The sequence below is a fragment of the Peribacillus saganii genome (assembly GCF_003429095.1).
GTDB classification, from domain to species: domain Bacteria; phylum Bacillota; class Bacilli; order Bacillales; family DSM-1321; genus Peribacillus; species Peribacillus saganii.
On record NZ_QVTE01000011.1, the window covers coordinates 1 to 48,875 of the forward strand.

46 protein-coding genes, 1 tRNA gene, 4 pseudogenes and 1 riboswitch are annotated in these 48,875 nt (G+C 39.4%); of the genes and pseudogenes, 19 read left to right on the plus strand and 32 right to left on the minus strand.

The genetic code is table 11. The features are described from left to right. Both D0469_RS21505 and D0469_RS04790 read left to right on the plus strand, forming a co-directional pair. Positions 1 to 187 (plus strand): hypothetical protein (locus tag D0469_RS21505; protein ID WP_233522942.1); only part of this gene is annotated, 187 nt, incomplete at its 5' end. 137 nt (positions 188 to 324) lie between these two features. Continuing rightward, positions 325 to 510, plus strand: coding sequence for a hypothetical protein (locus tag D0469_RS04790; protein WP_117325510.1), 186 nt, complete (start codon positions 325 to 327; stop codon positions 508 to 510). Between the two features lie 73 nt (positions 511 to 583). On the opposite strand, the gene D0469_RS04795 is transcribed toward D0469_RS04790, so the two are convergent. Next, the gene (locus D0469_RS04795) at positions 584 to 1,516 is read right to left on the minus strand and encodes a DMT family transporter (RefSeq protein WP_117325511.1); all 933 of its coding nucleotides are present in this window, start codon (positions 1,514 to 1,516) and stop codon (positions 584 to 586) included. Positions 1,517 to 1,712: 196 nt separating this feature from the next. On the opposite strand from D0469_RS04795, the gene D0469_RS04800 reads away from it, so the two are divergent. After that, positions 1,713 to 2,417 carry an MgtC/SapB family protein gene (locus D0469_RS04800; RefSeq protein WP_117325512.1) on the plus strand — a complete coding sequence of 235 codons (705 nt, stop codon included), beginning with the start codon at positions 1,713 to 1,715 and terminating at the stop codon, positions 2,415 to 2,417. Positions 2,418 to 2,540: 123 nt separating this feature from the next. Continuing rightward, positions 2,541 to 2,613: transfer RNA gene (locus D0469_RS04805), tRNA-Ala, on the plus strand. A gap of 88 nt (positions 2,614 to 2,701) precedes the next feature. Here D0469_RS04805 and D0469_RS04810 read toward each other — a convergent pair. Then, positions 2,702 to 2,950, minus strand: a complete 249-nt coding sequence (locus D0469_RS04810; protein ID WP_158553351.1) for a tyrosine-type recombinase/integrase — start codon at positions 2,948 to 2,950, stop codon at positions 2,702 to 2,704. 175 nt (positions 2,951 to 3,125) lie between these two features. On the opposite strand from D0469_RS04810, the gene D0469_RS04815 reads away from it, so the two are divergent. Beyond that, positions 3,126 to 3,353 carry a protoglobin domain-containing protein gene (locus tag D0469_RS04815; RefSeq protein ID WP_407675726.1) on the plus strand — a complete coding sequence of 76 codons (228 nt, stop codon included), beginning with the start codon at positions 3,126 to 3,128 and terminating at the stop codon, positions 3,351 to 3,353. Positions 3,354 to 3,407: 54 nt separating this feature from the next. Here the strand turns inward: D0469_RS04815 and blaI are convergent, their stop codons facing one another. After that, positions 3,408 to 3,791 (minus strand): penicillinase repressor BlaI, encoded by a 384-nt coding sequence (gene blaI, locus D0469_RS04820; protein WP_117325515.1) that lies wholly within the window; start codon positions 3,789 to 3,791, stop codon positions 3,408 to 3,410. Continuing rightward, positions 3,772 to 5,583: a BlaR1 family beta-lactam sensor/signal transducer gene (locus D0469_RS04825; RefSeq protein ID WP_117325549.1), complete on the minus strand. Its 1,812-nt coding sequence runs from the start codon at positions 5,581 to 5,583 to the stop codon at positions 3,772 to 3,774. The genes blaI and D0469_RS04825 overlap by 20 nt, the downstream gene beginning before the upstream one ends. Positions 5,584 to 5,815: 232 nt before the next feature. On the opposite strand from D0469_RS04825, the gene bla reads away from it, so the two are divergent. The 3 genes and pseudogenes from bla to D0469_RS21510 all read left to right on the plus strand — a co-directional run. After that, positions 5,816 to 6,760 carry a class A beta-lactamase gene (gene bla, locus D0469_RS04830; protein ID WP_117325516.1) on the plus strand — a complete coding sequence of 315 codons (945 nt, stop codon included), beginning with the start codon at positions 5,816 to 5,818 and terminating at the stop codon, positions 6,758 to 6,760. A gap of 465 nt (positions 6,761 to 7,225) precedes the next feature. Continuing rightward, the gene (locus D0469_RS04835; RefSeq protein WP_117325517.1) at positions 7,226 to 7,783 is read left to right on the plus strand and encodes an MEDS domain-containing protein; all 558 of its coding nucleotides are present in this window, start codon (positions 7,226 to 7,228) and stop codon (positions 7,781 to 7,783) included. Positions 7,784 to 7,887: 104 nt separating this feature from the next. Then, positions 7,888 to 8,270 (plus strand): annotated as a pseudogene (locus D0469_RS21510) (TrmB family transcriptional regulator); the annotation flags it as partial. A gap of 395 nt (positions 8,271 to 8,665) precedes the next feature. Here the strand turns inward: D0469_RS21510 and msrB are convergent. Together msrB and D0469_RS04850 are read right to left on the minus strand one after the other, a co-directional pair. Then, the gene (gene msrB, locus D0469_RS04845) at positions 8,666 to 9,652 is read right to left on the minus strand and encodes a peptide-methionine (R)-S-oxide reductase MsrB (protein WP_117325518.1); all 987 of its coding nucleotides are present in this window, start codon (positions 9,650 to 9,652) and stop codon (positions 8,666 to 8,668) included. A gap of 294 nt (positions 9,653 to 9,946) precedes the next feature. Then, positions 9,947 to 11,245, minus strand: a complete 1,299-nt coding sequence (locus tag D0469_RS04850; RefSeq protein ID WP_117325519.1) for a DUF5667 domain-containing protein — start codon at positions 11,243 to 11,245, stop codon at positions 9,947 to 9,949. Positions 11,246 to 11,785: 540 nt separating this feature from the next. Between D0469_RS04850 and D0469_RS04855 the strand changes: the two genes are divergently transcribed. Next, positions 11,786 to 12,295, plus strand: a complete 510-nt coding sequence (locus tag D0469_RS04855; RefSeq protein WP_199478362.1) for a hypothetical protein — start codon at positions 11,786 to 11,788, stop codon at positions 12,293 to 12,295. Positions 12,296 to 12,405: 110 nt separating this feature from the next. Here the strand turns inward: D0469_RS04855 and D0469_RS04860 are convergent, their stop codons facing one another. The 6 genes from D0469_RS04860 to D0469_RS04885 form a co-directional block, all read right to left on the minus strand. Beyond that, positions 12,406 to 13,170, minus strand: coding sequence for a TatD family hydrolase (locus D0469_RS04860; RefSeq protein WP_117325520.1), 765 nt, complete (start codon positions 13,168 to 13,170; stop codon positions 12,406 to 12,408). Continuing rightward, a complete protein-coding gene (locus D0469_RS04865) occupies positions 13,163 to 13,906 on the minus strand; it encodes an ABC transporter ATP-binding protein (RefSeq protein WP_117325521.1) in 744 nt (247 codons plus the stop codon). Before D0469_RS04865 ends, D0469_RS04860 begins: the two co-directional genes overlap by 8 nt. After that, on the minus strand, positions 13,903 to 14,670 hold the full coding sequence (locus tag D0469_RS04870; RefSeq protein WP_117325522.1) for an ABC transporter permease: 768 nt from the start codon (positions 14,668 to 14,670) through the stop codon (positions 13,903 to 13,905). Before D0469_RS04870 ends, D0469_RS04865 begins: the two co-directional genes overlap by 4 nt. Then, positions 14,670 to 14,960 (minus strand): thiamine-binding protein, encoded by a 291-nt coding sequence (locus tag D0469_RS04875; protein WP_117325523.1) that lies wholly within the window; start codon positions 14,958 to 14,960, stop codon positions 14,670 to 14,672. The genes D0469_RS04870 and D0469_RS04875 overlap by 1 nt, the downstream gene beginning before the upstream one ends. A 13-nt stretch (positions 14,961 to 14,973) precedes the next feature. Continuing rightward, positions 14,974 to 15,984 (minus strand): ABC transporter substrate-binding protein, encoded by a 1,011-nt coding sequence (locus tag D0469_RS04880; RefSeq protein ID WP_117325524.1) that lies wholly within the window; start codon positions 15,982 to 15,984, stop codon positions 14,974 to 14,976. A gap of 104 nt (positions 15,985 to 16,088) precedes the next feature. Continuing rightward, a riboswitch (TPP riboswitch) is annotated at positions 16,089 to 16,199 on the minus strand. A 56-nt stretch (positions 16,200 to 16,255) separates the two neighbouring features. Further along, positions 16,256 to 17,221: a bile acid:sodium symporter family protein gene (locus tag D0469_RS04885; RefSeq protein WP_117325525.1), complete on the minus strand. Its 966-nt coding sequence runs from the start codon at positions 17,219 to 17,221 to the stop codon at positions 16,256 to 16,258. Between the two features lie 288 nt (positions 17,222 to 17,509). Here D0469_RS04885 and D0469_RS04890 point away from each other — a divergent pair, with 288 nt between their 5' ends. Beyond that, positions 17,510 to 18,631, plus strand: coding sequence for a CAP domain-containing protein (locus tag D0469_RS04890; protein ID WP_199478363.1), 1,122 nt, complete (start codon positions 17,510 to 17,512; stop codon positions 18,629 to 18,631). Between the two features lie 50 nt (positions 18,632 to 18,681). Here D0469_RS04890 and D0469_RS04895 read toward each other — a convergent pair whose 3' ends face one another. Beyond that, positions 18,682 to 19,872 (minus strand): M14 family metallopeptidase, encoded by a 1,191-nt coding sequence (locus tag D0469_RS04895; protein ID WP_117325526.1) that lies wholly within the window; start codon positions 19,870 to 19,872, stop codon positions 18,682 to 18,684. Positions 19,873 to 20,350: 478 nt separating this feature from the next. Here D0469_RS04895 and D0469_RS22070 point away from each other — a divergent pair. Beyond that, a pseudogene (locus tag D0469_RS22070) lies at positions 20,351 to 21,090 on the plus strand (YqcI/YcgG family protein). Positions 21,091 to 21,192: 102 nt separating this feature from the next. On the opposite strand, the gene D0469_RS04905 reads toward D0469_RS22070, so the two are convergent. Then, the gene (locus tag D0469_RS04905) at positions 21,193 to 22,194 is read right to left on the minus strand and encodes an LLM class flavin-dependent oxidoreductase (RefSeq protein ID WP_117325527.1); all 1,002 of its coding nucleotides are present in this window, start codon (positions 22,192 to 22,194) and stop codon (positions 21,193 to 21,195) included. A gap of 375 nt (positions 22,195 to 22,569) precedes the next feature. Between D0469_RS04905 and D0469_RS04910 the strand changes: the two genes are divergently transcribed. Continuing rightward, positions 22,570 to 22,806 (plus strand): alpha/beta-type small acid-soluble spore protein, encoded by a 237-nt coding sequence (locus D0469_RS04910; RefSeq protein ID WP_117325528.1) that lies wholly within the window; start codon positions 22,570 to 22,572, stop codon positions 22,804 to 22,806. 81 nt (positions 22,807 to 22,887) lie between these two features. Here the strand turns inward: D0469_RS04910 and D0469_RS04915 are convergent, their stop codons facing one another. From D0469_RS04915 to D0469_RS04970, 12 genes are all read right to left on the minus strand, one after another. Continuing rightward, on the minus strand, positions 22,888 to 23,370 hold the full coding sequence (locus D0469_RS04915; RefSeq protein WP_117325529.1) for a chemotaxis protein CheW: 483 nt from the start codon (positions 23,368 to 23,370) through the stop codon (positions 22,888 to 22,890). Positions 23,371 to 23,390: 20 nt separating this feature from the next. Continuing rightward, the gene (locus tag D0469_RS04920) at positions 23,391 to 23,936 is read right to left on the minus strand and encodes a LytR/AlgR family response regulator transcription factor (RefSeq protein WP_117325530.1); all 546 of its coding nucleotides are present in this window, start codon (positions 23,934 to 23,936) and stop codon (positions 23,391 to 23,393) included. Positions 23,937 to 24,007: 71 nt separating this feature from the next. After that, positions 24,008 to 25,597: a methyl-accepting chemotaxis protein gene (locus D0469_RS04925; protein WP_117325531.1), complete on the minus strand. Its 1,590-nt coding sequence runs from the start codon at positions 25,595 to 25,597 to the stop codon at positions 24,008 to 24,010. Positions 25,598 to 26,081: 484 nt separating this feature from the next. Continuing rightward, positions 26,082 to 26,741: a response regulator transcription factor gene (locus D0469_RS04930; RefSeq protein WP_117325532.1), complete on the minus strand. Its 660-nt coding sequence runs from the start codon at positions 26,739 to 26,741 to the stop codon at positions 26,082 to 26,084. Further along, a complete protein-coding gene (locus D0469_RS04935; protein WP_117325533.1) occupies positions 26,738 to 29,200 on the minus strand; it encodes a sensor histidine kinase in 2,463 nt (820 codons plus the stop codon). Before D0469_RS04935 ends, D0469_RS04930 begins: the two co-directional genes overlap by 4 nt. Before the next feature lie 246 nt (positions 29,201 to 29,446). Beyond that, a complete protein-coding gene (locus tag D0469_RS04940) occupies positions 29,447 to 29,812 on the minus strand; it encodes a hypothetical protein (protein ID WP_117325534.1) in 366 nt (121 codons plus the stop codon). A 330-nt stretch (positions 29,813 to 30,142) separates the two neighbouring features. Next, positions 30,143 to 30,703, minus strand: coding sequence for a helix-turn-helix domain-containing protein (locus D0469_RS04945; RefSeq protein ID WP_158553352.1), 561 nt, complete (start codon positions 30,701 to 30,703; stop codon positions 30,143 to 30,145). Between the two features lie 514 nt (positions 30,704 to 31,217). Then, positions 31,218 to 31,925, minus strand: coding sequence for a LytR/AlgR family response regulator transcription factor (locus D0469_RS04950; protein ID WP_117325536.1), 708 nt, complete (start codon positions 31,923 to 31,925; stop codon positions 31,218 to 31,220). Continuing rightward, positions 31,922 to 32,215: an ATP-binding protein gene (locus tag D0469_RS04955; protein ID WP_117325537.1), complete on the minus strand. Its 294-nt coding sequence runs from the start codon at positions 32,213 to 32,215 to the stop codon at positions 31,922 to 31,924. The genes D0469_RS04950 and D0469_RS04955 overlap by 4 nt, the downstream gene beginning before the upstream one ends. Positions 32,216 to 32,675: 460 nt before the next feature. Further along, complete coding sequence (locus tag D0469_RS04960; protein ID WP_117325538.1) at positions 32,676 to 34,769, minus strand: sensor domain-containing protein; 2,094 nt, start codon at positions 34,767 to 34,769, stop codon at positions 32,676 to 32,678. Between the two features lie 17 nt (positions 34,770 to 34,786). Further along, positions 34,787 to 36,343 (minus strand): sensor domain-containing diguanylate cyclase, encoded by a 1,557-nt coding sequence (locus D0469_RS04965; protein ID WP_117325539.1) that lies wholly within the window; start codon positions 36,341 to 36,343, stop codon positions 34,787 to 34,789. 704 nt (positions 36,344 to 37,047) lie between these two features. Continuing rightward, positions 37,048 to 37,404 (minus strand): nucleotide excision repair endonuclease, encoded by a 357-nt coding sequence (locus tag D0469_RS04970; RefSeq protein WP_117325540.1) that lies wholly within the window; start codon positions 37,402 to 37,404, stop codon positions 37,048 to 37,050. A 77-nt stretch (positions 37,405 to 37,481) separates the two neighbouring features. On the opposite strand from D0469_RS04970, the gene D0469_RS04975 reads away from it, so the two are divergent. Continuing rightward, positions 37,482 to 37,622 (plus strand): hypothetical protein, encoded by a 141-nt coding sequence (locus D0469_RS04975; RefSeq protein WP_199478365.1) that lies wholly within the window; start codon positions 37,482 to 37,484, stop codon positions 37,620 to 37,622. 60 nt (positions 37,623 to 37,682) lie between these two features. Here the strand turns inward: D0469_RS04975 and D0469_RS04980 are convergent, their stop codons facing one another. After that, a complete protein-coding gene (locus tag D0469_RS04980; protein WP_117325541.1) occupies positions 37,683 to 38,849 on the minus strand; it encodes a hypothetical protein in 1,167 nt (388 codons plus the stop codon). 577 nt (positions 38,850 to 39,426) lie between these two features. Here D0469_RS04980 and katA point away from each other — a divergent pair. Continuing rightward, on the plus strand, positions 39,427 to 40,878 hold the full coding sequence (gene katA / locus D0469_RS04985) for a catalase KatA (protein ID WP_117325542.1): 1,452 nt from the start codon (positions 39,427 to 39,429) through the stop codon (positions 40,876 to 40,878). Positions 40,879 to 41,187: 309 nt separating this feature from the next. On the opposite strand, the gene D0469_RS04990 is transcribed toward katA, so the two are convergent. Next, on the minus strand, positions 41,188 to 41,616 hold the full coding sequence (locus D0469_RS04990) for a cell wall hydrolase (RefSeq protein ID WP_117325543.1): 429 nt from the start codon (positions 41,614 to 41,616) through the stop codon (positions 41,188 to 41,190). A gap of 313 nt (positions 41,617 to 41,929) precedes the next feature. On the opposite strand from D0469_RS04990, the gene D0469_RS04995 reads away from it, so the two are divergent. After that, complete coding sequence (locus D0469_RS04995) at positions 41,930 to 42,772, plus strand: DMT family transporter (protein ID WP_117325544.1); 843 nt, start codon at positions 41,930 to 41,932, stop codon at positions 42,770 to 42,772. A gap of 153 nt (positions 42,773 to 42,925) precedes the next feature. Here the strand turns inward: D0469_RS04995 and D0469_RS05000 are convergent, their stop codons facing one another. Further along, positions 42,926 to 43,204, minus strand: coding sequence for a late competence development ComFB family protein (locus D0469_RS05000; protein ID WP_233522944.1), 279 nt, complete (start codon positions 43,202 to 43,204; stop codon positions 42,926 to 42,928). A gap of 528 nt (positions 43,205 to 43,732) precedes the next feature. Between D0469_RS05000 and D0469_RS05005 the strand changes: the two genes are divergently transcribed. Then, positions 43,733 to 43,927 (plus strand): hypothetical protein, encoded by a 195-nt coding sequence (locus D0469_RS05005; RefSeq protein WP_117325545.1) that lies wholly within the window; start codon positions 43,733 to 43,735, stop codon positions 43,925 to 43,927. Between the two features lie 174 nt (positions 43,928 to 44,101). Beyond that, entirely contained in the window at positions 44,102 to 45,019 is a 918-nt protein-coding gene (locus tag D0469_RS05010; protein ID WP_233522945.1) for a YitT family protein, read from the plus strand. A 15-nt stretch (positions 45,020 to 45,034) separates the two neighbouring features. Here D0469_RS05010 and D0469_RS05015 read toward each other — a convergent pair. Both D0469_RS05015 and D0469_RS22075 read right to left on the minus strand, forming a co-directional pair. Further along, positions 45,035 to 45,300, minus strand: a pseudogene (locus tag D0469_RS05015) (acyl-CoA dehydrogenase family protein); the annotation flags it as partial. A 68-nt stretch (positions 45,301 to 45,368) separates the two neighbouring features. After that, a pseudogene (locus tag D0469_RS22075) lies at positions 45,369 to 45,470 on the minus strand (MerR family DNA-binding protein); the annotation flags it as partial. A 309-nt stretch (positions 45,471 to 45,779) separates the two neighbouring features. Here D0469_RS22075 and D0469_RS05025 point away from each other — a divergent pair. Both D0469_RS05025 and D0469_RS05030 read left to right on the plus strand, forming a co-directional pair. Continuing rightward, positions 45,780 to 47,063, plus strand: coding sequence for a LysM peptidoglycan-binding domain-containing protein (locus D0469_RS05025; RefSeq protein ID WP_117325546.1), 1,284 nt, complete (start codon positions 45,780 to 45,782; stop codon positions 47,061 to 47,063). Positions 47,064 to 47,390: 327 nt separating this feature from the next. Further along, on the plus strand, positions 47,391 to 47,894 hold the full coding sequence (locus tag D0469_RS05030) for a hypothetical protein (protein WP_117325547.1): 504 nt from the start codon (positions 47,391 to 47,393) through the stop codon (positions 47,892 to 47,894). Between the two features lie 340 nt (positions 47,895 to 48,234). Here the strand turns inward: D0469_RS05030 and D0469_RS05035 are convergent, their stop codons facing one another. Beyond that, entirely contained in the window at positions 48,235 to 48,642 is a 408-nt protein-coding gene (locus tag D0469_RS05035) for a YugN-like family protein (RefSeq protein WP_117325548.1), read from the minus strand. Between the last annotated feature and the right edge of the window lie 233 nt (positions 48,643 to 48,875).

The following is a 48,875-nucleotide window of genomic DNA, read 5'->3' on the forward strand; positions in this document are numbered from 1 at the left end:
CATTAAAACGTTGGCGCTTTGTTTTGTTCAGTTTTCAAAGAGCAATAGCAATTTTACTTGCCGCGTCATTCAGAAGCGACTTTATTATCTTAACAAGTTAAAAAGAACTTGTCAACAGCAACTTTATAATATTTATCACTTGGCTGTCGCAGTTTTAACGGCAAAAATTAGTATAACACAACTTTGAAGTGTTCGCAATAAACTTTTAGGATTCACATTGAGAGAATAAAAAACAGAACATTGGCATTCCATACTTCGTAAATCAGAATATACTAGCTTTGGATTTCATATAAATGTATTAACTAAGCGATTGGAGTTGAAGTAATGGATCTTTCCTATTTGGGACTAGTTGTTTCTTTTATTATGTCGCTTTATTTATTCATTGTAGCCTTCATTGAAGCATTGAACATCAGCAATAATGAGGAAGGAAAAGTAAGAGGCGGTACTTTAATAATGAGTTTGACACTTGCCTTTGTGTTCAGCGGCTTTACTTATATCTTCAATTTTTAACAAGATGCAGGGAATTGACCGAGGTTCGAATAGCAGCTGCCAGGCAGTGAATGTTGCCCAAACCTCGGAATCATTACCTGGATCCCCTATACGATTTGTTGAAAATCGCTTCCCTCATCTTTTTCAAGCCGTTGTTTATCTCTCTCCCCCTCAGAAACAGCAAAATGCCAATTAGCACAATTAATCCTCCCGCTACTTGAGACCAAACAAGCTTTTCTTCTAATATTAAGTACGCCAGTAAAGTCGCACCGACAGGTTCAAACAAAATGACTATGGAAACTGTTGTAGCACTAATCCATTTGACCACCCAATTAAATATAGAATGTCCCAGGAGAGTCGGAAAAACCGCTAAAAGAAGAAAATAGATCCAGTCATCCAGCGGATAAGGATAAAGTGGTTCATTATTCACCAGAACATAAACAAATATGGTTGCTGTACTGACACTATAGACGAGAAAAGTATAGGTAATAAGAGAAATGCGTTTCCGGACTGTTTGGCCAAATAACAAATATGCTGTGATTAAACCGCAGGCAGCCAATGCCAGAATATCTCCGACTAAAGCTTGACCGCTTATTCTAAAATCTCCCCAGGATATAATAACGCTACCTATTATTGCGATAATTCCGCTTATAATGGCATTCATTGAAAATCTTTCATGAAAAAACAGATAAGCCCCTGCAAATGCAAATAAAGGCTGAAGCGTGACCAGTACTGTTGAGCTAGCGATAGAGGTAAATTCAAGCGATTCAAACCACAAAATAAAGTGAAACGCAAGAAATACACCTGAAACTATTGTGAATAACCAGTCCCGTTTCTGAATATGTTTCAATTCTCTTCCATACTTTATTAAAAAAACAGGCAGCATCAGTAGGACAGAAAAAAACAAGCGATAAAAAGCTATCACGCCGGACGGAGCAGTGGACAATTTAACGAAAATTGCCGAAATTGATACAGAAGCTACACCAATTGCCAGCGCTAGATAAGGATTAATGGCAGGCTTTTGCATAAATGTTCCTTTCAAAGGCGTATAGCCTTACAGCAGTACACTATCATACCCTTTTATTTAATATTGTTTACTATGAAATTTAACAATCAATAAATTTAGTATTATACTAGATAGTATACTTTTTGGGTATCAATAAAGAAAACATTTTACAACTAGAAGCTGTTTTTTACTTAATATAATCGGATGGTGAAATGTGATGGATTGGTTTTTGGATTTTCATTGGGATCTGCAAATTATTATAAAGCTTTGCATTTCAGCTGTGTTGGGGTTAATAATCGGTTTAGAACGTGAACTTAAACGAAAACCGGTCGGATTGAAAACCAGTCTTGTTATCTCGATTGTCAGTTGTTTATTGACAATTGTTTCAATTGAGTCGGCATACATGTTTCCAGGTAGTGATAAGGTGAATATCACGATGGATCCTCTGCGTCTTGCCGCACAAATCGTATCGGGTATTGGTTTTCTGGGGGCAGGCGTTATCCTCCGCCGTGGAAATGACAGCATATCCGGCCTTACAACTGCTGCGATGATCTGGGGTGCGGCAGGTATCGGAATCGCAGTTGGGGCAGGGTTTTACGTAGAAGCAATTGCTGGGGTCATTCTTTTAATAATCAGCGTTGAACTCGTGCCTCCTCTTCTTAGCATAATCGGTCCAAAGCAATTGCGGGAAAAGGAGCTGTCATTAAAGCTGATAATCCAAAATAAACTGGATATCGACAATGTCATAAAGAAAATAAATGACGAAAAGATTTCGATAAAGAATATTAGGATAAAGGATTTAGAGGACAGCCAAGCGGTTCAGCTAAAAATTATAGTCGACATAAAGCGCGAGACAACTGACGTATATTATGCTGTCTCTAATTTCAAGGAAATAAAAACTGTAGAGATAGAAAGTCTATAGAAATTTGACATTTCTTCTTAAAATAGGAATGAGGCAACTTCTTATTCCTATTTTATAAATTTTTTCGCAAAAATGATTGACTTTTATCAAGAAATCGTTAAAATAATATTTGTACCTCAACTCGGGGGCTTAGCTCAGCTGGGAGAGCGTTTGGCTGGCAGCCAAAAGGTCAGCGGTTCGATCCCGCTAGTCTCCATCTATGTAGAACCCTTGTCCAGCAAGGGTTCTTTTCTTTTATACCTCCTTCTTTTACTCCTCAAAAGGCAGAAATCATTCACAAACATTCACATTTGACCAGGATCATTCATGTTCTTTTTGTATCTTTCCATCTCATTTCCCAACTTCTGGAGGGCTTCCTGGTCCGCATTTGGCCAAAGGTGAGCGTAATACCGCAATGTTGTCTCCACATCCTTACGGCCTAATCGGGCCATTACTACTTTTAGATGCGCACCATTTCGAATCATTAGACTTGCGTGTGCATGCCGTAAATCATGAAAGGTATTCTCCGTACATTTGCTTTTTGTATTAGCCAATAAAGCTGTCTTCTCACATTGGAAGAATTGAGGAATTCTCCTGTCAGGTTCGGGAATTGCGGAAGAGTCTAGAAACAATTAAAGACTTATCCAAAACAAATAGTAAGAGATTAATTAATATCCAATTTACCTGATAAATAAACGTAAGAAGACATTTTTAATCGGGATTGAAAAAGTGTTACAGATGGCCGGTTTTACAACCTATGATCTTTCTGCAGCCCAACTTTTGCAGCCTTACGTGAAAGAGAACATAGACGGGATTGTTGAAAATTTTTATTCCAACTTAGCCCATGAACCGAGCTTGACGAAAATCATTGAAGATCACAGCTCGGTAGATCGCCTGAAAAGACACTTACTCGTCTACCGGGTCGTATTTACAGAGAAGAAAGCGATTCTTTCTTAATCTGAGCAAGAACGCGATAATTACATGAGTATAGGCCCCTCGCTTTTTTTAATATTATTGCTTTTTAGGTTTCTTATTTAAAATAAAGCGTAGTTCGTTGATATCATCATTAGATAGGGTATCTTCCTGAATGAATTGGACAAGCATGGATTTCAGGGTACCTCCATAGATACGCTTGATAAATGATTCGGTCTCGGCGCGCTGGCACTCATCCTGTGTATAGAGCGGGTAAAAGGTGTAAACTCTTAGACTTTTATTGACACCTACTACATTTTTTTGAACCAATCGATCGAGAAGCGTGCGTATAGTTTTCGGCTTCCAATCAGTACTCTCCTGTAAGGAATATATGATGTCATTCGCAGTTTGAGGGGCTTTATCCCAAAGCACGTTCATGATTTCCCATTCTGATTCTGATATACTAGGAATGTTTTTCTCCATATTTCTCCCCTCCATTTTGTTTATAGATTCCTAAATCTTTTAAAATTGATAAAGTAATTTCTACCGCCTTGCTTCCAGATGTATCATCTTCATTTTGTATATTGGTAGCAAAGAAATAAGTGTTGTTCTTCGTCTCTACATACCCGATAAACCAACCATTGATGTTTTTACCATTCACTGTTCCTGTACCTGTTTTTCCTGATAGGCGAGCTTCTTTATTCTTTTCTAATATTAGTGCTTCCTTCACAGCTCGGGTATGCATTTCCTTATATCCCAATTGATTGTTATAAAAGGCTTGCAGCAGTTGGACTTGCTCGACTGGAGAAATTTTTAATGAGGATTCGTGCCAGAAATCACCGAACCCTCCAGATACATCGGAATTTCCATAGTTTATGTCTTGTAGATTGGATTGTATTTTTTCATATCCTGTTCTACGATCTAATTCTTGAAAATACCAGTTAACAGATTTTTGTAAAGCAGATGATACATCCTGATCCATATTCCAAGCTGCAAAGGGTTGCTCTGTCCCATCCCATGAAAGGGTGGATTCTTCAGGTGATATCACATTTGATTCTAGTGCAAATAAGGCACTATAGATTTTGTATGTGGAATCAGGTGATACCCGCAACGTACTTTTCTCTTCATTATAAATGCGATATTGCTGTCCACTATGATCATATAAAATAAAGCTTCCTTCATACCCTTTAAAGAATTGATGCAAATCCTCATAAACTGTTCCGTCATTATTAAAATAGTATCGGTTGTTTTCCGGCGCAAATGCGGAAACGAAAGGTAATTGGATTGTCAAAATGATACTGGCCAACACATAAATAAAGATGCTTTTTCTTATTGATTTCTTTGCGGAATGCTTATAGGAAGAAATTTGTTCAATTCGTTTTTTGATTTGAAGCTTCGAACCGTTTAATTGTGTCACTGACTGTAGCTTACTTGACCGTTTCGAAAGATCCACAAAATTAATGATTGTATTTCCATATTCACTAAAGGAATTTTCATCTAGTAACTGTAAAACAGATGTATCACATGCGATTTCCCTATCTAATCTCATTTCTCTAAAAGCAAACCAGACAAGGGGATTAAACCAATAAATGATTTGATAAAACAATATCACGTAATTTGTCAGCAGATCCTTGTTTTTATAGTGATTCAATTCATGAAGAAAGATATACTCGTAATTTTTCAAGCTAACCCAGTTTTCATGCTGAGAAGGTAAGACGATATATGTTTTAAAAAGTCCGAATATCATTGGAGATTGGACTCTTTTTGAAATAACAATCTTTATTGATTTTTTAATCTGTAGTCTTTTCTTGCATTCTTCGAAAAGCACGAGTACTTCTTGATTGGAAAACGCAGTAGAATAATTCTTTATCCTTCTTAGTGTGAGCCATCCACGAACCATAATAAAGGTAAATAAAAGCACCCCTGACATCCATAAAGCCATCACTCCCATATTAAGTAAGGACAGGTCCGGCCGATTGACCGATACAGAAAAGTCTTGTATCAGATGTAGGCCCTGCATCATATTCGTTTCGGTTAATTCCATATTAGATCTGGGTGCATCAGTCAGATATATATCCCCACCGCTATAGAAAGAACTAAAATTATTTAAATGAGTAGGTATGAATGGAAGTGCTAAAGCCATAAAAAGAAACATCCACAAATGATAGTGCCATTTTGCTGTTAGTTGTCTTCCAAACCATTTTCGTATAAGTAGAATAACTGAAATAGAAAATGAAGACACCAATAGACCTATTATGAAATGAGTTAAAAACATGTCCTTCAAAACCAACTCCCTTGATTATTAATTTAATTAAAACTGGTGTATAGCAAATTTATAGTAGCTTGAAGGTGAAAAAATAAAGAATTGACTTTAGTTGATTACATATGTAATACTTTACTACAGATGTAATCAGACTACAAATGTAATCTTTTAAAATTCCTTGCATAAGGTTGTTTTAACAGCTCTTACATAAGAGTCTAATCATATAATTAGGAGGTTTTACATCATGAACAAAAAATGGTTTTATCAAATACTAGCACCGATAGGCTTCGTGCTTATGGTTGCAGGCTGCTCAGATGAGAAAAAACAGGTTGTACAACGATCAGAAACAATACATACGGGGGAAACTAACCAAACGTCAGAAAATATAACGGTTAAAGAAATTACAATGGAAAAATTTGAACAACTTGAGAAGCAATATGACGCGAGGCTTGGGGTCTATGCCATTGATACAGGAACAAAAGAAACCGTGGCATTTCGTGAGGATGAACGATTTGCGTATACATCTACATCCAAAGCCCTAGCCGCAGCAGTTTTATTAAAGCAAAATCCCATATCAGTGCTTGAGGAAATAAGGACATTCACCAATGAAGATATTGTTACCTATTCACCGATTACAGAAGCCTTTGTGAACAAAGGGATGAGTCTAGGAAAGATAGCTGAAGCAGCGATGCAGTTTAGTGATAATACAGCAGGAAATCTTCTGTTCGAAGAATTAGGCGGTCCAGATGGATTTGAAAAAGCGTTACGAGAAAGTGGCGATACTATCACAATGGCTGACCGTATTGAACCAGATTTGAACGAAGCTATTCCTGGAGATTCACGGGATACAAGTACCCCTAAAGCACTTGCAATTAACCTCGAGGTGTTTGGAATTAGTGAGTACCTTCCTGCCGATAAGCAAGAAATTTTCACACATTGGCTAAAAGGGAATACTACAGGTGATTCCCTCATTCGAGCTGGTGTTCCAGAAGGTTGGGAGGTTGGAGATAAGAGCGGAGCCGGCGGCTATGGAACTAGAAATGATATAGGAATTGTGTGGCCACCAAATCGAGAACCGATTATTATTGCGATCATGTCAAGTCGCAATGAAGAGAATGCAAGCTTTAATGATGAACTCATCGCAAAGGCTACAAAAGTGATTACTCAGGCGTTTTCTAACAATAAATAGATTAACATTTTAGAGAAAGAGTACGACTCTTGGGGTAAAGATCGTTTTTTACTACAAAAAAATTTGTGAAATAATATACTGAAACTAAAGGGTGCGATTCTTCAATAATGAGGGATCGCTTTTTCTATATTCAAGTAACGGGCACATTCCTTTCTTTATAGAGGGAGTTTAGTTCAATATGCAATAGAAGAGAAGGTGCTTGTTGAACTACCATGTAAATCACTCCTACTATTGAGGGGGAAACAAAAAAAGGTTTCTACCCAAAGAAATCACAGCCGAATTCTCGAATTTAAGGGAATATCTTCCTGAATAATATGAACATTTCAGAAAGTGCAGTCATGTGTACCTATCGATGGTATATTTGGGTAAATGACTGTTTGTGGAAATATATTTTTTATTCCGATATTCAATTGTCTTCAAGTTTGTTTTGTAGTGTTACAATATATTTAAAAAGGAGACCATAATGTGGAATATAATTTAAAATTATCCAATGGAGAACATATATTTTATCCCTTTGAACAAATTGACCATTATATAAAGAATGCTGTCTCTTTTATAGTCTCCGGTATTAAACAAGGAGACCATATAATATTAATCGAAAACGAAAGCATCTCCGTAAGGATATTTAATAAAATTAGATTAGTGCTTACTGCTGAAGAATTGTCTAACGCACACTATATAGACAACTTTGTTTTCTACTGTCAACACGGGGATTTTCATACGCCAACGATTGTAGCGCATTTTGAGGAATTGTTAAAACCGTTCCTTAATGAAAATTTAACGATTCGAACATGGGCTCATGTAGAATGGGGGCATCAGTTAGAAATAGAACAAAAAATAAATCAATTTGAAAAAATAGCAAATAAAAGCGTAAATGAAATGGGGTTACTATCAGTTTGCGCATATGATACAGCAACAATAACTGAATTTATAATGCAAAATTTAATGAAAAGCCATGAATTCATCATGACAGACACTGAACTTCGACCTTCCGCTTATTACATCAGAACAATTATAGTATAGTTGCTATGGTTAGTTTTGTTCTCACCTAATTCATTTTGATATTTGAAACTGACTGCCATGAACGGTGGCTTTTTTCTTGTTGAAGTAAAGGGGCAGGCTAGTTTAATGAACTAAGACAGGCAGCAAAAAGAAGGATCAATGTAACAATTATTGCTTATGGAGAAATCGCGTCTTATTTCGCTAATGTTTACCTTCATTATATGGTTATGAAATTACAGAAGAGTATGGTGGACGATGGATTGTTAATAGTGCAGATGACCAGAAGTAGTAGCAGGTATTGTGTCGCTGGGGAAAGATAGCCGTGCAGCAAGGACAAGGCATGCAGGTTTAGTAATGCAATTACAGAAGGAATGATACATGATTTGTATCTCATGGAAATTAAGGTAAAACATAGAAAACTGTTAGAGGAAAGTTTTGGGGAAACCTCGTGAATTTACGCCATAAATTCTCTATTCACCCAGACTTAAAAAAACATTATTTAAAATAAATTTGCTATTGTCTGTTTTACTCAACATAAGAAGAACAGCATTTCTCATAGAAAATAGGCTGTTCTTGTTCAACTTTCATAACCTATAACAACTCTCATGATCCACCCAGATAAAATAATCCATTCTTGCACCTTCCTGTAAAACGAAATTGAAAATGACCCACATGTTTACCAAGATGTTCACAGAAATTCACAAACTTAATTTTTTCATTTAACTTATTAACTTATTTAACTTAAGAACCTGTTAAATCAAGGTTTTGCGTACTTAATTTGCGTATTTTTTATACTAATATAGCTGGCAGCCAAAAGGTCAGCGGTTCGATCCCGCTAGTCTCCATACTAATAAAAACACGATTCCATACTTTGGACTCGTGTTTTTTTATTTCCGCAGAAACTTATTTACTTTCTTCCGTCTTTCGTTTGATTCTGAATAAAATTAAAATATCTCCGTACCCTTCCTCCTCCATTTTTTCTTTAGGAATAAACCGCAAAGCCGCCGAATTAATACAGTAGCGTAGTCCGTTTGCACCAGGCCCATCAGCAAAGACATGACCAAGGTGGGAATCCGCTTCTCGGCTTCTTACTTCCGTTCGCGTCATTCGATGGCTTAAATCAACTTTCTCCTTTACACTTGCCGACATAATTGGTTTAGTAAAACTTGGCCAACCGCAGCCGCTATCATATTTATCCTGGGAGCTGAACAATGGTTCCCCTGAAACGATATCTACATAAATCCCTTCCTGTTCATTATCATAATATTGATTCTGAAAGGGAGGCTCCGTTCCATTTTCTTGGGTAACATAAAATTGTATATCTGTAAGCTTTTCTTTTAGTTGCGAATTGTCTTTTGGCCAATGTTCTTTCAGGAAGTCCTCGCGTCCCGATCCTCTTTGGTACAGAGCATAACGGAAGGCATTCTTTTTATAAAAATCTTGATGGAATTCTTCAGCACGGTAAAAGGTGCCTGCCGGCAATATTTCCGTCACTATCGGTTTTCTAAATCGACCGGTCTCCGCAAGATATCTTTTAGAGGCTTCCGCTTCTTGTTTCTGTTTTTGGCTGTGGTAAAAAATCGCAGTTCGATATGATTCACCCCGATCAGAAAACTGGCCTCCTTCATCTGTCGGGTCAATGGTGCTCCAATAGGTTTGAAGTAATTCCTGATAAGAGATTACAGAAGGATTAAACGTAATTTGGACAGCCTCATAATGACCGGTTGTTCCAGAACAAACCTCCTTATATGTTGGGTACTCATTATGCCCTCCTGTATATCCAGAAACCACCTCTATGACGCCCTCCCTTGTATCAAAAGGGGATACCATGCACCAAAAACAGCCTCCTGCGAAGGCAGCTTTTTCAATAGTTTCATTAGATTCTGCCATGCAAGACAACCTCCTTTCATAAAAGCTCTCTGTCTTTATATTCCCATTATTTTATATCCAAAAAATAAAAAAGGGAAATGGTTTTATACATTGAACATCCAACAATACTTTAAAAGTATGGTGTAAAAATCCTCTCCATTTATGTCTTTTGCCCATCACCACTTGTTTCCATGCTATCGGTCTAGGCTATAAGTCCAGGAGATGAACATATAAAAACCCACGGAGAAAATGAAATTTCCCGTGGGCTTCTTAATTTTTTAGCTATTGCGATTGCCTCGCCGAATAGTTTAAAAATCACTCTTTATCTTTGCCTTCTTTTTCTTTACCGACCTTAACTGTTGCCTTTATTTCTGTTTTTACTTGCTGTTTGCTTGCATCATGAAGTTCCTTTAATTCTTTCTTTGCCTCTTGATGTTTTTCTTTGACAGTCTGCTTTGCTGCTTCACGTGTTTGCTTTACTGCTTCACGTTGTTGTTTTACTTCTGCTTTTGCTGCTGATTGTTGTTGTTTTACTTCTGCTTTTGCTGTTGCACGAGCCTGCTTTACTTCAGCTTTTGCAGCTGTACGAGCTTGTTTAACTTCTGATTTCGCCGCTTGTTGTTGCTTTGCTTCTGCTTCTTCTTTTTGATCTTGTTCAGGCTGGATTACTTTAGGTTTTTCAGGCAGAACAATTACTGGAGGCACTGAAACATTAGCCTCTGTCTCCGTTACATCAGCCGTTGGAGTTTGAGAACCATCTGTTTTTGTTGCTGGGACAGTTGAACCTTCTGTCGCTACTAAACTTATTGCCGCTGTACCGCCAATAGCGGTTTCTTCCGTTTGTTCATTTTCTTTGCCTTCTTTAGCAAGTGTACTTTCGATTTTTTCTAACTTTTTAGCAAGCTTGGCGTAACTTTTTTCAATGTTCTTTTTCAATGCGGCTTTAGCAGTAGGGTTTTTTACTTTTTCCAATGCTGCCTTTAAAGCGATAATATTTTGAGAGAGCTTATTCTCCACTTCCTCAAGTTTTGTATCTTCTGTTTCTTTATCTTCTATTTCAGTTTTATCATCAGTAGACTTTTCTGTTTCACTCTCTTTAGAATCTTGATCTTTGGTTTCAGTTTCTTTCTCTGATCCTTCTTCTACAATCTTGCCTGCATTCTCCATAAACGCAGTAGCTTTTTTAATAGCATTTAATGCTTCTTCTTCTTTTCCAGCATCAAATAATGCTTCTGCTTCAGCAAGTCGCTCTGAAGCGTAGGAAGCAAGCAATTCAGCTTCTTTCACTTTGTCAAACGTCAATGCTAACTTTATTTTCTCTAATGATGTTTTTGTAAAATAAAAGAAGTCGCCAGGCAATGAAGTTGGATTTTCTTTTTTGATTTCTTCTAATTTAGTTTCAGCTTCTTTCAGTGTTTCTTCTGTATTAACGTCTGCACCTGATGTATTTTGTGTATTTACTTCAGTCTTTAATTCAACCGATGCAGCTTGGTCTGCCGACTTAAGCTCATCAGCAAAAGCAGCAGTTGCTGAGAACGTAAATGTTCCTGCGATTACCATGGCTAACGCACTTTTTGCAATCTTGTTCATTTCTTTAGTTGATAGAATTTTCATAATATATTTCACCTCTAGTTTTATTAAGCGGCCCGCTTTTTCGTAATAGTTTACGATTAGTTTTAATAGGGTTATGGGGGTGAATTTTGTTAATAGTACTATTAACCTAAATAATAGAGTTTAAAATAGATTTTTTCCATTTTTAAAAAGGAATAAAGGCCCTTTTCGACTATTAAGTTAGTGCAATTGCCCAGGTTAAAGGAAGAATCGCTAAGATTACCACATCCTCACCACCCTGAATTCTGATGTAACAAGTTAAAAATTATCCAGCTGCTCAAACGAAAAGTCGCAGGTTTTCTAGCGGAACGGGTTAAAAAAGAATGGTGACTGATTTTATGCCTACCGTCTATTTTTTCGTATACAAATATTTTCCTTGTGAAGCTCTAACTTACCTACAGGCCACGGCAGTAATTCAATTCAACCTTACAAAAAAGTCGAAAAAATTGAAAAATATTTCTAGTTATGAGAAACATTCGGGGGGTATCAGAATGAACGGGACAGGTACAGCTTGACTCATTCCTCTTTAAAGGAGATTATTTTATGTTTGGAATATCAGATGTATTTAAATTTCTTATTTCATTTTTCATAATCTTTCCGATTGTTACCTTTATACACTTGAGCGGCCATATCTTTTTTGTAACTATCTTCGGAGGAACTCAGAAAAAGATTGTTATAGGTTGCGGGAATAAACTTTTTTCGTTTTTCCAAGTGGAAGTGAGAAAGTACTATTTTTGGAACGGAGCCTGTGAGTTTAAATCGATTAAGTATGATAATCGCATAACAAACACTTTGATTTATCTTGGCGGTGCGTTATTCAATGTTACGAGCATATTTTTAATAAATGGTCTTGTATTTCTTGGCATGATGAATAAGTCTGTGATTGTTTATCAATTTATTTACTTTTCCTTCTATGTGCTGTTTTTCTCATTATTTCCCATGCACTTTGCTGACGGGACTCCCAGCGATGGCAAGGCGGCCATTCTCTCTTTAAAGAATCATTATAATGATAAAATTACTGGAGATATCACTTTAAGGAAAGAGAATGACTAGAAACAAATTATGAATAGAGCCCCCAAAAAACCGTCCGGAGTCCCCCGGACGGTTTAATGATTACATTTAATTGACATTAGGTATGTTTACTGGATTTATTTTTGTATAAGCTAAAGCGCATAAAGCAGCCTTGTATTTATATTAAGCTGCTTTTCAGCCTGATCTATGGAAACCCCCTTGATCTGGGCTATCACTTTTGCCGACTCTTTTATCATGTACGGATGTGTCATTTGACCCTTAAATGGCCCTTCAAATGGCCAGGGCCCGTCTGTTTCCACCATCAGCTGTTCAATTGGGAACCTTTCTGCCAGCGTTTGAATTTCTTTCTCATACACGATGTCAGGTGTTACAGAAATAAAGTAGCCATTTTGGGCTATTCTTTCGGTTGTCACTAAATCACCTTTAAACCAATGAAAATGAGCTCTACTGATAGAGTGCTTTTCAAGAAGGTCGCAAACTACAGGTGCATCCTCATAGACTGCATGCAGAACAATTGGCATATCTAGCTCCTTTGCCAGCTTCACAAAATTTTCTAGCAGTTCGATATAGCCCTCCAAAGGAATGTTGTATTTTTTTCTTGAATAATAAGGTAACCCTACTTCTCCGACTGCTATCATTTTTTCATGGTTATGGTGTATCCAACGAAAAAGCTTCTGCACTTCCGCTTCATCCAGGAGCGGCTGTTCCGGATGGTAGCCGAATGCCGGTTTTACTTTTTTGTATGTGCCGGCTAGTTCGAGATTCCTTTTACAGGAATTTAGGTCAAATGAGACAGAAATAAGTGCTTCAATTGCCTCAACTCCTTTCATAATCAAACCGATTTCTTGCGCATTATATAGATCGAGATGGATATGCGAGTCAATCAGCTTATTCATTCGGTCCACCTGTAAGGGCATAATGAATTTTCCTTTTCCACTTTAAAAAATCATCCGTCAGCAATAGACTTTCATTTCTTGGCCTTAAATAAGGAACGTTAAATTCTGCTTTGACCTTCGCAGGCTTTTCTGAAAGGACTATTATCCGATCAGAAAGGAATAAGGCTTCTTCAATATTGTGGGTAATAAACAATACTGTACGCCGGTATTCTTCCCAGATGGATAAAAGCCATTTCTGCATCTCCAGCCTTGTTAGTTCATCCAGGGCCGAAAATGGTTCATCGAGGCAAATCATTGATTGTGGGCTAAGCAGGGCACGAATAAAAGCAGCTCTTTGTTTCATCCCCCCCGAAAGCTCATTTGGAAACGCTTTTTCGTAAGCCTCCAGGCCGGCTTTTTTCAACATGTCCATTGCTCTTTCAGGATCCTTCTTCCCGTGGAGTTCCTGACCAAGCAGGACATTCTGCAGTATATTTTTCCAGGGCAGAAGTGAAGGTGTTTGGGGCATGTAACTTATAAACCCCCTTTTCCCATTTATTTCCTTCCCCATAAGCTGGATAGATCCGTTATCAGGTGCCAGAATTCCGCCAATCAAATGAAAAATAGTGCTTTTTCCGGTGCCGGATGGCCCTAGTATTGAAACAAACTCACCTTCTTCAATGGTTAAATCAAATTCTCTCAAGACAACATTGCCGCTAAATTGTTTCGAAAGCTTAGTAATTTGCAAATGGCTCACTGTTTTTCACTCCTTTCATTTGTCCAGCGGACTAACCGGCGTTCTGCCAGCATGATGACTGCAAAGAATAATAAGCTAAGAAGCATGATTGCAAAAATAGCAACAAACACCCTGTCAGTCCTGAATGAGGAGGAAGCAAGTGTCATATAAACACCAATCCCTTCCTTTGCCCCGAGCCATTCAGAGATAACTGCTCCCATGACACTATAGGTTGCAGAAATTTTCAAACCTGAAAAAACAGATGGCAATGAATAGGGCAGCTCCAATTTCCAAAAAAGCTGGCCCCTCGTAGCACCTGCCATAATCATATAATGCTTCAGTTCAGGGGCAGTCTGCTTGAAACCATCCAAAGCAGCTACAGTAATCGGAAAAAAGCATACTAATGTAATAACAATCAGCTTAGGCAATAGCCCAAAGCCAAACCAAATAACTAACAGCGGGGCAAGAACGATTATTGGTATGTTTTGAGATAAAATTAACAAAGGATAAATCGCTTCTCTTATGGTCGGTAAAAGATGCAGGACAATGGCTGTTAAAAGTCCGATGCTTGAACCTATAAAAAACCCAAGCATGGCAAGTTTCACCGTTGAAACTAAATGTGGCGAGAAGCCCGCCCAGCCTGCATACGCTTCTGAACCGATATGGATCGGGGCAGGAAGCAGCCATTCCGGAACGCCTGCAGTTTTAACGCTTATTTCCCATACAATGAATAAAAGGAGGAGAACCGCGAACGGTCTCCATCCTTTCAGTAACTTTATACCCATTATCGATACTTCTCCGTCAGCTGCCCCATAGAGATGCCATCTGGCTGGTAGAGGATTTTCACTTGAGATATCACATTAATGCTGCCCATTTCGACCATTCTTTGATTCATTTCAGAAATAATCCGAATTAATTCCTCAAGTTCCCCTTCCATTGTTGTTTCCAGCGGATGAACTTCATATTTCACCCCGGAATTCGCTATAACTGCTATCGCTTCATCAACGTATGGAAGGACACTCTCACCATTTTGGGTCTTGGGGATAATTTGAATGCTTACCAATGAATTAGCCATCATTATGACCTCCCTATTTCTCAGGTAAAAATTCGTTTGTGAATGCTTTTTTGGCATCTAATTGTTTATCGAGAAGTCCATTATCATGCATCCAGGTTGCATAATTGTCCCAAACCTCGAGCTTTTGCTCACCCCATCTGGAAGCATCATCCTGGTACTTTGGAGACAGCCACTCCTGGCTCCTTTTAACTAGTTCGGCATCCAGGTCAGGAACGGCCTCTAATAGAATGTCTGCTGAATCTGCCGGGTTGTCTATCGCATATTGATACCCTTTTGAAACAGCTGTAACAAACGATTTGATAGTATCAGGATTTTCCGCGATCATTTTTTCATTTGTAGTGATAACTGGCGTATAGTAATCCAGCTTTTGAGAGTAATCCGTCAGGTTAACCATGTTGATTTTTTCCCCTCGTATTTCTGCTTGAACACCAGTCCATCCATAATAAATCCATGCAAAGTCAATATCCCTCTTAACAGCTGTGAAAAAATCGGCATCTCCCATATTGATGAATGACACTTTATTTATATCAGCACCTTGTTGCTTCATTAACGATTCAATAACTGATTTCTCTACAGGAGAACCCCAGCCTCCATAGGTTTTACCCTCAAAGTCTTTTGGGGTTTTAATGTCTTTTGCTGCTGGCGAGGCAAAGCCGGAAGTATTGTGTTGGATGACAGCTGCCACTGAGACAAGGGGAACTCCCTGGACGCGCGCTTGGGTTACACCTTCCTGGTAGCCCACCCCAAACTCGGATTTTCCTGATGCAACGAGTTGGCTTGCATCCGATTCACCAGGCATAATAATCTCCACATCAAGCCCTTCTTCTTTAAAATATCCTTTTTCCTTTGCAACATATAAACCGGTATGGTTTGTGTTGGGTGTCCAATCAAGGACAATAGAAACTTTTTGCAATGATTCCTTGTCTTTTTCCTCTTTTTCTGTTGACACAGCTTTGTCTTCCTGATTGCCACATCCTGCGAGCAAAAGCATCAAACCAAAAATCAAAATAAACGCTTTTTTCATGATTATCCTCCTTGTATGTCGGGTAAGAATACTAAAGTCAGGGGCATAACAAAAAGCGCCCAGGCATTGAACCCAGGGCGCATATTGACAAACAATATAATTCTATCGTTTTAGAATATGTTCCCTCCGCTGGTCTCAACCAGATCAGGTTCAAAGAGTTAGCATCTTAAGGATGCAATCTCAACCGGCAAACACCGGTCCCCCTACTTATTCCTACCTATTCAGTTATCTTCCAATTTTTATTATAACAGATAGTTTCTATTTGACTACTTTATTTAGCGATAGATTGGTTAGTATCTCTTGCAGCTTTTTCATCCCGCATCCTGCTGAATATGGTTGCCAGAATCGGACCGGAAATATTATGCCAGACACTGAAGATGGCGCTTGGCACGGCAGCTAGCGGCGAGAAATGTGCGGTTGCAAGTGCGGCTCCCAAACCGGAATTTTGCATACCGACCTCGATAGATACGGCTTTTTTCTTGGATAAGTTCATACCAAAGAGTTTCCCAAAACCGTAACCCAATAGGTAACCAAGAACGTTATGAAGAATAACGACAGCAAAAATCGTTAATCCTGTTTTAGCGATTTGTTCCTGGCTTCCAGAAACAACAGCCGCGACGATAGCGACAATGGCAACTACAGAGACAAGCGGAAGCACTTTTACACTTGCCTGGGCTTGTTTATTGAAAAATCTTTTAACTATTAAACCCAATAAGATAGGAAGAATCACAATTTTAACGATCGACATGAACAGACCTGCCGGATCCACGGCAATCCATTGGCTTGCGAGCAATAAAATCAGGGCAGGAGTTACAATCGGCGCAAGAATGGTAGTTACCGAAGTGATGGTAACCGATAACGCCACATCGCCTTTAGCAAGGAATGTCATAACGTTAGAAGATGTTCCGCCAGGACAGCATCCAACTAGAATGACCCCGACTGCAATTTCAGGAGGAAGCTGAAGGGCATTCGCCAGTAAAAAAGCTAATGAAGGCATAATTAAAAATTGACCAACGACACCAATTGCGACCTCTTTCGGACGCGTTAGCACTTCTTTAAAGTCTCCAGCGGAAAGGGTAAGCCCCATTCCGAACATGATGATTCCCAATAATGGAACAATATAAGGCCCTATCCATGTAAATGTGGATGGTGAAAAAAAGGCAAGGGCAGCAAATAAAAGCACCCAGATGGCAAAAGTATTGCCGACAAATTGACTGATACGTTCTAAAGTTTTCATGAGGCACCTCTGTAGTGTTTTATAATAAAAAACATAATGGTAGTAATTATATGTGAAGATTCTAACAAACACAATAGTTAGAATCTTTGTTTTATCAAAAAATTTTATGCTATGGATGTTACTTTGTTTTAAGTTATTTATCTTTGAGTACCGATCCGTGGACTCTTTTTAATCAGAGTTTTACAATAAATGTTATGCTTAAAGACTTTTACAGACTTATTTAAAGGCTGATGCCTTTATTAATTCTATAATTTGGAAATAATGAATAACGAATCGGGGGGTGAATAGTTGAGGCGGTTACTCTTTTGGTTAACAGTGATTGGTCTAATATGGTATGTTTTCACAAAACCTGAGTATAAACCAGTATTGAATGAGATAAAATCTGATATCCAAACCTTTATAGAAGATACAGATTTTTCAGCTGTGGCAGAATCCTTGAACATAGGAATTAATCAGCTTGCAATTCAGCTGGAGCAATTAATAGATGATATTCCCGAAAAGCAGGGACAATTGTCCTCCGAGAAATCGGAAAAGCCTGACTTGAAAGCACCAATCAAGCAGACATTTTCCGTTTATAATATTGAAATTGGCGACCCTCGATCGAAGGTTGAGCAGCAGCTGGGTCCACCGCAAAGGACATCTATGAATGAATATGGTATCGAATGGCATGCGTACCATAAAAACTACCAAAACTTTATGATGATAGCATATAATAGAAATGATAATGTGACGGGATTATACACAAACCAGGATTTGATTGCATCAGCAAAAGGGCTGAAATTGGGGAGTCCCCGGCAAACAGTACTAGATCAGCTGGGCGAGCCTTTATCGAAGATCCGCAAAGGACTTGTCTATTATCAATTTGAAAAACAGCGTGACTATGATTTATTCCAGCAGAATGACAGCTATATAACCGTCTTTTATGATAAGCATCAAAAAAACACGGTAACTTCCATTCAGATAGTTAGTGAAGACCTTGAACAGCAAAAGCGTGAATTTTATACACCGGCAAATAACGCTATAAAGCAAGGTTTCGAATATCAATTGTTTGATCTTACAAATGCTTCCAGAGTTCAGCATGGCCTGCCGATCCTGATTTGGAATGAACATGTTAAAGAAACAGCCTGGAACCACAGCAGTGATATGGCAAATAACAATTTTTTTAGCCATACCAATCTGGAAGGACAATCACCTTTTGATCGAATGAAAGCAGATGATATTATCTTTTCTGTTGCAGGCGAAAATCTTGCATATGGCCAGTTCAGCAGCATTTTTGCACATGAAGGTCTGATGAATTCCCTCGGGCACAGGGAAAACATTTTAAATATGGATTTTGAATTTTTAGGTGTAGGAGTAGCCTTTAACTCTGAATCTCATCCTTATTATACGGAAAATTTCTTCAGTAACTAACAAGAGCGTCCCACACACCTTATGTTTGGGACGCTCTTTGTTTAGCTTTTCTACATATACAAACCCGCGAGAAAGATTCCCAATGCTTCCTGATAAATTTCATCAAATTGTGAAAAAGGAAGGGGATTAATTCCTTTTCCGAGCTCAACGGTAAAGCCCGGTCTCTGCCAATCCTGGATAAACCAATCCTTGTAGCCGGCATAGCTTTCAATGGTTTTCACTGGCTCGTATCCGCTAACTCTCGCAAATTCTCCAACAATGGCTTCAGATTCTGGCGGTTCAAGATTTTCAAATCCCCAGTAAATTTCTTCTCCCTGAGTGTGAAAAGCGATAACACGGGCAAAATCCCGTTTCCGCGTCAATTCCCGCATGGCTATTGCTTCCGGCTCTGATAGCGGGCGCTCTCCTCCGTAATCTCTCGGTCCCGGTTCTTCAGGATTACGTGCTTTTTCTAGCTCCCATCTTGCCGGAAATTGGTCATTGAGATCCACACCCCGAATATTCGCTTTCCATCTTGTAAAATCAGTGCTGCCATTATTCAGGCTTATCACCCTGCCTTTCCATGAATTATTTGCGGGCGGCCCATTCAATACCAAATTTACCCCATCAGGGTTCACCATTGGAACAATAGATAGCATAGTCTCCCTATAGTAAGGAAACGTGACGCGGCCCCTCATTGTGCTATGATTTGTAAGTGACAATAAATAATCATTTAAAAATGTCATTACAATAGCGGTGGTGATCCATTCATTCGCGTGGAATGAAGCATTATAATGGACTCTCTTTTCTCCCCTGCCAATTAGGGCTTCCGGAATCCCTCTTCCGAGCACTGAATGTCCGATCGCAGATGTTTGCATAAAGGGATAAACGGTCTCTAATCTTCTGATATCATTCATTAATTTACTATGATCGTAGTTTTGTCGCACCTTAACCAGCCGCCAAGTTATCCTCAGTGGAACTGTAATCGTCTGGCCAACCTGCATTCTATCTGGTTTAAGGTTTGGATTTACAAGATAAATTGCATCAATTGGCAGGTTTCGGCTTTGGGCAATTTCCCATACCGTTTCTCCTCTCCTTATCTGGTAATCAACAGCAACAAAACCGGGAATTTTAATCCTTTGCCCCACAGTGAGCTGATCTGGCTGAATGCTGCGGTTTGAATCTGTTATGAGCAAAAGATTCAGCCTGAATAACTGGCTATAATACCAAAAAGAATCCTTCGGCCTAACAAGAACGTCCATAACGCTCCTCCCTCATCGTTTTAAAAAATAAGCTTTATCAAAATGTATGCGAAGGAAATAAAATTATAAATAGTATAGTTTATCAACCTATGACGAATGAAATGAAAGCTTGATAAAAAATAGAGAGGGGGAGCATTATGGGATACAATACTCAAGTGGATTGTGAAATGGTGATGCTTAGATTAATCTGATTGTTTTTTTAACTTTAAGTGAATAGGATTGGAATGCTCAATTTTAAGCCATTGTTCTAATTACTATTTTATTGGTTGTTTTACTGATCAGGATCTAGGGAAATTAATGCTTCCTTCTATCCAATCGTTACTGGAGATTGCCGGAAAATGCGTTTTTCCTTCTATAAATAATGTTCAATGCGAGCAAGATCAAGATCATAAAGCTTTACTATAATATGTTTCAGCAAGGACAATGTACAATAGCCCTCTCGGTTGAATATTCCTATTAACTGAGGAGGTCTTTAAGCATGAGTTTATTTTTTAAAGATCCAAAGCTTATCTCACAGCTCCAAGACTGGCAGTTGAAAGCATTGGAGGAATTTAATGCTAAGATAACTGATAAAGAACACCCATTCCCCTGTATCCCTGCTGCTCAAGCGTATGCTTCTAACCAGATTAGATATGGATTCGCAGGAGATCCAAGGGATCGGTCAACTGCCCGGCAGGTTGCTGCTTTACTGAAAGAATATACAGAGAAGTCAAAGTCATTTGGCGGCTATACTTCCCTGGTCATTTTTTTTTTACACCTCAGGAAATGATTTTAAACGGTACAGTAAAATATTTTGAGGAGTTATTCTGGAAGCAATTAACCTGGGTACATGAATTGGACGAAACTGAGTGGCCAGCCGACGTACCGGCAGATCCTGCTGATCCCCTATGGGAGTACTGTTTCCATGGTGAGAGATACTTTATGTATTGTGCAACCCCATTGCATGAAAACAGAAATAGCAGGCACTTTCCATTTATGATGCTTGCCATTACGCCTCGTTGGGTTCTGCAAAGATTCATTGAAAAGAATGAGCTTGCTGGAAAAATAAAGACCCATATTCGCAAACGGTTAATCCAGTATGATTCTCTTCCTCCCCATTTTAATTTGAATGAGTATGGCAATGCAGACAATCATGAATGGAAGCAATATTTCTTACATGATAAAGATACAGCATTGCCCCAATGTCCGTTTCAGCACTCAAAAGGGCGGCGAGGCTAATCCGTATTTCTGCGAGCAAGAAGAGAATTGGTTTAGTCTCTCCCTATTTATAACGGCAAAGGAGTATATAAAAGTGAGACGGTGTTTTTACATTAGTTTTGCTTAGCGGCGAATTAACTCGCTTGCAAGTAATCGGTAAGAATTAGCCCGATCTTCAAACTGATGTGTAATTGTAATAACCATGATCTCATCGGCTTGATATTCCCTTTGCAGCGCAGCAAGCTCTTGTTTAACTTTGTGCGGATTGCCAATTACCATTTTTTTCTTGATCTTGTCAATAGTATTTCTATCATCAATATTATATGAATACTGTTTCGCAGCATCAATGGAGGGAATCCCTTGATCACCTTCTCCTTTTCCAAGCTGCAATTGCCATAGCTGTGCGCTTAGGGCGATTTCCTCCGCTCTTTCTGTGGTCTCTGCACAAATAACGGAGACAGCGACAATTGATTTTGGACTTAATAATCGTCCATTTGCCTGGTAGCTTTGGATATAGTTTTTCATTATATCCGGACCGGATTTCTCGCTCATAAAATGCCCAAAAGCATAGGCTGTGCCATTTTCGGCCGCAAGACGGCCGCTTTTTTCACTAGTTCCCAGAATCCAGGGCTCTGGGGGTGCAGCAGGTAATGGCGAAGCCGCTACTTTGGAGTATAAGTGTCCGTCAGGAAAATCATTATATAAAAATTGCATCAGTTCCTTAAATGAATCAGGCATTTTCCGCACTTGTTCCAAATAGTTATCTGAAAGGGCCATGCTTACCTCAGCCGATCCTCCTGGCGCCCTGCCAATTCCTATATCAATCCTGCCTGGGAATAATGTTGCCAGCAGATTAAACGATTCAGCAACTTTATAAGGCTTATAATGCGGAAGCAGTACAGCCCCTGATCCAATCCGAATCTTCTCCGTGTTAGCCCCGATATAGCCAAGCATTACTTCTGGGGATGGGCAAGCAAGCCCTTTCAAATCGTGATGTTCGGCAATCCAGTACCTTTCATATCCCAGTTTTTCCCCGATTTGGGCAAGCTTCATTGATTCTTGCAATGCTTGTCCCGCGGTTTTTCCTGCAGGAATTGGTGATTGATCTAAAATACTCAATTTCACTTTGATAAACCTTCTTTCCTCACGCCTTCAAATTACCTTCCCAGGGATCACATTGTTTCATCTCCAATATAACGTTTAATCCGATTAAAAACTTGTATTTTGTTTTCAATTGTTGCTAATTGATGTAAAAAAGGATTCTGACTTACGTCAAAACCCTTTGTTCGCAAAAGAATCGAGTGCCAGAATTCCTCCCTATAATATTAGGGAGGAAGCGTATTTATTACAAAAAAGCATGGTGAATACATAGGTCTTCAACAATTAACAAATGGTATTATGTGCATTTTGCTATAAAATTATTTAACCACTATTTACAAAGTATTAAGCTGCCATAGCCGTGGGACATTAAGATTACAAACCAACAAGGAGGTGAAATACATGTCACGACGCAGTGGTGGTGGAGGACGTAATCGTCTTTTAGTTCAAGGGGCAGAGATGGCAGTTGAACAAATGAAGTATGAAATCGCAGCTGAATTCGGTATCCAGCTTGGCGCAGAGCAAGTTTCTCGTGCTAACGGTTCTGTTGGAGGAGAAATCACTAAGCGACTTGTAGCAACAGCTCAATCTCAATTAGCACAGGCAGTAGGACAACCTACAGGTCCTTCTAGAGGTTAATAAAAATTTAATATGTTAAATGGCTATAGGCTACCTGTTTATACAGGTAGCCTTTATTAACATATTATGTTTTGCTGCGGATCAATTCGGTACAGCTAACTTGTCATGCAGCTGTGAAACTTTGCTTCTTATGAGTTCAACATCCTTTAACGAGGAGAAAAATTCCTCAATATTAATAATGGACGTTATTACATCATCGTGCATCGCCACTCCGTGCAGGAATGGTATATTCCCTGTCCCTATGGAATGTAAGGGTCTTATGTCGTCTTCATTTAGATCTAAAATTTGATTTGTTCTTTCCACCATTAACGCAATGACTGTTCCATTCACTTCGATTAGAATGTACCGTGTGTTTTCATCAGATTGAATGGAATAGTTGTAAAGTATTTTAGAGCAATCAATGACGGGAATAATCTGTTCCCTAATGTTTACAATCCCCAGCATATAATTTGGCATCTGAGGGATATGGGTTGTGTCAGTTACTTTTTCTATTGACACGATATTGTTGATGTCTATTCCATACGAGCCGTTCATTACACTAAAAAGTACATATGTATTTTCCATCCCGCTCCTCTCCTCCCCGTTTATACGGACTTGCAGCGTAAAATATTATCCAATCGATGCTTTGATATCTTCGCTGCAATGTTATAGTTCTTAAAATAGCATTTATATGTTTGGCCAACAGTGCAGATTTTAGTTAAATATTCAAGGTTGATAATATAGGATCGATGGGACACGATAAACCGTGAATCAATTGCCTGTTCAAAGCTGGATAACGATTCATTCGCCTCGTATACTTTATGAATCGTATGTATGAAGGACTTACGATCGGTTCTTTCAATGAATAATATTTCTTCGAAAGGCACAAATGATATCGTATTTTTTTGCTTAATCATCAGTTCTTTTTTTGGAGGAATTTGTTTCTGAACAGTTTCCATTAAAACTGTCATCGCTTTTTCCAGGTTATCCGCTAGCCGCTCCTTCTCAATTATTGCTGCTTTTGAGACTGCTTCTGAAACCATGGAATTGATTATTTCTTTTTTGTCTAAAGTCAAGTTTCCGCTGAGCAGAAAGGGGGTGAATGGCTTTAGCACATTTTGAACTGCAAACCTCTCATGCTGGCTTAACATTTTACCTTGCACTTCCTTTCAAATCGGTCACCCCCAATTCAATTGGAATTAGGGGCAATGCTTTGTTTCAACTAATTTACTTTGAAAATTTCCACTGAGCTGTTCAGCTCAATCGCCAAATTAGCAAGGGATTGTGCGGTTCCAGCCGTTTCCTCACTGCTCGCTGCAGATTCTTCCGTGGCAGCAGAAATGCTTTCAATCGAGCCCATTACTTCAGACGTTTGAGCAGCCTGCTGTTCGCTTGCTGCGGCTATTTCCGCTACTTTAGTTGCAGATTGGTTGACCATATTAATGATATTTTCAAATGCTTCTCCTGTTTGCCGTGATGAGATGACTCCTTCTCCAACTGCTTTTACGCTGTGCTGGGTGTTTTCCTGCATGCCTTTGATGATTGAGGTGATTTCTTTCGTTGCTTCACTGCTTCGCTCTGCCAATTTCCTTACTTCATCAGCAACAACCGCAAACCCGCGGCCTTGATCCCCCGCCCGTGCAGCTTCGATTGCTGCATTTAATGCAAGAAGGTTGGTTTGGCCAGCAATATCATTAATCACTTCGATGATTTCTCCAATCTTATTTGAATCTTCCTCAAGCAGGGTCATTTGCTGGTTAACATGGTTCATTCCCTCGATGGAAGAACGAATTACTTTTCCACCTTCTTCAGCAAGACGCAATGTATTGCTTGATAGTTCCGCTGCTTCCTCTGCATTCCCGGCTACTGAATTAATCGCTACTGACAATTCAGTGAAAAGTTCACTTATCGTTTGGGCAGCATCTGCCTGATTAGAGCTTCCGCTCGCTATTTCTTCGGTACTTGCTGAAATTTGCTGGGCTGCAGCCGAAACACTTTCAGCTGATTCAAGGATTCCACCCACGGTTTTTCTCAAGCTTAATACCATTTCGTTGGTTGAAGCTGCTAACTGCCCTACTTCATCTTTTGAATTGATATCAGTTGTATCTTTTAAATCACCGCTTGCTACTTTTCGAACCAGTTCCACCACCCGGTTTAACGGACGGGCAATAACTTGTGATATAAAGTAGCCAAAACCAATGCTGAAAATTACTGCAATAATGATGATGGTTATTGTGATTGTTCGGGAGCTATTATATAATTTGTCGGCATCATCATTTGATGTCTTTGCCAGCTCAGTGTTGAGGGTTATTAACTCCAGCAATAAACCTTCGGCATAATCTCCGGATTTTTTGAATTCCGGTGCAATCCTTTTATATTCAGCAACGTCGCCTTTATTGGCCGATTCAATTGCATGATCCATCCAGCGGTTGTAATCCTGCCATGCAGTATCAAATTTCTTCAAAATTACTTCTTCTTCTTTAATTATGAGTGTATTCTCGTACTTGTCGATTTTAGCTTCAATTTCTGATCTAAGCTCATTTATCGTTTGTTCAAATTGATGCTTCTGTTCGGGAGTAGTGGCTATAAAATTCATATCCCGGATGTTTACTCGCATTCGCTGATATAAAACCTGCGCACTCGCAATATCATTTGAGGGAATTAATCTTTCATTATACATGAATTCTATATCAGTCTTTAATTTTGCCATGTTGTTGATTCCAAAGATGCCTACTAATGAGAGTAAGATAGCCATAATGACAAAAGCAGAAATTAATTTCGCAGAAGTTTTCAAATTATAAAACCACTTCAATGTCCAACACCCCTATATTTGATTTATTGTTTAAATGAAAATTTCCCCAGATTCGTATTAACTGTTTTAGATATTTGCGTTCATTCGGGACTATTTCATCATAAAGCGTTATAGTGCTTTTGGTAACCGAAAAATGATTGCGTGGTAACCACAAATATTTTGCGGGGGTTTGCAACATATCGAAGTTCTTAATAGAAATTAGAAAAAATAATCCGCTTCATTCCCTCCATATAAGGCAGCTGCATTTCATACTTCAATGGTTCTCGCCTTACCTGACGGTGTCTATTTTCATAGAAAGTAGTTTTTAAACTTGCCGGAACCCAGTTGAAGGAAGTAACGTGTTTAACTGTTTTTTAAACGAAAAAATTCCCGTCACCAAACAGGGAGACGAGAATTTTTAACAGGAACCTTAACTATTGCGCAAGCAGAGGACACCGTTTTCTCCTTTCGAATGAAAATGAGGCAACGCATATCAAATGTTATTTTATAATTGAATGAAATCAGAATCTAATAACAACCCCATTTGTTTAGCCTTCAGGGCTGCCTCAATCCTGGATTTCACATTTAATTTTTGGAAGAGAGTGGTTAGATTATATTCCAATGAACGCTGGCTCATTATCAAGATTTCCGCAATTTCTTTATTGCTTTTGCCTTTTGCGATTTCTTTTAGTATTGTAAACTCATGATTACTGATAGCATGTGTTTCGTTTGAACTCTTATCTTCTGAAACTTGCATTGATGTCCGTTTTAATTGCTTAACAAGGGAAATCGGCAGGATTACTTCATCCCTTAAGGCGCATCGGACAGCGGCAACTAACTGCTCCTTATTTGCCGTCTTTTGGACAAACCCTGAAATACCGGCTTCCAGCATTAAATTAAAATGATTTTTATATTCATGTCCTGTATATAGCAATATTTTAGCTTCCGGTATTCTGTTTAACACCCGTTTTGCAAGCTCGATGCCGTTAATATCGGGCATATGCAGGTCAAAAAGCATAACATCAAATTGCTGTTCCTGTACCTTTTCCATCGCGTCATCACCGGAGTTGGCAAGAAATACACTCATATCCCCTTCTTGTTCAAGCAGCATTTTTGTGCCTTCCATGACAGTCGGGTGATCGTCCACCAATAAGATTTGAATCATGAGTAAATATCACCCCTATTAAAATGATCTTTTTTCAGAACAGCCGGTATGGAAATAATTACTTCCAATCCGTTGTTCGGCTCCGATTGAAAGTCAATTCGTCCATCCATGCTGCGCACACGTTCTTTCATTCCATAAACACCCATGCTAATGAATGAATCCTTTCCCTCCGTTAAGTCCATGCCCACTCCATTATCCTTATAAAACAATTCGAAACTATCCAGGTTGCTCTTCAATGTAAACTGGACCGCCTTTGCATTCGAATGCTTAGCTGCATTCGCCACCAGTTCCTGAACAATTCGGTATATCGCTAATAATTGTTCGTCATCCAAAGAATGATAAAAGCTGTCCGCATCAAACAGAATGCAAAAATTAGTACGCATTTGTACGAATTCAAATAATGCTTCAAGCGATGATACGATGCCCTCTTCTTTTAACATAGGCGGTCTTAATTCATTGCATGTGATCCGAATTTGGTAAATGACATCTAATAGCCCCTGGCTGATTTGGCCGAGCTGCCGCTGAATTTCCGGGGGAACCCCTTGATCCGTTGAAAGCTGGTCAAGCATGCGATACCAAACAATTTGCTCTTGAAGCGCGGAATCATGCAAATCCTGGGATAGGCGCTTTCTCTCATTTTCGGACAAGTTGAACAACAGCCTCAGCAGCCAAGACGGTGCAAGCTGATGGCTAGCGACCTGTTCAATTTCCTTGGTCAAATCCTCGATGACCTGAAAATTGTCAAATAACACACTTACATAACGGCAAATAGTTTTCAGCCAAATTCTTTTGGGCGAAAGCTGCAATGATGAAGGTTTTTCTCCGATAGCCAGAAAAAAACTTGTCTCGTTAATTTGGCTAATTTTTATATAGCTGCCATCCGGCGCATTCATAATTTCACATAAAGGCTGCTCCTCATGTTCCTGTCTGGCGATATGAGCCAGAAATCGCTCCGGTAATTCTTCATTGCCGCTTACTATGTTTTTTTCGTTATTTTGGCGAATTTCAATTACACATACAGAGTCTGTGAGGAATACTTCTTTGACCTCTTTAACCAGGCGACGCTTAAGTTCGGAGATTTTCATTATGCCGAACAAATCGTGGGAGAATTGGTCCAGACTGGTCTGTAAACGGAAATAGCAATCTTCGCTATCGCGGATTCTTTTCTCGGCGCGCAGCCTGTCCTCTTCTGCTTTTTTTCGTTCTGTTATGTCACGGATCAATGTTAAACATGCATTTTTCCCCTTATATGGAACATACGTTGAAATGACCTCAACATCGATTACAGTTCCATCATAGCGTACTATTTTTTGCTCCACAAAGGGAGATGTGCCCTGCTGTTCATATACTGATGTAACGCGGGCACGGGCTGTATCTTGAAAATCCTGGTGGACCCTTTCCAAATAAGTTTGTCCAGGCATTTCACTGAAACCCGGTGAACCGAACAAAACGACGGCTGCTGGATTTATATAAACAAATTCAAAGTCAATATGGAGAACAATGGCTTCAGGTGAAAGTTCCACCAGCCGCCGGTTTATCCTTTCACTTTCCACAAGTGCCTTTTGTATACGTTTCCTGTCCGTAATATCCTCAAATACAAGTTCAATGGATGATGTTTGGGAATCATAAATGGCCGTGGCTGATACATCTATCGCTTCACCGTCCAAACGGAGTACTTTATATTCCACCGGCGGCATATAGCCAATTGCCTGAACATTCTTTATTAACCGGCTAACAATTTCCTTATCATCCGGGTGAACCCAGTCCATGGGGGACGTTCCCACTACATCCTCTGGACGCTGTGCTCTCAATGCATTTAATGCTGTGGTGTTAGCATAGATAAATTTTTCTTCGGTAAAGACAGAAATGGACACAGGAGATAGTTCCACCATCCGCCGGTACCGTTCCTCGCTTTTCCGTATTGCCAATTCCATTTTCTTTTGTTCAGTGATATCTCTGAAAACAATAAGGGTTGAATCAAAATGTTCATCGTATATCGAAGTAACCTCTGTTTCTGCCATTTTTCCGTCAAAGCGTATAATCTTATATTCTATCGGTTCTAAGTATTTCTTCTCCTGCAGAAGCTGCATCCTGTTAGTGGCTATCTCGCGATAATCCGGATGAACAATGTCAATAATTTCCACGCCAATAATTTCATCGATATTGTTTGCTCCCAAGAGATCGACCCCGGCGGGATTGATATAGCTTATCCTTCCTTCACGATGCGAAGCCATTGGCTGGGGAGACATTTCAATTAGCCTGTGATAGCGCTTTTCACTCTCCTTAAGTTCCCTCCTCATGGTCTTTGTGATTTCCAAATACATTTCTTCGTGTCCTTGAGCATCCTGTTTTTTATTCTTTTTAACGCCTAATCTGTAGCCGATATAAAAAAATAGTGCAGCAATCAGAGCTGCTATCACTGCAAAAGCAATGGCTAAACTTAGCTCATAAATTTCCATGTTGTTTTCAATTGCTCCTTATTATCAGAAAGAAATATTATTCACCGAAGATGGTAAGTTATAAAATTTTCAGAAACTTTTAGTGGTTAAAAAAGATTAAAATTGTTTAGACAGGAACTATCACTATTGGACAATTTTTTATTTGTCAGACTTAAAAACCAATTTTCGAATTCAAATAAAGAGAAATTCAAATTAAAAAAACTCAGTCAAATGAGCTGAGTCCTTTTTCTGATGTGAAAGGTTGTTTTATTTTGTGATAGCTCCCATCCCCTGCAGTATGATTTTTGCGTCTGCGGTAAGATGATCTGCAAAGTCCTTCCTCAACAGCAGCTGCTCTTTATTTTTTATCGTCACCTTAATGGATCTTACATCGAATTTGGAAGCAAAAGAATTGATGGCGTTAATCGTGGCCATTTCCGATCTTGAAAGAGGTTCATGGCCCTCTTCCAGCCGATTTGCCAAAATGTCCAGCAATTCACGCGCATTGCCCTTTAAGAGGGATTTATTATCATTTAGTAAACTCAAATTTTCTTCTATGTATTTTCTTGCAGTTACCAAATCAAGATCTTCTACGCTTTTATGAATGTTGCGTACTAATTCTTTAATATTCAAAATTCCAATCCCCTTTAAGTCGAAATACGTCGATTATTATTTAATATCGGTTTTATATGAAGAAGTTTAAGGGGTAAATTTTACTAAAATATACTTTTCTATAGGACTGCTTTACGTGTATAGAGAAAGAAAACTTATATGTAAGACTTTACAGCAGTCATGTTCCGAGTGTTTGCACCCCGGTTACTTGCTCTCTTCTAGTATGAAAGAGGCATTTGCACTGGACAAGGAAGGATCAGCAGCACATCGAACGAAACAAAGCGGCAGCTTTGTGACGACGCGGCAATGATAGCTGTTCTTCCTTTACCCAGGGCGCTTCCGCTTTTCCAATTAACAGCTTTCTAAACGCTGAAACTTCCGTTGAACACTGACTATTGAACGGTTTAACTGCCCGGCAACCTCTTTGATGGTACAGCCCTGGGAAAACAGCAGCATCAGCTTTCTTTCTTCCTTTACGCTCCAAACTTTATATACAGAAGGTTTTGCATTCGCTCTCTCTTTTTCCACCCAGTCTGGTTCAGGAACGATAGATTGATGCTCAATTTTAGAAAAATCAATTTTCTCTCGATTTAATTCCACCCATTTCCAGAAATCTTCCGGGCTAATAAAATAGCATTTTCGTTTTGTTCTCGTTGCCCTTTTTTTGTACTGAAGTCCATGATTTGCAATCCACCCTCTTATAGTAGAGGGATCAATTTTGAGCAGAGCAGCTAATTCATATGTAGTTAAATAGCCTGTTTGGGCTTTTGTATTGGAAATACCAAGTCTTTTCATCTTGCTCAGCACAGCTTGCTCACTGCGTTCCAGCTTTTTCGCAATGCTTGATAGTTTCATTATTCCGACATTTTCTTGTAGGTAATTGACTTCTTGTTGTGTCCACTTTGATTTCAATTTCATCACCAATTATTAAAAGATTTTTATGTCAGCTGCCAAGAAAAAATTAAGCAAATGGTCACCGTTGTTTTTAGTAGGATTCTCATTAGCTCCTATGGGGCATGACTAAGGTTCTACAACCTCTCTTAAAAATAATATGGATGATGAATTATTTTGTCCAATTGCTTTTAGACATGTTTTGCTATATTTCGACAAGGTTTTAAATCCATTGATAATGGATAATCGTTCTTCCAGGCAAAAATTAATAAATTTTAAAAAAAGCGCATTAGCACCTTCTTTAGGAAGAACGTCACATAACTCTTACTTTGTTCGTGCGATATGTCGCCGTACAAGCTTGTCCTTATTGAGGCAACGTCCTCGGACGGGGTGGGTCGGGAACCTGCGAAATAGTTATTGCTCGCTGGTGCTGAGTGTAGATATCCCTTCCTGCACTAGTTAGCCATAGCTATACCCCAGTAATAATTTTTGCCGAATTCATTAAAAAACCCGACAATCATTTGTCGAGTTTTTCCTATGATTTATATTGCTGTAGTTCGACGAGCTTGTTTTTTGATATTTTTGCTGTCTTTTCATAATTTTTAAAATGGGCTTTATAGCTTTGGCCGCTCGCTTCAACCATTTCCAGTTTCTCCATATTGATAATATAGGATCTATGGCATGCCAAAAAACGTGAATCGAGCAGGCTTCCTAAATGGCCCAATGAATCATTTGTTTCATACTGCCTCACTTTTGTATGGATAACTGATTTTCGCTCCAGCCTTTCGATAAATAAAATTTCTTCCTGTGGAATAAAAATGATGCTTTGATTTAGCTTAATCATTAAATCCTTTTTGGGAGCGGTTTTTTTATTCAAAGCTTGATCGTGGTTTTGTGCCGCCCGTTCCAAAGCGGTATAAAGCCTCACTCCCTCAACAGGCTTTAAAATATAATCCACCGCCTTAACATTGAATGCTTCAAGTGCGTAATCATCAGAACCTGTAATAAAGATTACTTGCAGCATTGGAAAAAGGTTAACACAGGACTTAATAGCATCCATGCCGTTCAATAAAGGCATCCCAATATCAACTAATACAATATCCGGCCTGCTCGTCACAATACTGCTTATTAGATCTTCCCCATTGCAGGCTTCGCCAACTATGTCGAAATTTGGCAATCTCTCAATAAAATGCTTTAAGAATTTTCGTGTGGATGAATCATCCTCGGCAATCAATACTTTCATTTTGATCTCCCCTCATCAATTCTCATGGGAATCGAAAACCAACAGTTACTTCCGCCCATCGTCTGCACCAGTGTCTTTACCAACGAAAACCCAATTCCCATTTCTTCTGAATTTGTGTCATCGACACGATAAAATGGCACAAATAATTTTGGATACTCTTCCGCTGCAATTCCCGCGCCGGTATCCATAATATTGACAACCAGCCCGTTTTTATGAATGGTACTGGAAATTTCAACCTCTCCATGTTCCTTATTATAAATTAATGAGCATCTTCGGAATTTTGAATTCAGTTTACCTGGAAATCCCCGTTCTGGGCTTTTTTAGCGTATCTATGCATTAGTCATCTTAAACGAAGTGTAAATTAATTTTAGAAAATTTGAATTTGCATTGCAAACACAAATCCTGCCATTTTTATATGCTAATTGCAGTTGACATCCGCGCTGCTTTTAAGCTCCAAACCAAAACAGCAGGGACTACGGAGTTTCGACTCCCCAGGAAATTACGTTCATCTTCGTTAACAAAGACGTGATACATGCTATTCCACAAAAAAACCCCTATCCGGGTTGGACAGGGGCCATTATTGCTCCAATAATTTACAAAATTTATCTGAAGAAAAAAAGGAAGTTAAGCTATCAGTTATATTTGAATTCAAAGGGCTTCGAATAATACATGTCCTTACCATAGTCAATGAAACCCTATTTATATGTAAGGATCATGTAGCGATTAATGCCCTGCGAGAGTGATATAAATTTAGTTGAATTTCAGTATATCTACTGGTAATGGTCTATTAAAAAAATATCCCTGTCCTTCATCACAGCATTCATCATGCAGGTATTTCAGTTGGCTTTCATTTTCAATGCCTTCCGCAACGACATTCATATTTAAACTATGGGCTAAAGATATAACGGCGGATGTGATCCGTTTTCCATTCAAGTCTCGATTAATGTCATCAATAAAACTGCGATCAATTTTTATTTTATCAAAAGGATATTCTCGCAAATAACTTAAAGAGGTATATCCTGTACCGAAATCATCTATTGAGAGAGAAATACCTATACCCTTTAATTTTAATAAACTTCCTTTTATTAATGCAACATCGTCGAGCAGAATGCTCTCCGTAACCTCCAGCTCCAGCCATTTAGGTTCTAATTGTTCTTCCTCCAGTGTTTTGATTACAGTATTGATAAAGTTGTAATGCTGCAGCTGTTTAGTAGAAACATTCACTGCTACCTTAAAAGGAAGAATCCCGGAGTCCTGCCATTTTTTATTCTGCCGGCATGCAGTTTTCAGTACCCATGAACCAATTTCAATAATTTGTCCACTTTCCTCAGCGACAGGAATAAAATCGCTAGGTGGAATTAGTCCATGTTCTGGATGGTTCCACCGAATTAGAGCTTCCATTGCTTTCAGCTGATTTGTTTTTAGATCTATAATTGGCTGATAATACAATTCCAATTCATTATTCTCAATAGCAAGATTTAAATCGTGCTCAATTGAGAATATATAGGAAGCTTTTGTATCCAGCTCATCCGTATATAGTGTATAGATGTTTTTCTTGAATTTTTTAGTATGCTGCATCGCGGTATCAGCCTTCCGGATTATATCATCGGTTTTCGTATCAATATCCGTACTTAAAGCAATGCCAATACTTGCAGAAACTGTTACAGAATTACCCGCAATTTCAAATGGTTCCATTACCGCTTGATTTAAATGTACTGCTAATTTTATTGCTTCTTCTTTAGTAGTCTCCGGTAGCAGGATTGTAAACTCATCCCCAGCCATTCGGCTGATCGTATCTGTTTTTCGCAGATTTTGCTGTAACCGTGACGCTACCAGCTTTAAGAATTCATCCCCATTTTGATGACCCAACGAGTCATTAATGAATTTAAACCGGTCCAAATCAAGGTACATTATGGCAAAGGGGTAATCCTCATCATATGAACGGTTGAGAAGTTGTCCTAACCGGTCTTCAAATAGCTTCCTATTCGGGAGATTTGTAAGAGGATCATAAAAAGCAAGCTTCTCCATTTGCTGCTCATATTCAAATTTTTTTGTAATATCCCTTGCAACACCATAAGTACCTATAATTTCTCCATTCACTCTCATAGGAAAATGGATAGTGTCTAAATGGACTTTTTGTCCATCTTTACGTACTACAGTTATTTTGTAGTTATTCGAAATTCCTTGCTTTCCATCTGCAAAATTCTTTATCGCAATTGGCAAATCCTCATTAGACACAATCGACATAAAGGACATCTCCAGTAACTCCTCAGCCGAATATCCTGACAGCAGCTCGGATGCGGAATTAGCACTAACAAATTTACCTTCATCATTAAATGAGAAAACGGCATCAGGACTGTTTTCAAAGAGGGATTTATATCGTTCATTACTTTCCCTCAGCTGCTGCTGAACTGTTAATTGTTCTGAAATATCGATCACAGTTCCAAATAAAATTGGTTTTCCATTGATTTCGGCAGTAGTTATATTGAATTCAGAGAACAGGATTGTACCGTCTTTTTTAATCAGGCGAACCATGTGCAGTGACCCATCACTATATCCCGAATCTTGTTTTTCAATATGGCTGTTTACTATAGAATGGTCTTCTGCGTGGATGAATTTTTCAAGGGAAAACCTTTTTTCTGTTAATTCCTGTTTTTCATATCCTAAAAGTTTTGCATAAAATGGATTTACATAAGTTAAATTTTCTTTTTCCACTATAAAGATTCCAATTTGAACTTTTTCAATCAGCATATGACCCATTGTTTCATAAAAGGGTGTGTCATCAGAAGAAATTTTATTATTTTCTGATATAATACTTATCATTTTACGGTTGTAGTTTTCCATGGTAATCTCCCCGGCAGTTAATGGCTTATTGTATATTGATCCTTATAGATAGTAGTGATGTTTCTACCATTTGACTTGGATTGATAGAGAGCATAGTCCGCCTTTTGGAAAATTTCATCTGTATTTGATGTATCATTGTTGAACTCTGATATCCCAAGCGAGATGGTGACCTTCTTTCCAGTAGGAGGAATGGCCTTTTCAATCGCTGTTCTTATTCGTTCTGCTATTTGGAAAGTTGTATCTTTGTCGGCATTCTTTACGAGAACGCCAAACTCTTCACCGCCATACCTAAAATTTACATCTCCTTCTCTGGAATACAGGCGAAGTGTAGAAGCCAGGCATCTTAACACTTCATCACCAGCTAAGTGTCCAAATGTATCATTGATTGTTTTAAAGTGGTCGACATCCAAAAGAATAAGGGAAAAAGGTATCTTACTCTCAAACCATTCCTCGATCTCCTGCTGAAAGGTTTTTCTATTTGCCAGTCCAGTCAGCCCGTCGATTTTATTTTCATTGTTTAATAGCTCTAAATGTTTGTTAATATGCTTGTAAAGCTGCCTCACTTCATAGATCCCAGAAGTCATTTTGGGCTGGACGCGTACATTATTTTTATTTACAATCGCATCTTCAGAGCCTTTGGCCAATAAATGGAGCGGTATTGAAATACGATGCGCAATAATCCAGGAAATCAATAATATTAATAAAAAGAGAGGCAAGGATTTTAAAATCATTTGGAGTATCAAATCATTAAGCGGCTGATTCAATACCGAAACAGGAGTCTGAGATACAATCCCCCAGCCGGTATTCGGTTCATACGCATAACCCATAAAATATTCCTTTCCTTTAGAATTCTTAACCTGCTGCCAACCGCTCTTGCCCATAAGTGCCTTCTTTACCGTGCTGTTTGATAATGCTGAACTATTAATTCTTTTCTTGTCAGGATGAAATACGATATGTCCGTCCTGGTCAGTGACGTAAACAAATGAACCATTCCCATAATAATGCTCTGATAACATTTGACTTAGTACATTATCTTGCTCCAAATAAATCGTACCGCCTACAAATCCACCATAATTTCCATCGCGATTAAAAATAGGAGAAGATATTAAAAGAATGAGCCTTCCTGATGTAGCTTTATAGGGCTTTGAAATAAACCCTTTCTTTAGTTTTACAGCCATCATAGCTGTTTCAGTATTTAATTGAATGCCTGGCTTTAAACCGGTGCTAGATGGACTAATATTCTGAATGACCCGGTTAGAGTCAGCTATAAAAATGGAATTGAAAAATTGCTTGTTAGCCGTTAACAAAAGGTCCATTTCTTCTTGCGTAAAATCATGATGATTGGTCAGTTTTGCAACGGCTTCCAATTTTTGCTCCATGGAAGATAGGAGTGTATTAGTCTCTAAAGCCAGCTTTTTCGCATATTGAAAATTATAGTCCAGGTAGTTTGCTGATAATGATCGTTTATTGGAGCTAATCGATGAATAAGTGCTCACAGCTGCAGTAAGCAAAACTGATGAAATAACTAGCAAACTAATCGTTAGGCGAAGTGTATATCCTTTACTTTGTTTCATACCAGCCGTCCTTTTTATAGGTAAAATCCAAATATAACTCTGTTATAGTGTTAATTTCCTAAAATTATATTTAAATGGGTATTTTAACCTAATTCCATCAAATCATATGAATTACAGTGTGTCCAATCCGCCTTAAACAATGAATTCCGCCTTTCAGCACTGGTTTTTATGTGTTAAGCATAATAATTATTGCATTCGAGCATGCCAAATAGAATTTTCAATAAATAATGTCCTTTTCAACTAATACAAAATGAAACACCGAGCAGCCAAACTGCGGGGCATATCCATTCTCCAGATCGCCTTCATACCAGTACATATATCTTGAATCACGAGCGCAATCTACGAGAAAACGAGCAAGGACATGACAGAAGAAGAACAGCCATTTGCACCCGTCCTGTCGTAAGGTACCTCGAGTAGAGTCTGGCAGTATTGAAATCAGGGTCTTTCAACCTCCATCCTGCGCCAAACATCTTTGCCAGCACATCCTCACAAAGCTGCCGCTTTGCTTCGTACACTTGTTTCACTGACGAAGCATTCCTTGTCCTGTGCATGTATGTAAAAGAAGCTGCTTATTTTCACTACGTTAAAGATGTCAGAGCCGCTTAACTCCTGTTTCGACCATGAATTTTATAGTTTCCTTTAGAAATAAAAAACCCCTGAAGCCTAAAGCTCCAGAGGTGTAATATTTCCCGTATATAGTTTATTTATCTGAAGAACACTTTGTCGATATTGTATTTCGCCTGCAATTTATTAATGATATAAGTTTCATAAATTTCTCTTTCCATTGGTTCTTCCACAATGCAAATGTCAATTGTATATACTTCGTCCCGATGAGGTTTGATAGGTGATACGTTATCTTCAAAGTGCTTTTTAATTCTTTGTCTCAGTTTTCTCGCTTTACCGACAAATAATAGTTCATCATTAATATTATAAAACATGAAAATCCCGCCTTTATCGCGCGGTATCAAGTGAAAATCAGTAAAGCCATAAATGTTGCTTAGTTCAGGTCTATCCTGTTTAGTAATGGTAATATTCGGTTCAGGTATTTCAATTTTAATCAAAATAAATTCACTTCCTGTTTTTTTTTTATCTTACCACAAATTTGAAAATTAATGCAAAAACCCCATGTTTCGCAAAAATGAGGCAAACGTCTCAGGATTGGACGTTAGGAACAATAGGGGATCTTCCTGACTTTGAGGAAAAGCCAGAGGAGTACGCACCTGGGATGGACAGGGATGATTATGAAAGAATTTTAAAGAGGCTGATGAGTAACCTTTAAAATATAACATTCAAAATAAAATGCCCTCCGGATGAGGAGGGCATTTTATTATACTAACATTTATCTCATGAAGCCTTGCTGGCTTGCATTGCTTAAGTCTTGGGCAATTTCTTGTCTTACTTGCTGTGCATTTGTACCGGAAATAGCTGAACCTGCTCCAGCAAACATACCGGCTTGACCAAAGCCTGCTTGCTGAGTAAAGCCAGCTTGTTGTCCAAATCCGCCTTGCTGCTGCATACTTTGGTTCATAAGATCTTGCTGAATTTCTTGTCTAACCTGCTGAGCATCTGTACCAGAAATTGCTGAACCTGTTCCCGCAAACATTCCTGCTTGGGCACCGCCAGCTTGCTGTCCGAATCCGCCTCCAAGTGTGAATCCGCCTGCTTGCTGTGTATAGCCTCCTGCACGCTGCATGCTTTGGTTAGCAAGATCTTGCTGAATTTCTTGTCTTACTTGTTGTGCATCTGTTCCTGCAAAACCTGGCTGCATTACCGATTGCATGCCACCAAAACCGCCTGCCTGCTGTGTGTAACCGCTCATTGGAGCAAAACCGCCTGCTTGCTGCGTGAAACCACCCATAGGAGCGAAACCGCCTGCCTGCTGTGTGAAACCACCTGCAGAGCGCTGCATGCTCTGATTCGCAAGGTCTTGCTGAATTTCTTGTCTTACTTGTTGTGCGTCCGTTCCTGCAAATCCTGGCTGCATTACTGACTGCGCGCCGCCTGCGAAACCGCCCGCTTGCTGCGTGAATCCGCCCATTGGAGCGAAACCGCCTGCTTGCTGTGTGAATCCGCCCATTGGAGCGAAACCGCCTGCTTGCTGTGTGAAACCGCCTTGCTGCATGCTTCTGTTAGCAAGGTCTTGCTGAATTTCTTGCCTTACTTGTTGTGCGTCCGTTCCAGCGAATCCTGGCTGCATTACTGATTGAACTCCTCCAAAACCGCCTGTGCCCATTCCGAAAGCATTACTTTGCATCATTCCACCTGCCTGCTGTCCAAAGCCACCTGAACGCTGCATGCTTTGGTTAGCAAGGTCTTGTTGAATTTCTTGTCTTACTTGCTGTGAGTCAGTGCCCGCGAATCCTGGCTGCATTACTGACTGTAAGCCTCCAAAACCGCCTGCTTGTTGTGTGAAGCCGCCTGCTTGAAATCCTTGGGCAGCCTGTTGCCCGGCTCTCTGTTGAAATTGTTGAAGAGATTGACCTGCTTGGTTAAATGGTACTGACATGTTGTTAATTCCTCCTTGAATTTAAAATGAACAACAATCATAGAATCTGTTTTACTCATAATTTTATACGCACATTTTGAAATTTTTTTCTGTTATTTTTTCATGCATATGGAATTCAAAAATCCATTCCCAATCTATGATAAACTCCTTCGATCTGAAGAGCCGCACAGTAAAGGCGAATACTGTTTGTAAATTTTCTATACACCAATGAAAAAAGGATTAGACCTATTGTCATAATCCTTTTTTCATTGGCTATTTCGTCATCACAAGGAGGTGGTGAGAAAATTGAGTACAAGCAGGTTGAACATTCCTACTCAGTTCCTCCGACCAACAATTATTATGACTGATATCCTTTTTAATATTCTTCCAAAACTTTCTGCGTATAGAAGATTACAATAAAAACTTAAGAAGTTCTTTATTATTGATTCACTGCATATATTTCTCGTGGTTTAATATGTTTATCATTTAAAATCGTTAGTTATTTATAATTAATATAAATAAGTATTGATTTTTAATTGAGAAGTGATATTATTGTTTTATATTATTTATAAAAAATCCATTTGAGGTGAATCTATTCATGAGTAAAAACAATCTCACTACAAGCTGGGGAGCTCCAGTAGGCGATAATCAAAATTCACAGACAGCTGGCCACCGCGGTCCAACGTTAATCCAAGATGTGCACCTTCTTGAAAAATTGGCCCATTTTAATAGGGAACGTGTTCCTGAACGCGTTGTTCATGCAAAAGGTGCTGGTGCTCATGGTTACTTTGAGGTCACGAACGATGTATCTAAATATACAAAAGCCAATTTCTTATCAGGCGTAGGAAAGCGGACTCCAATGTTTATACGGTTTTCAACTGTAGCAGGTGAACTTGGTTCTGCTGATACAGTACGTGATCCGCGCGGATTTGCTGTTAAATTTTACACAGAAGAAGGGAACTATGATCTTGTAGGCAATAACACTCCTGTGTTCTTTATCCGCGACGCGATTAAATTCCCTGATTTTATCCATACTCAAAAAAGAGATCCTAAAACTCATTTAAAGAACCCTACTGCTGTATGGGATTTCTGGTCCCTTTCTCCTGAATCCTTACATCAGGTAACGATTTTAATGTCTGACAGGGGAATTCCAGCCACACTTCGCCATCAGCACGGTTTTGGGAGCCATACCTTCAAGTGGGTAAATCAACAAGGCGAAGGAGTTTGGGTAAAATACCATTTTAAAACAGAACAAGGCATTAAAAACCTTGATGTAGAACTTGCAGCCAAGCTTGCAGGTGAGAATCCAGATTATCATACAGAAGACTTATTTAACGCAATTGAGAATGGCGACTTCCCGGCTTGGAAGCTTTATGTACAAATTATGCCGATGGAAGATGCAAACACATACCGCTTCGATCCGTTCGATGTAACAAAAGTCTGGTCCCAAAAGGATTACCCATTAATCGAAGTCGGCCGAATGGTACTTGACAGGAATCCGGAAAACTACTTTGCTGAAGTAGAGCAGGCAACCTTCTCACCTGGTGCATTTGTACCTGGAATCGAGGCTTCTCCTGATAAAATGCTTCAAGGACGCCTTTTTGCATATTCAGACGCTCACCGCTACCGTGTGGGTGCAAACCATAATGCATTGCCAATCAACCGTCCACAATCACCGGTCAATACTTATCAGCGTGATGGTCAAATGAGATTTGACGGCAATGGCGGCGGTTCCGTATATTACGAGCCAAACAGCTTCGGCGGACCAAAAGAAACACCTGAAAACAAGCCCGCAGCTCTGGCCGTATCCGGTTTCGCAGATAGCGTAGCTTATGACCACAATGACCACTACACTCAAGCCGGTGACTTGTACCGCCTTATGAGTGAAGAAGAGCGCGCTCGCCTGGTTGATAATATTGTAGGTGCAATGAAGCCTGTAACAATAGAAGAAATCAAACTGCGCCAAATCCAGCACTTCTACAAAGCCGATCCAGAATATGGAACCCGCGTTGCAGCAGGGCTTGGCTTAGCCGTTCCACAAGAAGTGTAATAGTTTTTCCCGGTCATTAGCAATAATTGTCCGATGGCTGGCCTTCTTAGCAGGTACCGTGCATTTTCACGGTACCTGTTTTTTTATAATAAAATAAACGTTAATAAACAGGATGCTGCAGGGTTACAGAATCTAATAGTTGAAGATGATTAACCTGTCACTTGGTGTGTTTATAGCTGAAATATGATTTACATAAAGAGTTCCCTGCCCCTAAGTCCCATAATCCAAACAAACCGAATGGCAGGTCAATAAGTTTACTCGCGAAATACAAAAAGCTCCAAATATTCTGGAGTTATTTGATTGAAAAGGTTAAAAAACATTATAGACATTTTCACATTCTTCACCGGTGGGCTGATAAAAGCAATGAAGCTTAAAACGCCCTACAAGCGGCTGGTCATACCATGTGGGAGGGCAATTTCCTGGCGGCCTGAAGTACCAAAGTGAGTATTTTGCAGGCCACCATCTCTCACCATTTATGACCCGGCGTGCCAGCTGCCTTTCTTTTTCTCTAGCCCTTTGATAAAAATATCCTTTTGTTGTTGCTTCAAAAGCATGTGGCTGATAGATCATTTGCCGAATGGTGCGAAGTCCTTTAAAATCAGAACAATTTGCCCTTATACGGTTAACGCCGACATTCCCAACCAGCAGCATTCCCTGTACACCTTCACCCTCGGCCTCTGCCCTGAGCAGCCTTGCCAGCAAATCAATATCTGCTTGTGTGGCTTTTACAACAGCCATAACGTTCACCTCCAACATACAAAATCGTATCATGTAAAACAAAGTTACAATCTTCCCTATTCTTCTTTATATGTTTAATATCCCGGGATGTGTTTGGCTTCTTACAAAATGAGGAGAATTTGACGCCCTTAAAATTTTTATTATGTAAAATTTCAAATAGCTGCTTTTATGTTGTGGACAGTTAATGCATGTTTTGTGGAGTCTTCAAAGTTAATTTGGGTCACTTTAATAGCTCAAAAAATACCTTTCTACTTATCTATATATCCATGGTAAAATTACGATTATTAAAATTACGCAGAAAGAAGAGTACATAATGTGGGTGTTGGCAGCATTGACAACAAGTATTGGTTTTGGAATCAATAATACTATCTTCAAGTGGAGCACAGCTGACGGAAAGACATATTCCAAGCTTCATGTTCAATTTTTCTTTTATCTGGCAGCCTTTTTAATGACGGCGGCTTATGGAATAGTTAGCGGTTCGTTGCATGTTAGTGTAATATCTGTTTTGTTGGGGGCTTTCATTGGCATTTTAAATGCTAATGGGAATATCCAAATGTCGATGGCTTTTGAAAAAGGCCCAGCCAGTTTGACGGCACCGCTGATTGCCGCTAACGCAGTTTTTCCAATTCTGACGGCAGCCCTATTCTTTCATGAAAAAATTACTGGCCTCCAGCTTATCGGCATAGTATTCATGCTTGGAGCAGCGCTGGTTATACAGTACACCCCTAAATCCAAGGAGCTTTCTGACTATTTGCCTTGGATGTTGCGTGTCCTTTTCGCAGTCCTGTCGTTTGGCGTACTCGGCGTATTAATGAAAACGACTTCTTATCTGCACTTGAGTTCAATAGATGTGCTCACTTCTATGTACGGAGGAGGCGGAGTTTATCTTGGCGTTCGAATGGCTTTCAGGAGAAATAAAATTTTGCCCCCAGAAGTGAAGATAGGAACCTGTGTAGGCATGATCAGCATACTCAGCTACAGCTGTTATTTTTATGCTTTGAATACCGGTATGGCAAGCATCGTTTTTCCGATTGTTAGTTTAAACTGCTTAGTAGTAGTGCTGGCCGGCTGTTATTTTTATAAAGAGTCACTGAAAGTCTATCAGGTCATCGGGATAGCAGCCGCGCTACTTGGAATCGTATTAACCAAGATATGAAAACTCATTTTTATAGATAAGCAACGAACAGGCCCTGCACTACGTTAAGGGCCTGCTCATCGATAGCCTGCTTTCTGCCGCCGAACAGTTCCATCGCGCCGACTGAAATTTGCCCAACAAAAAAAGCACTCCCTTTTAAAGGAATGCCTTTTACTATTGATGCTGAGGATATTTTCCAACGACGTGGATTGCACTGATAATCCGCTTATTTATCCATTTTCGGTTTTCAGTTGTATTTAGCTGTTCAATGATTCTTTCTCTTCCTTCCGCAGTAGTTACATAATGATTGGGAAGTGTATTTAGGCTAAGCGCAATAATATCCTTCCGGCATTTTTCACATTTGCAGAAAGTTTGATACTCTGGACCTGTCATTAAGTAGTTAACGATCGTCACAACTAATTCTTCCATTACATTAATATATTCTCTTTCCATGATACCCTTCTCCCGCTCTCCAACATGTATCAGCGAGTAAACAAAACTAACTAATAAAATAATTATAATCCTTTTTGCCGAGGGATACTATATAGTTCACAAGATGGTAAAAAATTCCTCAAAGTAACATGGTTTTATAGCTAATGCCTCACATATATAATTCGTGTTCCGCAGTTACACAATATTGAATGCTTTAGTTGTTTTGCCTGATTTCCGCATTTAGGACAAGTGACGTTTTTCATCGCCTAAGTCTCCTTTCAGTCTTTCCTTTTCATGTCAAACGACCTATAACTATACTGACCCACAGAGAATATTAAGTGCAGCGATTCCCTTTTTGTGCTTCATTTTAAATGTTTGTTATACTTTAATTATACATCTTGTTTTTATATAATCAATATTAAATTATAATTATTTTAATTTATAACATATTGTATCTCATTTATTTAATCCATATGAGAATGGTTACCTTTAAAATTTAAGGGAATAAATAATGTAGCGTGTTAATTTTAAAAGGAAGGTGGGAGTTTCATGGAAAAAGGCAGACCGAGTTTTATGGACAGTCCTTACTTTGTTGATGAACCAGGGAACTGGCATTTGAAGCCTGAAGCCCCTGAAGAACTGCAAAAGGAATTTGAAGCATATATGCATGATGCCGAGGCTGAAAATGCGCCTGGAACATTAGATGGTGTACGGATTCCTTATCCATACTCTAAAAATGACTGAGAGGACCATCTTTTATTTATATCCCTGCTAACCCACAAGGTCAGGGACTTTTTTTTGACATGCGCTAACGAAAGACACTACACAAATACTTTTTGATTTTATGAAATAAAATTACATATTCTGGCGAACTTCTTTATAATTAATAATACACAAATAAAAAATGGGGGAATGATAATGTCAGATATAAGAGAGATGAGCCTGACAGAACAGCATGAATTAGTAAATCAAAAAGTTCGGCACAAAAGGCTGCCATTCAGCAAGCTAATGCAAAGGATTCTTTTAATTACTGCCGGGGCTGTACTGATGGGAGTTGGCCTCGAAATCTTCCTCGTACCAAACAATGTAATTGACGGCGGAATCGTTGGTGTCTCCATAATGCTCTCGTATATCACTGGATGGCAATTGGGTCTTTTTATCTTTATCCTGAATATTCCGTTCTTCTTTATTGGCTATAAACAAATCGGGAAGACCTTCGCATTCTCCACTCTTTATGGAATCCTTATCCTTTCAGTTACAACAACCCTTTTACATCCAGTCCCTCCGTTGACCAATGATGTTCTTTTAGCGACCGTATTTGGCGGAATCGTACTGGGCATTGGTGTCGGTATGGTTATAAGGTATGGCGGTTCCCTTGATGGCACTGAAATACTTGCGATACTCGCGAACAAAAAGCTGCCATTTTCTGTAGGCGAGATTATCATGTTTTTTAATCTATTTATTCTCGGATCTGCGGGATTTGTATTCTCGTGGGATCGGGCAATGTATTCATTGCTGGCTTATTTTGTAGCCTTTAAAACAATTGATGTTACCATTACCGGGCTAGACGAATCCAAATCAGTTTGGATAATCAGCGATAATTTTCAGGAAATCGGTGATGCCATCATAAATCGTCTAGGGCGTGGCGTTACATACATGAAAGGTGAAGGAGCCTTTTCCGGGGATGAGAAGAAAGTTATCTTTTGCGTAATTAACCGGCTTGAAGAAGCCAAACTGAAAGATATCGTTAGTGAAAACGATCCTGCCGCCTTCCTGGCTGTAGCAGATATTGCTGAAGTCCGAGGCGGGCGGTTTAAAAAGCGCGATATCCATTAGGTACAAAAAAAGTCACAGGATATTTGCAGTACCTCCCCAAAACAGTCAGCACTTGTGCATCCCGAAGCAATTTAGGTGTAACAAAATCCTCAATATAACCGTTTCCGCCATGCAGCTCGATTGCTTCAAGGGTAAAATGAATTGTTTGCTCCGCTGTCTCCATTTTTATTAATGCGATCAGCAGCCGATTCATTGTTTCCTCTCCTTTGTACAGCTATCTGAATTGCTCATCACTTGTCAAAAACTGATACCAGTTCAAAGACGGCGCTGGTCTCCACTTCTGCTTCCCCCTTGTAGTATCCTCGATCAGGTTTTTCACCTCCTTAAGCTTTTCGTTGCCAAACTCAATCGTACGTTCTAGCTGCCTTCTGTCTGTCCGGTTATGGTCAAATAAGTGAATCAATTCCTTAATTTCTTCCAGCTGAAATCCGAACCGTTTTCCGCGGAAGATTAGCTTTAGCCGGGTTAAGTCTTTATTTGAAAAATTCTCTCCCGCTGTCGTCTCTTTTGGGAATCAGGAAGCCCAGTTCTTTGCAATAAAGGATTGTTCTTGTGCTTACTTGAAAAATTTCACTCAGCTGTGAGATGAAGTACATCGCAACCACTGTTTTTAATTTTCTGACAATGATTATAACATTTACGTTAACGTAAACTTCTAGTATAGCTTTATTCGAATTTCTATTTTTCTAAATTAATCATTACTTCATAGTATAAAACATACAATGAAAGTAGCGTTTATCTGCTTAAGGGAGGGAGAAATATGCAGATTCATGTCGTTCAGCGAGGCCAGACAATAGCCGGTATAGCCCAGGCGTATGGAATAAGTGCAGATGAGTTAATTCGAACAAATCAGGTTCCAAATCCAAATGATTTAGTAGTCGGCCAGACACTGGTCATTCCGATTACCGGAAGTTATTATTGGGTGCGATCTGGTGATTCATTATGGTCTATCTCAAGGAGAGTCGGCATTTCCGTAGAGGAAATCGCCAGAGCGAACCGCATCTCAGCCAATCAGCCGCTTACCATCGGACAAAGGCTTTATATACCGCCGCGTCCAAAAAGAAATGCAGAGTTTAATGCGTATGTGGAGCCAAGGGGAACAACTGTCGCTCCTGCTCTTGAACGGAGTGCAAGAGAGGCAGCGCCTTACTTAACGTACCTGGCTCCATTCAGCTTCCAGGCTCAAAGGGACGGTTCTTTAAAGCAGCCGCTTCTTAACCAGTTTCCGGCTATCGCAAGAGCAAATAATAATGTATTAATGATGGTAATTACAAACCAGGAAAACGACCAATTCAGTGATGAACTAGGACGTATTCTCCTAAACGATCAGGCAATCCAGACCCGGTTCCTTAATAATATTGTTTCTACCGCTAGACGATTAGGTTTCAGGGACATCCACTTTGATTTTGAATATTTGCGCCCTGAAGACCGTGAAGCTTATAACCGATTTCTTAGAAGGGCAAAGCAGCGTTTTTCACAGGAAGGCTGGCTATTATCAACCGCTCTCGCCCCAAAGACGAGCGCAGGCCAAAAAGGACGCTGGTACGAAGCCCATGATTATCGGGCACATGGGGAAATTGTCGATTTTGTTGTGATAATGACATATGAGTGGGGCTACAGCGGCGGTCCTGCCCAAGCTGTTTCACCAATTGGCCCGGTCAGGCAAGTACTAGAATATGCAATTACGGAAATGCCTTCTTCCAAGATTATGATGGGGCAAAACCTATATGGCTATGATTGGACATTGCCTTTCGTCCAAGGCACAGTTGCGAGGGCAATCAGCCCTCAGCAGGCAATCATGATTGCAGCCGAATATGACGTCGCAATCCAATACGATTACACGGCGCAGGCTCCTTTTTTCAATTATACAGACCGGGCCGGAAAGAAGCATGAGGTTTGGTTTGAAGATGCCCGTTCGATTCAGGCCAAATTTAATCTGATAAAAGAATTGAATCTTAGAGGAATGAGCTACTGGAAACTGGGTTTATCCTTTCCGCAAAACTGGCTGCTGATTACTGACAACTTCAATGTGAGAAAAAGGTAAAAGAAAAGCGCAAGCGCCTTGATCAGCCCGCATAGGAAAAGACCTGGAAGGCGCTTTTTGCCTTTCGAGGGCTTTTTTCATTTCCACAGTGGGCTAGGCACTGGAGCTAGACATCTTCACTTGTTAGAATCGTTATCCTTTCTTAACTTACAGCAAAAATTAAGTCTTAGGACTGAGTTTGACCGATCACACTATGGGTATAAGAAGCATAATGACCCACTAAAATATATTATTTTTTTGCTGTCCAGGCTAACCTTTGAAACCTTTCTCCCTACTGCTTCGTCTATTATGTGAGGAAAAAATTCTGCAACGGAGGAAACCTAAACAATGAAAAAATTCCTATTTATCGTACTTGCACTTATCTGTATTTCCCCTTCGTTTATGGATGCCGCCCCTGATTCAAAAGCCGATGCTGCTCCTGAGCCAAAAGCAGAAAAGCACTCAGCCTTTTTTAACAAGCTAACAGACACAAACAAAGGATTCGCCGTTGAAGCAGATTACATTGAATGGTATTTTGGAGAGCAGGCAAATATAGAAGCAGAAATAGACAATGACTGTCTCATGGAGGATGACAAATGTATTGCCCCGGATGGTTATTATATAAGAAATACAGACCAAAAATCCCTTACGCTTCCCATAGCGAAGGACGCAACAGTCATTATGCAGACCTATCAAATTGAAAAAACAAATGAAATTCAGTGGGATCAGGAAGTCACTCTAGAGGAATTTATTAAAGAATTTGAAAGCTCAGAGCGTTTGCAATACGTTCCTTACCATATTGAAGTTCAAGACGGAGCCATTACGAAAATTACAGAGCAATACGTCCCTTAAAGAAAAGCTCAAGCGCCCTGGTAGAGAAAGAAAGTCGACGCCACGTCCTAACAAGCTGTCGCTTTATGAGGACGCAGGGACGCTGGATTATTTTTCCAGTGATGACGCCCGGCACTAGCCCATCGTGTGCGTCAGGGCTGGGTGCTGGAGCTAGACATAACGAAGAGTGTCCCAAAATTGATTTGGGGCACTCTTATTCTTTAGGCTAAAAAAATGAAAAACGGTTAAATTATCATCAGATTTGGACATATAAACTAAAATTTTGATAAATAGTTCTTCATTCCTGCTAAATTAACTCAAGCGGTAGCATTTGAAAGGGGCATTTCCAGACCTTTTAACTTTATTCTCCCAAAATATCCTGTTCAAGGTCTTTTATAAGCGATTGGCCTAATTTTACATAATTCTCTGAAACTGGAGCGTCTGGATTCGCTGGCTCCTGGAACTGGTTAACGGAAGCGGAGAGGTTTCCGACCCGCGCATCTTCATCAAGACCGTCCTGATATTGATGGGCAAGCAGGAATGGTTTTCCAAGCCGGACCGTAACACCCCGCTCGTCCAGCTGGCCGTCAGCTGCTTCAAAAGGGATTCGCAGAAACTGGTAGCCATTTTGTTCGTTAATCTTATAATCAAAATAACCGCTGTCATACTCCCAGCCCCCGCCAATATCGTAACCTTTAGGCTTAAGAATTTGTTCAAGTTTGTAGAGCTCCATAACCTGCCCTTCAAGCTTAGAAGAAAGTTCTTTCATGCGCTGTCTCCTTCTTCCATCCATTTTTTGATTAGCATACCCCTGCTTCTCTAAATCATTCTGACATGATTCCAGAACCAAAGTTCTTCATTACCATGGAGTACCTTTAGCAATAGAAATGAATCTACTTCCCAAATGAGCTGAACCTAAATAAAAAGACACTCGATTGAGTGCCTTTTAAAAAAATAGGCTCTATAATATTTGTTGGGGTTCCCAAACAATACGGTTTGCAT

What these genes read in the sequence shown, in the direction of transcription:
- D0469_RS04790 (WP_117325510.1), top strand. Translation starts at nt 325, where the DNA reads ATGGATCTTTCCTATTTGGGACTAGTTGTTTCTTTTATTATGTCGCTT.
- D0469_RS04795 (WP_117325511.1), bottom strand. Translation starts at nt 1,516, where the DNA reads ATGCAAAAGCCTGCCATTAATCCTTATCTAGCGCTGGCAATTGGTGTA.
- D0469_RS04800 (WP_117325512.1), top strand. Translation starts at nt 1,713, where the DNA reads ATGGATTGGTTTTTGGATTTTCATTGGGATCTGCAAATTATTATAAAG.
- blaI (WP_117325515.1), bottom strand. Translation starts at nt 3,791, where the DNA reads ATGGAGAAAAACATTCCTAGTATATCAGAATCAGAATGGGAAATCATG.
- D0469_RS04825 (WP_117325549.1), bottom strand. Translation starts at nt 5,583, where the DNA reads ATGTTTTTAACTCATTTCATAATAGGTCTATTGGTGTCTTCATTTTCT.
- bla (WP_117325516.1), top strand. Translation starts at nt 5,816, where the DNA reads ATGAACAAAAAATGGTTTTATCAAATACTAGCACCGATAGGCTTCGTG.
- msrB (WP_117325518.1), bottom strand. Translation starts at nt 9,652, where the DNA reads ATGGCAGAATCTAATGAAACTATTGAAAAAGCTGCCTTCGCAGGAGGC.
- D0469_RS04850 (WP_117325519.1), bottom strand. Translation starts at nt 11,245, where the DNA reads ATGAAAATTCTATCAACTAAAGAAATGAACAAGATTGCAAAAAGTGCG.
- D0469_RS04855 (WP_199478362.1), top strand. Translation starts at nt 11,786, where the DNA reads ATGTTTGGAATATCAGATGTATTTAAATTTCTTATTTCATTTTTCATA.
- D0469_RS04860 (WP_117325520.1), bottom strand. Translation starts at nt 13,170, where the DNA reads ATGAATAAGCTGATTGACTCGCATATCCATCTCGATCTATATAATGCG.
- D0469_RS04870 (WP_117325522.1), bottom strand. Translation starts at nt 14,670, where the DNA reads ATGGGTATAAAGTTACTGAAAGGATGGAGACCGTTCGCGGTTCTCCTC.
- D0469_RS04875 (WP_117325523.1), bottom strand. Translation starts at nt 14,960, where the DNA reads ATGGCTAATTCATTGGTAAGCATTCAAATTATCCCCAAGACCCAAAAT.
- D0469_RS04880 (WP_117325524.1), bottom strand. Translation starts at nt 15,984, where the DNA reads ATGAAAAAAGCGTTTATTTTGATTTTTGGTTTGATGCTTTTGCTCGCA.
- D0469_RS04885 (WP_117325525.1), bottom strand. Translation starts at nt 17,221, where the DNA reads ATGAAAACTTTAGAACGTATCAGTCAATTTGTCGGCAATACTTTTGCC.
- D0469_RS04895 (WP_117325526.1), bottom strand. Translation starts at nt 19,872, where the DNA reads ATGGACGTTCTTGTTAGGCCGAAGGATTCTTTTTGGTATTATAGCCAG.
- D0469_RS04910 (WP_117325528.1), top strand. Translation starts at nt 22,570, where the DNA reads ATGTCACGACGCAGTGGTGGTGGAGGACGTAATCGTCTTTTAGTTCAA.
- D0469_RS04915 (WP_117325529.1), bottom strand. Translation starts at nt 23,370, where the DNA reads ATGGAAAATACATATGTACTTTTTAGTGTAATGAACGGCTCGTATGGA.
- D0469_RS04920 (WP_117325530.1), bottom strand. Translation starts at nt 23,936, where the DNA reads ATGTTAAGCCAGCATGAGAGGTTTGCAGTTCAAAATGTGCTAAAGCCA.
- D0469_RS04930 (WP_117325532.1), bottom strand. Translation starts at nt 26,741, where the DNA reads ATGATTCAAATCTTATTGGTGGACGATCACCCGACTGTCATGGAAGGC.
- D0469_RS04935 (WP_117325533.1), bottom strand. Translation starts at nt 29,200, where the DNA reads ATGGAAATTTATGAGCTAAGTTTAGCCATTGCTTTTGCAGTGATAGCA.
- D0469_RS04950 (WP_117325536.1), bottom strand. Translation starts at nt 31,925, where the DNA reads ATGAAAGTATTGATTGCCGAGGATGATTCATCCACACGAAAATTCTTA.
- D0469_RS04960 (WP_117325538.1), bottom strand. Translation starts at nt 34,769, where the DNA reads ATGGAAAACTACAACCGTAAAATGATAAGTATTATATCAGAAAATAAT.
- D0469_RS04965 (WP_117325539.1), bottom strand. Translation starts at nt 36,343, where the DNA reads ATGAAACAAAGTAAAGGATATACACTTCGCCTAACGATTAGTTTGCTA.
- D0469_RS04975 (WP_199478365.1), top strand. Translation starts at nt 37,482, where the DNA reads ATGAGGCAAACGTCTCAGGATTGGACGTTAGGAACAATAGGGGATCTT.
- D0469_RS04980 (WP_117325541.1), bottom strand. Translation starts at nt 38,849, where the DNA reads ATGTCAGTACCATTTAACCAAGCAGGTCAATCTCTTCAACAATTTCAA.
- katA (WP_117325542.1), top strand. Translation starts at nt 39,427, where the DNA reads ATGAGTAAAAACAATCTCACTACAAGCTGGGGAGCTCCAGTAGGCGAT.
- D0469_RS04990 (WP_117325543.1), bottom strand. Translation starts at nt 41,616, where the DNA reads ATGGCTGTTGTAAAAGCCACACAAGCAGATATTGATTTGCTGGCAAGG.
- D0469_RS04995 (WP_117325544.1), top strand. Translation starts at nt 41,930, where the DNA reads ATGTGGGTGTTGGCAGCATTGACAACAAGTATTGGTTTTGGAATCAAT.
- D0469_RS05000 (WP_233522944.1), bottom strand. Translation starts at nt 43,204, where the DNA reads ATGGAAAGAGAATATATTAATGTAATGGAAGAATTAGTTGTGACGATC.
- D0469_RS05005 (WP_117325545.1), top strand. Translation starts at nt 43,733, where the DNA reads ATGGAAAAAGGCAGACCGAGTTTTATGGACAGTCCTTACTTTGTTGAT.
- D0469_RS05010 (WP_233522945.1), top strand. Translation starts at nt 44,102, where the DNA reads ATGTCAGATATAAGAGAGATGAGCCTGACAGAACAGCATGAATTAGTA.
- D0469_RS05025 (WP_117325546.1), top strand. Translation starts at nt 45,780, where the DNA reads ATGCAGATTCATGTCGTTCAGCGAGGCCAGACAATAGCCGGTATAGCC.
- D0469_RS05030 (WP_117325547.1), top strand. Translation starts at nt 47,391, where the DNA reads ATGAAAAAATTCCTATTTATCGTACTTGCACTTATCTGTATTTCCCCT.
- D0469_RS05035 (WP_117325548.1), bottom strand. Translation starts at nt 48,642, where the DNA reads ATGAAAGAACTTTCTTCTAAGCTTGAAGGGCAGGTTATGGAGCTCTAC.